The sequence below is a fragment of the Bradyrhizobium sp. IC4060 genome (genome assembly GCF_020193715.1).
GTDB lineage: Bacteria > Pseudomonadota > Alphaproteobacteria > Rhizobiales > Xanthobacteraceae > Bradyrhizobium > Bradyrhizobium yuanmingense.
In genome coordinates, this window is record NZ_JADYVJ010000004.1 from 282004 (window position 1) to 338006 (window position 56003).

At 65.0% G+C, this 56003-nt stretch carries 53 protein-coding genes and 1 pseudogene (1 of these 54 running past the window's edge); 35 read left to right on the top strand and 19 right to left on the bottom strand.

Annotation, left to right across the window (positions count from 1 at the left end):
• The first annotated feature begins 239 nt into the window (after positions 1-239).
• The 10 genes from I6F16_RS17350 (at position 240) to I6F16_RS17395 (ending at position 11182) form a co-directional block, all read left to right on the top strand.
• Complete coding sequence (locus tag I6F16_RS17350) at positions 240-1352, top strand: BMP family ABC transporter substrate-binding protein (RefSeq protein WP_225173885.1); 1113 nt, start codon at positions 240-242, stop codon at positions 1350-1352.
• Positions 1349-2461 carry an ABC transporter permease gene (locus I6F16_RS17355; protein WP_225173886.1) on the top strand — a complete coding sequence of 371 codons (1113 nt, stop codon included), beginning with the start codon at positions 1349-1351 and terminating at the stop codon, positions 2459-2461. Before I6F16_RS17350 ends, I6F16_RS17355 begins: the two co-directional genes overlap by 4 nt.
• A gap of 1 nt (position 2462) precedes the next feature.
• Entirely contained in the window at positions 2463-3389 is a 927-nt protein-coding gene (locus I6F16_RS17360; protein ID WP_036045297.1) for an ABC transporter permease, read from the top strand.
• Between the two features lie 17 nt (positions 3390-3406).
• Entirely contained in the window at positions 3407-4090 is a 684-nt protein-coding gene (locus tag I6F16_RS17365; RefSeq protein WP_057028619.1) for an isochorismatase family cysteine hydrolase, read from the top strand.
• Positions 4087-5619: an ABC transporter ATP-binding protein gene (locus I6F16_RS17370; protein ID WP_225173887.1), complete on the top strand. Its 1533-nt coding sequence runs from the start codon at positions 4087-4089 to the stop codon at positions 5617-5619. The genes I6F16_RS17365 and I6F16_RS17370 overlap by 4 nt, the downstream gene beginning before the upstream one ends.
• 11 nt (positions 5620-5630) lie before the next feature.
• Positions 5631-6116, top strand: coding sequence for a nucleoside deaminase (locus tag I6F16_RS17375; RefSeq protein WP_225173888.1), 486 nt, complete (start codon positions 5631-5633; stop codon positions 6114-6116).
• 359 nt (positions 6117-6475) lie between these two features.
• Positions 6476-8047: an ABC transporter ATP-binding protein gene (locus I6F16_RS17380; protein ID WP_225111996.1), complete on the top strand. Its 1572-nt coding sequence runs from the start codon at positions 6476-6478 to the stop codon at positions 8045-8047.
• Positions 8031-9125 (top strand): ABC transporter permease, encoded by a 1095-nt coding sequence (locus I6F16_RS17385; protein WP_036045285.1) that lies wholly within the window; start codon positions 8031-8033, stop codon positions 9123-9125. Before I6F16_RS17380 ends, I6F16_RS17385 begins: the two co-directional genes overlap by 17 nt.
• On the top strand, positions 9112-10029 hold the full coding sequence (locus I6F16_RS17390; RefSeq protein WP_225111997.1) for an ABC transporter permease: 918 nt from the start codon (positions 9112-9114) through the stop codon (positions 10027-10029). Before I6F16_RS17385 ends, I6F16_RS17390 begins: the two co-directional genes overlap by 14 nt.
• A 76-nt stretch (positions 10030-10105) precedes the next feature.
• The gene (locus I6F16_RS17395; RefSeq protein ID WP_225111998.1) at positions 10106-11182 is read left to right on the top strand and encodes a BMP family ABC transporter substrate-binding protein; all 1077 of its coding nucleotides are present in this window, start codon (positions 10106-10108) and stop codon (positions 11180-11182) included.
• Between the two features lie 110 nt (positions 11183-11292).
• On the opposite strand, the gene I6F16_RS17400 is transcribed toward I6F16_RS17395, so the two are convergent.
• The gene (locus I6F16_RS17400) at positions 11293-12642 is read right to left on the bottom strand and encodes an 8-oxoguanine deaminase (protein WP_225111999.1); all 1350 of its coding nucleotides are present in this window, start codon (positions 12640-12642) and stop codon (positions 11293-11295) included.
• Between the two features lie 146 nt (positions 12643-12788).
• Here I6F16_RS17400 and I6F16_RS17405 point away from each other — a divergent pair, with 146 nt between their 5' ends.
• The 3 genes from I6F16_RS17405 to I6F16_RS17415 are packed head-to-tail and all read left to right on the top strand — an operon-like array spanning position 12789 to position 17758.
• Entirely contained in the window at positions 12789-13616 is an 828-nt protein-coding gene (locus I6F16_RS17405; protein WP_225112000.1) for an FAD binding domain-containing protein, read from the top strand.
• The gene (locus tag I6F16_RS17410) at positions 13613-16336 is read left to right on the top strand and encodes a molybdopterin cofactor-binding domain-containing protein (protein ID WP_225112001.1); all 2724 of its coding nucleotides are present in this window, start codon (positions 13613-13615) and stop codon (positions 16334-16336) included. Before I6F16_RS17405 ends, I6F16_RS17410 begins: the two co-directional genes overlap by 4 nt.
• A 24-nt stretch (positions 16337-16360) precedes the next feature.
• On the top strand, positions 16361-17758 hold the full coding sequence (locus I6F16_RS17415; protein ID WP_225112002.1) for a nucleobase:cation symporter-2 family protein: 1398 nt from the start codon (positions 16361-16363) through the stop codon (positions 17756-17758).
• Positions 17759-17856: 98 nt separating this feature from the next.
• On the opposite strand, the gene uraD is transcribed toward I6F16_RS17415, so the two are convergent.
• The 4 genes from uraD to I6F16_RS17435 form a co-directional block, all read right to left on the bottom strand.
• Positions 17857-18744 (bottom strand): 2-oxo-4-hydroxy-4-carboxy-5-ureidoimidazoline decarboxylase, encoded by an 888-nt coding sequence (gene uraD / locus I6F16_RS17420; protein WP_057028791.1) that lies wholly within the window; start codon positions 18742-18744, stop codon positions 17857-17859.
• 4 nt (positions 18745-18748) lie between these two features.
• Entirely contained in the window at positions 18749-19684 is a 936-nt protein-coding gene (gene puuE, locus I6F16_RS17425; protein ID WP_225112003.1) for an allantoinase PuuE, read from the bottom strand.
• Positions 19685-20098, bottom strand: a complete 414-nt coding sequence (locus I6F16_RS17430) for a DUF3830 family protein (protein ID WP_036045261.1) — start codon at positions 20096-20098, stop codon at positions 19685-19687.
• Between the two features lie 1226 nt (positions 20099-21324).
• Complete coding sequence (locus I6F16_RS17435) at positions 21325-21723, bottom strand: hypothetical protein (RefSeq protein WP_225112038.1); 399 nt, start codon at positions 21721-21723, stop codon at positions 21325-21327.
• Positions 21724-22013: 290 nt separating this feature from the next.
• Here I6F16_RS17435 and I6F16_RS17440 point away from each other — a divergent pair, with 290 nt between their 5' ends.
• On the top strand, positions 22014-22265 hold the full coding sequence (locus I6F16_RS17440) for a DUF2798 domain-containing protein (protein ID WP_057026603.1): 252 nt from the start codon (positions 22014-22016) through the stop codon (positions 22263-22265).
• Between the two features lie 6 nt (positions 22266-22271).
• Here I6F16_RS17440 and I6F16_RS17445 read toward each other — a convergent pair whose 3' ends face one another.
• The 3 genes and pseudogenes from I6F16_RS17445 to I6F16_RS38200 all read right to left on the bottom strand — a co-directional run.
• On the bottom strand, positions 22272-24059 hold the full coding sequence (locus I6F16_RS17445; protein WP_128263305.1) for a chloride channel protein: 1788 nt from the start codon (positions 24057-24059) through the stop codon (positions 22272-22274).
• A gap of 13 nt (positions 24060-24072) precedes the next feature.
• Complete coding sequence (locus I6F16_RS17450) at positions 24073-24726, bottom strand: L-fuculose-phosphate aldolase (protein ID WP_225112004.1); 654 nt, start codon at positions 24724-24726, stop codon at positions 24073-24075.
• A gap of 129 nt (positions 24727-24855) precedes the next feature.
• Positions 24856-24951 (bottom strand): annotated as a pseudogene (locus tag I6F16_RS38200) (MarC family protein); the annotation flags it as partial.
• A 249-nt stretch (positions 24952-25200) separates the two neighbouring features.
• Between I6F16_RS38200 and I6F16_RS17455 the strand changes: the two are divergent.
• The 7 genes from I6F16_RS17455 to I6F16_RS17485 all read left to right on the top strand — a co-directional run bounded on the left by I6F16_RS17455 (position 25201) and on the right by I6F16_RS17485 (position 31286).
• On the top strand, positions 25201-26019 hold the full coding sequence (locus I6F16_RS17455) for a gamma-glutamyl-gamma-aminobutyrate hydrolase family protein (protein ID WP_346656575.1): 819 nt from the start codon (positions 25201-25203) through the stop codon (positions 26017-26019).
• 3 nt (positions 26020-26022) lie between these two features.
• Positions 26023-27210 (top strand): carboxylate-amine ligase, encoded by a 1188-nt coding sequence (locus tag I6F16_RS17460; RefSeq protein WP_225112006.1) that lies wholly within the window; start codon positions 26023-26025, stop codon positions 27208-27210.
• An 86-nt stretch (positions 27211-27296) separates the two neighbouring features.
• Positions 27297-27503 carry a hypothetical protein gene (locus I6F16_RS17465; protein WP_036007833.1) on the top strand — a complete coding sequence of 69 codons (207 nt, stop codon included), beginning with the start codon at positions 27297-27299 and terminating at the stop codon, positions 27501-27503.
• A 104-nt stretch (positions 27504-27607) separates the two neighbouring features.
• The gene (locus I6F16_RS17470) at positions 27608-28189 is read left to right on the top strand and encodes a ferritin-like domain-containing protein (RefSeq protein ID WP_225112007.1); all 582 of its coding nucleotides are present in this window, start codon (positions 27608-27610) and stop codon (positions 28187-28189) included.
• 165 nt (positions 28190-28354) lie between these two features.
• Positions 28355-28738: an Hsp20/alpha crystallin family protein gene (locus I6F16_RS17475; protein WP_024342525.1), complete on the top strand. Its 384-nt coding sequence runs from the start codon at positions 28355-28357 to the stop codon at positions 28736-28738.
• An 8-nt stretch (positions 28739-28746) separates the two neighbouring features.
• Complete coding sequence (gene lon / locus I6F16_RS17480; protein WP_225112008.1) at positions 28747-31125, top strand: endopeptidase La; 2379 nt, start codon at positions 28747-28749, stop codon at positions 31123-31125.
• Positions 31126-31130: 5 nt separating this feature from the next.
• Positions 31131-31286: a hypothetical protein gene (locus tag I6F16_RS17485; RefSeq protein ID WP_225112009.1), complete on the top strand. Its 156-nt coding sequence runs from the start codon at positions 31131-31133 to the stop codon at positions 31284-31286.
• Between the two features lie 70 nt (positions 31287-31356).
• Here the strand turns inward: I6F16_RS17485 and I6F16_RS17490 are convergent, their stop codons facing one another.
• The 4 genes from I6F16_RS17490 to I6F16_RS17505 form a co-directional block, all read right to left on the bottom strand.
• Positions 31357-31659, bottom strand: a complete 303-nt coding sequence (locus tag I6F16_RS17490; protein ID WP_018320691.1) for an HU family DNA-binding protein — start codon at positions 31657-31659, stop codon at positions 31357-31359.
• Between the two features lie 345 nt (positions 31660-32004).
• Positions 32005-33237: an acetyl-CoA C-acetyltransferase gene (locus tag I6F16_RS17495; protein ID WP_225112010.1), complete on the bottom strand. Its 1233-nt coding sequence runs from the start codon at positions 33235-33237 to the stop codon at positions 32005-32007.
• A 248-nt stretch (positions 33238-33485) separates the two neighbouring features.
• Positions 33486-34946 carry a GH1 family beta-glucosidase gene (locus I6F16_RS17500; protein ID WP_225112011.1) on the bottom strand — a complete coding sequence of 487 codons (1461 nt, stop codon included), beginning with the start codon at positions 34944-34946 and terminating at the stop codon, positions 33486-33488.
• A gap of 157 nt (positions 34947-35103) precedes the next feature.
• Positions 35104-36057, bottom strand: a complete 954-nt coding sequence (locus I6F16_RS17505; protein ID WP_225112012.1) for a LysR family transcriptional regulator — start codon at positions 36055-36057, stop codon at positions 35104-35106.
• Between the two features lie 79 nt (positions 36058-36136).
• Here I6F16_RS17505 and I6F16_RS17510 point away from each other — a divergent pair, with 79 nt between their 5' ends.
• Positions 36137-36712: a nuclear transport factor 2 family protein gene (locus tag I6F16_RS17510; RefSeq protein ID WP_036007869.1), complete on the top strand. Its 576-nt coding sequence runs from the start codon at positions 36137-36139 to the stop codon at positions 36710-36712.
• A 75-nt stretch (positions 36713-36787) separates the two neighbouring features.
• Here I6F16_RS17510 and I6F16_RS17515 read toward each other — a convergent pair whose 3' ends face one another.
• Positions 36788-37195, bottom strand: a complete 408-nt coding sequence (locus I6F16_RS17515; protein ID WP_225112013.1) for a hypothetical protein — start codon at positions 37193-37195, stop codon at positions 36788-36790.
• 61 nt (positions 37196-37256) lie between these two features.
• Positions 37257-37424: a hypothetical protein gene (locus I6F16_RS17520; RefSeq protein WP_192893123.1), complete on the bottom strand. Its 168-nt coding sequence runs from the start codon at positions 37422-37424 to the stop codon at positions 37257-37259.
• Between the two features lie 382 nt (positions 37425-37806).
• Between I6F16_RS17520 and I6F16_RS17525 the strand changes: the two genes are divergently transcribed.
• The 3 genes from I6F16_RS17525 to I6F16_RS17535 are packed head-to-tail and all read left to right on the top strand — an operon-like array spanning position 37807 to position 41333.
• Positions 37807-38760: a sugar-binding protein gene (locus I6F16_RS17525; RefSeq protein ID WP_036007875.1), complete on the top strand. Its 954-nt coding sequence runs from the start codon at positions 37807-37809 to the stop codon at positions 38758-38760.
• Between the two features lie 33 nt (positions 38761-38793).
• Complete coding sequence (locus tag I6F16_RS17530; RefSeq protein WP_109142952.1) at positions 38794-40311, top strand: sugar ABC transporter ATP-binding protein; 1518 nt, start codon at positions 38794-38796, stop codon at positions 40309-40311.
• Positions 40308-41333, top strand: coding sequence for an ABC transporter permease (locus I6F16_RS17535; protein WP_225112014.1), 1026 nt, complete (start codon positions 40308-40310; stop codon positions 41331-41333). The genes I6F16_RS17530 and I6F16_RS17535 overlap by 4 nt, the downstream gene beginning before the upstream one ends.
• A 4-nt stretch (positions 41334-41337) precedes the next feature.
• On the opposite strand, the gene I6F16_RS17540 is transcribed toward I6F16_RS17535, so the two are convergent.
• On the bottom strand, positions 41338-43809 hold the full coding sequence (locus I6F16_RS17540; RefSeq protein WP_225112015.1) for a TonB-dependent receptor: 2472 nt from the start codon (positions 43807-43809) through the stop codon (positions 41338-41340).
• Between the two features lie 164 nt (positions 43810-43973).
• A complete protein-coding gene (locus tag I6F16_RS17545) occupies positions 43974-45326 on the bottom strand; it encodes a histidine kinase (RefSeq protein WP_225112016.1) in 1353 nt (450 codons plus the stop codon).
• Positions 45327-45527: 201 nt separating this feature from the next.
• On the opposite strand from I6F16_RS17545, the gene I6F16_RS17550 reads away from it, so the two are divergent.
• Together I6F16_RS17550 and fghA are read left to right on the top strand one after the other, a co-directional pair.
• A complete protein-coding gene (locus I6F16_RS17550) occupies positions 45528-46148 on the top strand; it encodes a response regulator transcription factor (RefSeq protein ID WP_036007891.1) in 621 nt (206 codons plus the stop codon).
• 69 nt (positions 46149-46217) lie between these two features.
• Positions 46218-47063: an S-formylglutathione hydrolase gene (fghA, locus tag I6F16_RS17555; RefSeq protein ID WP_225112017.1), complete on the top strand. Its 846-nt coding sequence runs from the start codon at positions 46218-46220 to the stop codon at positions 47061-47063.
• Positions 47064-47222: 159 nt separating this feature from the next.
• Here fghA and I6F16_RS17560 read toward each other — a convergent pair whose 3' ends face one another.
• Complete coding sequence (locus tag I6F16_RS17560) at positions 47223-47792, bottom strand: DUF3280 domain-containing protein (protein WP_225173890.1); 570 nt, start codon at positions 47790-47792, stop codon at positions 47223-47225.
• A 60-nt stretch (positions 47793-47852) separates the two neighbouring features.
• Here I6F16_RS17560 and I6F16_RS17565 point away from each other — a divergent pair, with 60 nt between their 5' ends.
• From I6F16_RS17565 to I6F16_RS17590, 6 genes are all read left to right on the top strand, one after another.
• On the top strand, positions 47853-49034 hold the full coding sequence (locus I6F16_RS17565; RefSeq protein ID WP_225112019.1) for an ABC transporter substrate-binding protein: 1182 nt from the start codon (positions 47853-47855) through the stop codon (positions 49032-49034).
• A gap of 8 nt (positions 49035-49042) precedes the next feature.
• Positions 49043-50011 (top strand): YVTN family beta-propeller repeat protein, encoded by a 969-nt coding sequence (locus tag I6F16_RS17570; RefSeq protein ID WP_225112039.1) that lies wholly within the window; start codon positions 49043-49045, stop codon positions 50009-50011.
• A complete protein-coding gene (locus I6F16_RS17575) occupies positions 50008-50814 on the top strand; it encodes an ABC transporter ATP-binding protein (protein ID WP_225112020.1) in 807 nt (268 codons plus the stop codon). Before I6F16_RS17570 ends, I6F16_RS17575 begins: the two co-directional genes overlap by 4 nt.
• Positions 50811-51659 carry an ABC transporter permease gene (locus I6F16_RS17580; RefSeq protein WP_225112021.1) on the top strand — a complete coding sequence of 283 codons (849 nt, stop codon included), beginning with the start codon at positions 50811-50813 and terminating at the stop codon, positions 51657-51659. Before I6F16_RS17575 ends, I6F16_RS17580 begins: the two co-directional genes overlap by 4 nt.
• The gene (locus I6F16_RS17585) at positions 51656-52270 is read left to right on the top strand and encodes a hypothetical protein (protein WP_225112022.1); all 615 of its coding nucleotides are present in this window, start codon (positions 51656-51658) and stop codon (positions 52268-52270) included. The genes I6F16_RS17580 and I6F16_RS17585 overlap by 4 nt, the downstream gene beginning before the upstream one ends.
• 136 nt (positions 52271-52406) lie before the next feature.
• Positions 52407-52709, top strand: coding sequence for a copper-binding protein (locus tag I6F16_RS17590; RefSeq protein ID WP_225112023.1), 303 nt, complete (start codon positions 52407-52409; stop codon positions 52707-52709).
• Between the two features lie 31 nt (positions 52710-52740).
• Here I6F16_RS17590 and I6F16_RS17595 read toward each other — a convergent pair whose 3' ends face one another.
• Together I6F16_RS17595 and I6F16_RS17600 are read right to left on the bottom strand one after the other, a co-directional pair.
• Positions 52741-53301, bottom strand: coding sequence for a PQQ-dependent catabolism-associated CXXCW motif protein (locus I6F16_RS17595; RefSeq protein WP_036029396.1), 561 nt, complete (start codon positions 53299-53301; stop codon positions 52741-52743).
• Positions 53298-54182, bottom strand: a complete 885-nt coding sequence (locus I6F16_RS17600; RefSeq protein WP_225112024.1) for a substrate-binding domain-containing protein — start codon at positions 54180-54182, stop codon at positions 53298-53300. The genes I6F16_RS17595 and I6F16_RS17600 overlap by 4 nt, the downstream gene beginning before the upstream one ends.
• Positions 54183-54308: 126 nt before the next feature.
• Between I6F16_RS17600 and I6F16_RS17605 the strand changes: the two genes are divergently transcribed.
• Positions 54309-55232 carry a quinoprotein relay system zinc metallohydrolase 2 gene (locus tag I6F16_RS17605; RefSeq protein WP_225112025.1) on the top strand — a complete coding sequence of 308 codons (924 nt, stop codon included), beginning with the start codon at positions 54309-54311 and terminating at the stop codon, positions 55230-55232.
• A 54-nt stretch (positions 55233-55286) separates the two neighbouring features.
• On the top strand, positions 55287-56003 hold the 5' portion of the coding sequence (locus tag I6F16_RS17610) for a quinoprotein dehydrogenase-associated SoxYZ-like carrier (RefSeq protein ID WP_225112026.1). It continues 102 nt past the right edge of the window; only the first 717 of its 819 coding nucleotides appear in the window; its start codon is at positions 55287-55289; its stop codon lies beyond the right edge, outside the window.

A 56003-nucleotide genomic window follows, 5' to 3' on the forward strand; every position in this document is an offset into this window, starting at 1 on the left:
CGAGCAGGTTCTGGCTGCTCAACTCCTCTGCATACAATACCTTTATATTGCCTATAAATTAGACTGCCACTTTCCTCGCCAAGTTCAGAACGCACATCATTCGATATTTAATTCAAGTACTTATAAATAACTGCACGCTTCATAGTCTCTGGCACGAAGCTTGCGACATCTGATCCCGGCTCCGCCAAGCCGGCGCAGCCGTGAGATCAAGGCGGGGCATCCGCCAAGGGGAGCGAGCAATGGATTCTGGCAGGATTTCACGACGTCATGTGTTGCAGGGCGGCGCGGCCCTCACCCTCGGCGCGGCAGCGGGCCTCCGCCCGGCCTTCGCGGCCGAGACCACCATCGGCTTCATCTATGTCGGCTCGCGCGACGACTACGGCTACAACCAGGCGCACGCGCAGGGCGCGGCGGCGCTGAAGAAGATTCCCGGCCTCAAGGTGGTCGAGGAGGAAAAGGTGCCGGAGACCGACGCGGTCGAGAAGACGATCGAGTCCATGATCAATCTCGACGGCGCCACCCTGCTCTTCCCGACCTCGTTCGGTTACTACAATCCGCACATGATCAAGATGGCCAACAAGTACCCGAAGCTCCGCTTCGAGCATTGCGGCGGCCTCTGGAGCGAGAAGGACCCCAAGAACGCCGGCAGCTATTTCGGCTACATCGACGAGGCTCAGTACATCTCCGGCATCGTCGCCGGCCTGACATCGAAGAGCAGCAAGCTCGGCTTTGTCGCGGCCAAGCCGATCCCTCAAGTGCTGCGCAACATCAACGCCTTCACGCTTGGCGCCAAGTCCGTCAATCCAAAGGCCACCACGCAGGTGATCTTCACCGGCGACTGGTCGATGCCGGTCAAGGAGGCCGAAGCCACCAACAGCCTGATTGATCAGGGCGTGGACGTGCTCACCTGCCACGTCGATGGGCCCAAGACCATGGTCGAGAACGCGGCGCGGCGCGGCGCCTTCGTCTGTGGCTATCACACCAACCAGTCGGCGCTGGCACCCAAGGCCTATCTCACCGGCGCGGAGTGGAACTGGGAGGCGCTCTATCCGAAGTTCGTCAAGATGATCGCCTCCGGTGAAGGCATTCCGAATTTCTACCGCGGCGGCCTGAAGGAAGAGATCGTCAAGACCTCGCCCTATGGGGAAGCGGTCTCGGCCGAAGCGCGCAAGGCGGCCGACGCGGCCAAGGCAAAATTCCTGTCGGCAGAAGGCTTCGCCATCTTCAAGGGTGGGCTGGTCGACAACAAGGGCAAGACGGTGATCCCTGCCGGTACCGACCGCGGCCAGAAGGATCCTGAACTGGAGAAGATGGACTACCTGGTCGAGGGCGTGCTCGGAGCCACTTCGTGACGACGGAAGCGGCGGATTCCACGGACGCGGTCGGGACAGTCGCCCCGGCCGCCGATCCCGGTTTCCTCCAGCGTCACGGCGGCACGATCGAATATGTCCTGATCCCGGGCGCGGCGCTGGTCGGCGCGCTCGCGGTGTTCGGCATCTTCGTCGCGATGTTCGGCAAGAATCCGCTCGATCTCTATTTCTACATGTATTACGGCGCGTTCGGCACCTGGTTCTCCTGGCAGAACACGCTGACGCGCGCAGCGCCCCTGATCCTCACCGCACTCTGTACCGCGCTGCCGGCGCAGCTCGGCATGGTCATCATCGGTGGCGAAGGCGCGCTGCTGATCGGCGCGTTGTCGGCAACCAGCGCCGCACTCGCGCTTCAGGGCATGCCGCCGCTCGTCGTCCAGATCGCCATGGTCTGCGCCGGCGTGATCGGCGGCGGGCTGTGGATCATGCTCGCGGGTGGCTTGCGGCAATATCGCGGCGTCAACGAGACCATCTCGAGCCTGCTGCTCGTCTACATTGCGCTCGCGATCCTCAACCATCTCGTCGAGGGGCTGATGCGCGATCCCGCCAGCCTCAACAAGCCGTCCACCCGCGAGATCGGCGCCGCCAACATGATCGGCTCCATTCCCGGCACCGACGTGCATTGGGGCCTCGTGTTCGGCCTGGTCGCTGCCATCGCCTCCTACATCCTGATCTATCACACTGTGTTCGGCTTCGCCGCGCGCGTGGCGGGCGGCAACATCCGTGCTGCGAAGATCGTCGGTCTCGGCGTCGACAAGCTGATCCTGACCGTCTGCTTCCTTGCCGGCGGCGCGGCTGGCCTCGCCGGCATGGTCGAGGTCGCCGCCGTGCAGGGACGCACCAACGCCAACCTCGCCGCCGGCTATGGCTTCACCGGCATTCTCGTCGCCTTTCTGGCGCGGCAAAATCCGCTCGCCATCATCCTCGTCGCGATCCTGCTCGGCGGCATCAGCGCCAGCGGCGGCCTGCTTCAACGCCGCTTGGGACTGCCCGATGCGTCCGTGCTGGTGCTGCAGGGCATCATCTTCGTCTTCGTGCTCGCCAGCGATGCGCTCTACGGCCGCATCGGATTCCTGAAGGGAAAATCCTGAGATGGCAGACGGATCGATCGGCCTCTGGACCGTCCCGCTCGCCGTCCTCGGCGGCGCCATTCGCGTCTCCACCCCATTCCTGTTCGTGAGCCTGGGCGAATGCATCACCGAGCGTGCGGGCCGCATCAATCTCGGCCTCGAAGGCACGCTGGTGATGGGCGCGATGAGCGCCTATGGCATCTCCTATCTCACCGGCTCTCCGTGGCTCGGCGTGCTTGCCGCCGGCATCACCGGCGCGCTGCTGGGTGCGCTGCATGCCGGCATCTGCTCGCTGCCGCGCGTCAATGACGTTGCCGTCGGAATTGCCTTGATGCTGTTCGGCACTGGCCTTGCGTTCTATCTCGGCAAGCCGCTGATCGAGCCGACAGCGCCGCGGCTGCCCGCCATCGACTTCGGCTGGTGGAGCGACATCCCGCAAGTCCAGGCAGCGCTGCGCATCAACGTGCTGTTCCTGATCGGCGTGGCGCTGGCGCCAATCCTCTATTGGGCCTTCCGCACCACCCGCTGGGGCTTGCTCATCCGCACCGCCGGCGAGAGCGCGGATGCCGCACGCGCGATGGGCCATTCCGTGCTGCTGATCCGCCTGCGCGCCACCATGGCCGGTGGTTTCCTCGCGGGCATCGGCGGCTCGTTTCTGTCCCTGTTCTACCCCGGAAGCTGGAACGAGGGCCTTTCCTCGGGCCAGGGCATCACCGCCGTGGCGCTCGTGATCTTCGCGCGCTGGGATCCCCTGCTCTGCCTGTGGGCCTCGCTCGCCTTCGGCGGCGCGGCGGCGCTGGGTCCGGCGCTGCAATCGGTCGGCGTCACCTCTGGCTATCACCTATTCAACGCCGCGCCCTACATCCTGACGCTGGCGATCATGATCATCACCTGCTCGCCGAAGCGGACGCTGACCGGCGCGCCCGCTGAACTCTCGATCACACGGTAACACGCACGAGGTCGTCCATGCCCGAGCGCTACATCAAGTCCGAGCCCTATGCCTGGCCCTACAATGGTGATCTCCGCCCCGAGAACACGGCGCTGATCATCATCGACATGCAGACCGATTTCTGCGGCGTCGGCGGCTATGTCGACAAGATGGGCTACGACCTCTCGCTGACACGGGCACCTATCGAGCCGATCAAGCGGCTGCTCGCAGTGATGCGCAAGCAAGGCTTCCATATCATCCATACCCGCGAGGGCCACCGCCCCGATCTCTCCGACCTGCCCGCCAACAAGCGCTGGCGCTCGCGCCAGATCGGCGCCGGCATCGGCGATCCCGGCCCGTGCGGACGCATCCTGGTGCGCGGCGAGCCCGGCTGGGACATCATCGAAGAACTCGCGCCGCTACCGGGCGAGCCGATCATCGACAAGCCCGGCAAGGGCTCGTTCTGCGCCACCGATCTAGAGCTGATCCTGCGCGTGCGCGGCATCGAGAACATCGTGTTGACCGGGATCACGACCGACGTCTGCGTCCACACCACGATGCGCGAGGCCAACGACCGCGGCTTCGAATGCGTCCTGCTGCACGATTGCTGCGGCGCGACCGACAAGAGCAACCACGACCACGCGCTGAAGATGATCAAGATGCAGGGCGGCGTGTTCGGCGCAGTCTCGACCTCTGATGCCTTCATCGGAGCAATTTCGTGATCATCGGCGAAACGCCGCCGCCATCGGGCGCCTTCGGCGTCGATGCCATCGCCATGACCATGCGCTTCGGCGACTTCCTGGCGCTGGACAATGTCGAGCTGAAGGTGCGGCCGGGCTCGTTCCATGCGCTGCTCGGCGAGAATGGCGCCGGCAAATCCACCCTCGTCAAATGCATCATGGGCTATTACCACGCGACCGAAGGCGACATTCTCGTCGGCGGCCGCGAGCAGGCGATCGCCAACCCGAAGGATGCCCACGCGCTCGGCCTCGGCATGGTCTATCAGCATTTTACGCTGGTGCCGGCGATGACCGTTGCCGAAAATCTCGTGCTGGCGCGCGACGACGTGCCAGCCGTGGTGAACTGGCCGAAGGAGATGAAGGAGCTGGAGGCGTTCTTGGGCCGCATGCCTTTCAAGGTACCGCTCTCCGCAAAGGTCTCCGACATCTCTGCCGGCGAACGGCAGAAGTGCGAGATCCTCAAGCAGCTCTATCTGAAGCGGCGCTTCCTGATCCTGGACGAGCCGACCTCGGTGCTGACCCCGGCGGAAGCCGACGAGGTGCTCGGCATGCTCCGCGACATGGTTGTGGAGGGCGAGCTGACCATCCTGATGATCACGCACAAGTTCCGCGAGGTCATGGCGTTTGCCGATGACGTCACCATCCTGCGCCGCGGCAAGCTCGCTGGAGCCGGCAAGGTTTCCGAGCTGACGCCGGACGCGATGGCCCGCACCATGATCGGTGCCGAGGAGTTGACGGTGCAGCCGCCGCGCACCGGCGAAGCCGGTCAGGCCAGGCTGGAGCTGCAAAAGCTCCGCGCGCTGGACGATGCCGGCGCCGTTGCCGTGCGCGATGTCTCGCTCACCGTCCGCGCCGGCGAGATCGTCGGCATCGCCGGCGTTTCCGGGAATGGCCAGCGCCAGCTCGTCGAGGTGCTGGCCGGCCAGCGCGAGGCCGAGAGCGGGGAGGTGCGCGTCGCCGGCGATCCCTATCACGCAAGCCGCGAGGAGATGCGGCGGCACAGGATGTCGCTGCTGCCCGAGGAGCCGCTGAAGAACGCCTGCGTCGGCGGCATGAGCGTCGCCGACAACATCGCCTTCCGAGAATTCGACCGCGCACCCTTTGCAAGTGGCGGCTGGTGGCTCAATCCCAGCGCCTTTCGCGACGACGCGAGGACGAAGATTGCCCGGTACAAGATCAAGACCCGCACGCCCGATACGCCGATCTCGGCGCTGTCGGGCGGCAACGTGCAGCGCGCGGTGCTGGCCCGCGAGCTCGGCGGCGACGTCGAGGTGCTGATCGCGGCCAATCCCTGCTTCGGCCTCGATTTCGCGGCGGTGGCGCAGATCCACGCTGAGATTATGGCCGCACGCAACCGCGGCGCCGCCGTCCTGCTCGTCAGCGAGGACCTCGACGAACTGCTCGAACTGTCAGATCGGCTGGTGGTGATGTTCCACGGCGAATTCGTGTATGAAGCGCGGACCAGCGAAGCCGATCTCACGGTGGTCGGCCGCCACATGGCAGGGCACTGAACGGAGGATCGATGGGCGACGCATCCGGGCGGGACGAACACTTTCTGCGCCTGTCTTTCGCGGTCGCCGGCCGTTCCCTCACCCATGGCAACCATCCCTTCGGCTGTATCGTCGTCGATGCCGACGGCAAGGTGCTGATCGAGACTGAGAACGGCTACATGCCGGATCGCGACGGCACCGCGCATGCCGAGCGTCTCGCAGCCACCCAGGCCTGCCGTACGCTCGATCGCGAGGTGCTGGCGAAGGCCACGCTCTATTCCTCAGCCGAACCCTGCGCGATGTGTGCCGGCGCGATCTACTGGGCCGGTATCGGCCGTGTCGTCTATGGCCTCAGCGAGCATCGCCTGCGCGGCATCACCGGCAACCATCCGGAAAATCCGACGCTCAACCTGCCATGCCGCGAGGTCTTTGCCAGCGGCCAGCAGCCGACGGAGGTCGTCGGCCCACTGCTCGAAGACGAAGCCGAAGCGCTGCACGACGGCGTTTGGACGAAGTAGCAGCACATCCCAAAGGGGACGACACCGTGGAGTGCCGCATTGAGGCAGCCATTGCGGCCGCTGCGCTCCCCGCGATGGACGACCGACGCGTCCGTTGCTCAACATGGCGTCAGGTCTGCGCAGCGGGTTCCGATTTGCCTTGGACCGTCACAAATTTGCAACAGGCACCGCTCGCAGACGCGATCGCCCCCAACCGTCCGGGTGCTGTTTGCGGGATATGATTGCTCGGAATCGATGACCGGCGCTGGGCCGAGAGCCTGCCGACGCGTTGAGCAAGGGATGATGCTTTTTCACATCTTACGCCGGGGTCCAAACTGGCCCAGTATTGAGGCACGTCACCCATGCAAGCGCATCAACGAATGTTAGATCCGACATCCAACGGCCAGCATTCCGGCGAGTCCCCGCTCCTGAGGACCATCGGCCTCACCAAACGCTATGGCGATTTCCTCGCCAACGATTGCATCGATATCGAGATCCGGCCGAGGGAAATCCACGCCCTGCTGGGCGAGAACGGCGCCGGCAAGTCGACGCTGGTCAAGGCGATCTACGGACTGATCCAGCCCAGCGCCGGCGAGATTCACTGGCAGGGCGAGCGGATCGTGCTGTCCGGTCCGTCCGAAGCGCGCATCCGCGGCATCGGCATGGTGTTCCAGCACTTCTCGCTGTTCGACAATCTCACGGTTGCCGAGAACGTCGCGCTCGGCCTCGACGGCAAGGAATCCTTCAAGGACATGTCGGCCCGGCTGGAACAGGTGTCGAAGACTTACGGTCTGCCGCTCGATCCCAGGCGTGAGGTGTGGCAACTCTCCGTCGGCGAGCGTCAGCGCATCGAGATCGTCCGCGCCCTGATGCAGGATCCGAAATTCCTGATCCTGGACGAGCCCACCGCGGTGCTGACGCCGCAGGAGGCTGACCAGCTCTTCATCGTGCTGGATCGCCTCAAGGCCGAGGGCCGCGCCATCCTCTATATCAGCCACAAGCTGGAGGAGGTGAAGCGGCTCTGCGACACCGCGACGATCCTGCGCGGCGGCAGGAAGGTCGAGACCTGCAACCCGCGGCTCGAAACCGCCGCCTCACTTGCGCGGATGATGGTCGGCGGCGAGGTCAAGGAGGTGAAGGGCGCATCCGGCCGCAAGACCACCGTGCCGCGGCTCGTCGTCAACGATCTCTCGCTGGCTCCCGTCGAAGCGCACGGCGTACGGCTCGAGCACATCTCATTCGAGCTGAAGGGCGGCGAGATTCTCGGCATCGCCGGCGTCGCCGGTAACGGCCAGGACGAATTGTTCGCAGCGCTCTCCGGCGAGCGCCTCGCGAAGGCCCCCGGGACGGTGGTGATCGAGGGCATCGCCGCCGGTCACCTTTCGATCACCCAGCGGCGCAAGCTGGGGGCGGCCTTCGTTCCCGAGGAGCGACTCGGCCACGGCACCGCGCCGCGGATGAGACTGTCGGAGAACGCGCTGCTCACCGGCCATGCCGCCAGCGGCATGGTCCGTCGCGGATTCATCGATACGGCGGCTACGCTGAGAACGGTCGACCGCGCCACCGAAACCTTCGACGTCCGCAAGGCCAAGCGCGATCCCGAGGCCGCCAGCCTGTCCGGCGGCAATCTGCAGAAGTTCATCGTGGGACGCGAGATCCTGCGCAATCCCGCGGTACTGGTGGTGAGCCAGCCGACCTGGGGCGTCGATGCCGGCGCCGCCGCCGTCATCCGTCAGGCGCTGCTTGATCTCGCCACCGCAGGCGCCGCGGTCCTCGTGACCAGCCAGGATCTCGACGAGCTCGCCGAGATTGCCGACCGCATCGCCGTGATGTTCCACGGCAAGCTGTCGGCTCCGCTCTCGGCACGCGAAGCAAGTCGCGAGAAGCTGGGCCTTCTGATGGGCGGCAGCAGCCTGCAGCCAAAGGAGATCGCGCATGCAGCTGGTGCTTGAGAAGCGTGCCGAGCGCTCCGGCACGATCGCGCTGGTGTCCCCCCTGATCGCGATTGGCCTCACGATCGTGACCATGGTCATCCTGTTCGCGATCCTCGGCAAGAATCCACTGCTTGCCCTGCACGCCTATTTCATTGCGCCCCTCACCGACGGCTATTCGCTCCAGGAGATCGCGGTGAAGGCGACGCCGCTGGTGATGATCGCGATCGGCCTGTCGCTGTGCTATCTCGCCAACGCCTGGAACATCGGCGCCGAAGGGCAATTCCTGATCGGCGCAGTCGCGGGAAGCTGGATCGCGGTGAAGACGCAAGGTACTGACGCCGGCGCCTGGGTGCTGCCGGCTATGCTCGTCCTCGCCGCCGCTGCGGGCGCGCTCTATGCGCTGATCCCGGCGATCTGCAAGGTGAAATTCGGCGCCAGCGAGATCCTGACCAGCCTGATGCTGGTCTATGTCGCCGACCTCTTCCTCGACTATCTCGTGCGCGGCCCCTGGCGCGATCCGCACGGCTTCAATTTCCCGACCACGGCCGAGTTCGATCCGGTAGCGACCGTGCCGTTGCTGATCGAAGGCGGCCGGCTGCATCTCGGCTCGATCATCGCCCTGCTCGTCGTCGCGGCAGCCGCGATCCTGCTCGGGCGCACCATCAAGGGTTTCGAGATCCGCGTGGTCGGCGCTGCGCCGCGCGCCGCGCGGTTCGGCGGCTTCAACGCCAACCAGCTCATCATCCTGACCTTCGCCGTCTCCGGGGCGCTGGCCGGGCTTGCCGGCATCATCGAGGTGGCGGGTCCAGTCGGACATCTCCAGCCCGGCATCTCGCCAGGCTACGGCTTTACCGCGATCATCGTCGCTTTCCTCGGCCGACTGAACCCGCTTGGAATATTAGTTGCAGGCCTCTTCCTCGCGTTGACCTTTATCGGCGGCGAGCAGGCGCAGATCGCGATGAAGATTCCGCTGGACGTCACCAAGGTCTTTCAGGGCATTCTGCTGTTTTACGTGCTCGCCTGCGACTCCCTCATTCTCTACCGCTTCAAGCTGGTGTTCCCGAACCGAAAGGTGGTGGCCCGTGGAGCTGGTTGAGGCCATCATCCTGGCGGTGCTTGCCGCATCGACGCCGCTGTTGATTGCGGCGACCGGCGAGCTCGTGGCCGAGCGTTCCGGCGTGCTCAACCTCGGGGTCGAGGGCATGATGATCGTCGGCGCGGCCTGTGGCTTTGCCGGCGCCTGGCTGACCGGATCGATCTTTATCGGCGCGCTGTTCGGCATCGTCGCGGGCACGCTGATGTCGCTCGTCTTCGCGCTGATGGCACTCGGGCTTGCCGTCAACCAGGTCGCAACCGGCCTCGCGCTGACCATCCTGGGTGTTGGCCTCTCGGGTCTGATCGGCGCCGGCTTCGTCGGCGAGCGCATCACGCCGGCCGTGCAACTCGTCATTCCCGGTCTCACTAATGTCCCCCTGATCGGCCGCGTGCTGTTCGGCGAGAATGGCTTCGTCTATTTCTCGATCGCGCTGATCATCGCGGTGTGGTGGTTCCTGTACCGCACACGGGCGGGATTGATCCTGCGAGCCTGCGGCGACAATCACGCTTCCGCGCATGCGCTCGGCTATCCCGTCCTGCGCATCCGCACCTTGGCCGTGATGTTCGGCGGCGCCTGCGCGGGTCTTGCGGGCGCCTATCTGCCGCTCGCCTATACGCCGTTCTTCATTCCGGGCATGACCGCAGGCCGCGGTTGGATCGCGCTGGCGCTGGTGGTGTTCTCGTCCTGGCGGCCGGGCCGGCTCGTCGTCGGCGCCTATCTGTTCGGCGCGGTGACGATCCTGCAACTGCATGCGCAAGGATGGGGCGTCGGCATTCCCTCGCAATTCATGTCGGCGCTGCCTTATCTCGCGACCGTCATCGTGCTGGTCCTGCTCTCCCGCGCGCGCACGGGCGGCTCAACGGCACCCGCCGCGCTCGGCACCGTGTTCGTGCCCGACCGCTAGATTTCGTTTCCGCAGTGTGCACGATGGGGCGCGCATGCTGCGGATCGTGGCTTCCCCCGAAGTTTGGAGATCGATGATGAGGAAATCACTTCTTGCACTGGCTGCCGGGCTCTTGCTCGCTGGGAGCGTCAGTGCGGCCTCCGCCGCCGACAAGCTGAAAGTCGGCTTCGTTTATCTCGGTCCGATTGGAGACCTCGGCTGGACCTATCAGCACGACCTCGGTCGCCAGGCGCTGGTGAAAGAATTGGGCGACAAGATCGAGACCACTTATCTCGAGAACGTGCCCGAAGGTCCGGACTCCGAGCGCGCGATCGAGCAGCTCGTCCGCGCCGGCAACAAACTGATCTTCACCACATCGTTCGGCTACATGGATCCGACGCTGAAGGTCGCCAAGAAATATCCGAACGTGCATTTCGAGCACGCCACCGGCTACAAGCGCAACCCGAACATGTCGACCTACTCGGCGAAATGGTATCAGGGCCGCTACATTCAAGGCCTGATTGCGGCGAAGATGTCGAAGTCGGGCGTGCTCGGCTATATCGGCTCGTTCCCGATTCCGGAGGTCGTCTCCGGCATCAACGCGACGATACTGGCGGCGCAGACCATCAATCCGAACATCAAGGTCAAGATCATCTGGGCCAACACCTGGTTCGACCCAGGCAAGGAGGCCGACGCCGCCAAGGCGCTGATCGACCAGGGTGCCGACGTCATCATGCAGCACACGGATTCGCCGGCCGCGATGCAGATCGCCAGCGAACGCGGCAAGCTGGCCTTCGGCCAGGATTCCGAAATGATCCAGTTCGGGCCAAAGGCCCAGCTGACCTCGATCATCAACAACTGGGGCCCCTACTACATCGAGCGGGTCAAGGCCGAGCTCGCCGGCACCTGGAAGTCCGAGGACACTTGGGGTGGCCTCGACAGCCGCATGTTCACGATGGCGCCCTACACCAACATGCCTGACGATGTGAAAAAAATGGCCGAGGATGCCCAGGCCGCAATCACCGCGGGCAAGCTGCATCCGTTCAAATGCCCGATCGTTGGGCAGGACGGCAAGCCGGTCGAATGCAAGGGCGGCGGTCACCTGGATGACGGCCAGATCCTCGGCATGAATTTCTACGTGAAAGGCATCGACGACAAGCTGCCGGGCAAGTAGCACGCTTCTTGCATTGACTAAATCACCTGCTCCTCCCGGAGGAGGTTCGGAGGGGGTGGCCAGAAGCACCCGGCACTTGTGGCTGCCCCCTCTTTCTCTATTTCGCCCGGCTATCCAGCCTGGATGGCCCGCGCCGCGGAACTGTGGCGGCGGATGAGGTCTGCCACATCGAGACGCGGGATCGCACCGTCGATCACCGCCCATTTTCCAGCCACCATCACCCGGTCGGCGCGATGCGCCCCGCACAGCACGAGCGCGGCGAGCGGATCGCCATGGCCGGAGAAGCGCAGCTCGTCGAGCCTGAACAGCGCAAGATCGGCGGCCTTGCCGACGGCGATGTCGCCGAGTTCCGGCCGGCCGACACATGCCGCCGAGCCCTTGGTGGCCCAGCGCAACGCATCCTTGTGGCTGACCTTCGTGACGCCATAACGCGCGCGTTGCAGCAGGAACGCGGCCCGCACCTCCTGCATGAGATTGGACCCGTCGTTGGAGGCCGAGCCGTCGACACCAATGCCGATCCCGACGCCGGCCTCTTCCATGTCGCACACCGGGCAACAGCCCGACGCGAGCAGCTGGTTGCTGCACGCACAATGGCTGACGGTCGTGCCGGCCTTGCCGAGCCGTCTCATCTCGTCCGGATTGAAGAAGATTCCATGGGCGAGCCAGGTGCGCGCATTGAGCCAACCGCATTGCTCGAGATAGTCGAGCGGACGGCAGCCATACATCTGCTGGCAGAAGCTGTTCTCGTCCTCGGTTTCGGCGAGATGGGTGTGCAGGCGCACGTCGAGCTTGTCGGCGAGATCGGCCGTGGCGCGCATCAGCGACGTCGTCACCGAGAACGGCGAGCATGGCGCGAGCGCAATCTGCACCATCGCATCCGCGCCGCGCTGGTGATGCTTGGCGACCACGCGGGCGCTATCGGCGAGAATGGTGTCCTCGTCCTGCACGACACTGTCGGGCGGCAAGCCGCCGTCGCGCTGTGACAGGTTCATCGAGCCGCGCGTGAGCAGCACGCGCACGCCGAGGCGCTTCGCCACCGCCACCTCGATATCGACGGCGTCTTCGAGTCCGGCCGGGAAGACGTAGTGGTGATCCGTCGTGGTGGTGCAGCCGGAGAGCAAAAGCTCGGACATCGCCACGGTGACGCCGAGCTCGAGGGCTTCCGGCGTCAGCCTCGCCCACACCGGATAGAGCGCCTGGAGCCAGGTGAACAGCTCGCGGTCCATCGCGGCCGGCAGCGCCCGCGTCAGCGTCTGGTAGAAATGATGATGGGTATTGATCAGGCCCGGCAGCACGACGTGTTCGCCCGCATCGAACACTGCGACATCGGCGGTTGCGGGCACACCGCCCGCCGGCACGAGCTCGACGATCCGGCCGTCCTTCACGACAATGCCGCGCTCGGCCCCGTCGGCGAGGATGGCCAGGGGATCCCTGATCCAGGTCGAACTTGCCTCAGTCATGATCCTGCTTCTCCTCGCCCACCCTGACGGCGGACCTGCAAGGCCGAGGACGATTGCGTCCTTGCTTCGACTTGTTGTTGCCACTTGGCTCCCGTCTTGCAACACTTCGCTCGGACCATTCAACCGTCGGAAGCGTTGGCGCAGCCATGGACTTGAATACCATCACAGCCGTCGCCCATCCGCAAACGCGCGCGCAGCTGCCCGTTTGGACGGCAGGTGATGCTTGGCTCGCGGGCGGCACCTGGCTGTTCTCGGAGCCGCAAACGCATCTGACGCGACTGATCGATCTCACCGATCTGAAATGGCCGGCACTTGCGATCACAGGGAGCCACCTCTCGATCGCCGCCACTTGCACCATCGCAGAGCTCGATGGACTCGCCTGCCCCTCTGATTGGCTCGCAGCGCCGCTGATCAACCAGTGCTGCCGGGCCTTCCTTGCCTCGTTCAAGATCTGGAAGACCGCGACCGTCGGCGGCAATCTCTGCATGTCGCTGCCGGCGGGACCGATGATCTCGCTGACGTCGGCACTCGACGGCGTCTGCACCATCTGGAAGGCCGGCGGCGGTGAACAGAGGCTTCCGGTCACCGAATTCGTCACCGGCAACCAGCGCAATCGCCTGACGCCAGGCGACCTGCTCCGGCAGATCGACATCCCGCTTCCCGCGCTGAAGCGCCGCACGGCCTTCCGCCAGATCTCGCTGGCGCCCGTCGGCCGCTCCGCGGCGCTGCTGATCGGCAGTCTCGAAGCCGATGATACGCTGACACTCACGGTCACCGCGTCGACGGTGCGGCCGATCCAGCTGCGCTTCCGCAAAGCCCCGGACGCAGGCGCGTTGCGCGCCGCGCTCATGCAGGAGATTACCGATGATCTGTACCACACGGACATCCATGGCGCGCCACTCTGGCGCAAGCACATGACGCTGCGCCTGGCCGAGGAGATTCGCGGCGAGCTGCTGGGAGCGGCCCCCGCATGAGCCTGGAGGTCAACGGCAAGGCGTTCTCCCAGGAGCCACGCGCCGGCCAGTGCCTGCGCACGTTCCTGCGCGAGCTCGGCCATTTCGGCGTGAAGAAAGGCTGCGATGCCGGCGACTGCGGCGCCTGCACCGTGCTGCTGGACGGCGAGCCGGTGCACAGCTGCCTGATCCCGGCGTTCCGGGCCGAGGGCCGCAGCGTGACCACGATCGAAGGCCTTGGCGGCGATCACGGCACGCATCCGATGCAGCAGGCCTTTCTCGATGCACAGGGCTTTCAATGCGGATTCTGCACCGCCGGCATGATCCTGACCTGCGCCTCGCTGAACCAGGCGCAGCGCACCGATCTCGGCACGGCGCTGAAAGGCAATATCTGCCGCTGCACCGGCTATCGGTCGATCGAGGACGCGATCCTCGGCAAGACCAATGTCGAGGCGAGCGTCGAGGCCGGCGCCGCCTTCGGCCGCAGCCTGCCCGCCCCCGCAGGCCCCGACGTGGTCCGCGGCACGGCACGCTACACCTTCGACACCGCAATCGATGGTCTGCTGCACATCAAGCTGCTGCGCTCGCCGCATGCGCACGCGAGGATCGTCGCGATCGACAAGTGGGACGCGCTGAGCATCCCCGGTGTACACGCCGTGCTGACGCACGAAGATGCGCCGTCCGTCCTGATCTCGACGGCACGGCATGAGAAAGACTGGATGGACCCGGAGGACACCCGCGTCCTGGATGACGTCGTGCGTTTCGTCGGCCAGAAGGTTGCCGCCGTCGTCGCCGAGACCGAAGCCGCCGCGGAGGCTGCGTGCCGCAAGCTGAAGGTCAGCTACGAGATCCTGCCGGCGCTGATCGATCCCGAGCAGGCGATGGCCCCGGGTTCGCCGGTCGTTCATCCCGACCGCACAGCTGCGAACCGCGTTGCCGATGCCCAGCGCAACCTGGTCGCGGAGACGCATGGCGAGTTCGGCGATGTCGCATCGGCGCTTGCAACATCTGCCGCCACCTATGAGGCTACTTTCCACAGTCACCGTGTGCAGCACGCTGCGCTCGAGACCCATGGCGGCCTCGCCTGGCTCGATGATTCCGGCGTGCTCAACGTCCGCACCTCGACGCAGGTGCCGTTCCTGACCCGGCGTGCGCTGTCGGACATCTTTCAGCTTCCCATGGACAAGGTCCGCGTGTTCTGCGAACGCGTCGGCGGCGGGTTCGGCGGCAAGCAGGAGATGTTCGTCGAGGACATCCTGGCGCTTGCCGCGCTGAAGACCGGGCGGCCGGTCAAGCTGGAGCTGACACGCGAGGAGCAGTTCATCGCGACCTCGACGCGGCATCCGATGCGGATCCACGTCAGGGCTGGCGCGGACAGCGAGGGCAAGCTCACTGCGCTCCAGCTCGACGTGCTCTCCAACACCGGCGCCTACGGCAATCACGCCGGCCCCGTGCTGTTCCACGCGCTGGCGGAGTCCATCGCCGTCTACAATTGCCCGAACAAGCGGGTCGACGGCGTCGCCGTCTACACCAACACCGTGCCGGCGGGCGCGTTTCGCGGCTATGGCCTGCCGCAGGCGCTGATCGCGGTGGAAGCGGCGATTGACGAACTGGCGGGGCAGCTCGGCATCAGTCCCTACGAGATGCGCCGGCGCAACATCGTAAGGCCCGGCGATCCCATGCTGTCGCCGCCGCCCTCCGAATATCACGACGTGCTCTACGGCTCCTACGGGCTCGACCAGTGCCTCGATCTCGTCGAGCGCGCGATGCAGGTCGATTCCCCGCAGCCGGCGCTGTCGCCGGACTGGCTGATCGGCGACGGCATCGCGCTGACCATGATCGACACCGTGCCGCCGGCCGGCCACTTCGCCGATGCGACGATCGCGCTCAACGACGACGGAGGCTTCGACCTCACCGTCGGCACGGCCGAGTTCGGCAACGGCACCAGCACCGTGCATCGCCAGATCGCGGCGACCACGCTGGCGACCACCGTCGACAAGATTCGTCTGCGCCAGTCCGACAGCGCCCATGGCGGCCACGACACCGGCGCGTATGGCAGCGCCGGCACCTTCGTTGCGGGCAAGGCGACGCATGCGGCAGCCGTGCAGCTTGCGAGCGAGCTGAAGACGGCCGCCGCCGGAGCCTGGCTGTGCGATGTGGAGACTTGCGCGCTCGATGCGGACTCCGTCGTCAGCGGCGCCCGCCGCATGCCTTTTACGGAGCTGGCGAAGCTCGCCCGCGAGCGCGGCTGGCCGTTCGCAGGCAGCGGCACGTCCGGCGGCACGCCGCGATCGGTGGGGTTCAACGTGCAGGGCTTTCGCGTCGCGGTGAACAAGGCGACCGGCGAGCTCCGGATTCTCAGGAGCGTGCACGCCGCGGACGCCGGCGTCGTCGCCAATCCCATGCAGTGCCGCGGTCAGGTCGAAGGCGGCGTGGCGCAGGCGCTCGGCGCTGCGCTCTACGAGGAGATGGTGATCGACGCGAGCGGCCGCGTCACCAATCCGAAATTCCGCGACTACCACCTGCCCTCTTTCGCCGACGTGCCGCGCACGGAAGTGTTCTTCGCCGGGACGTCCGACACGATCGGCCCGCTCGGCGCGAAGTCGATGAGCGAGAGTCCCTACAATCCGGTCGCCGCCGCGCTCGGCAACGCGATCGCGGATGCCACCGGCATTCGCTTCACCGCGCCGCCCTTCAAGCCGGACCGGCTGTTTCCGGCGCTCCATGACAAATTCGGCTAGATGCATGTTTCGGGGGATACATCCATGAGCAACGACGTCCATCCCGTCGACGAGGTCCTGCCGGTCCCGCGCCTGCTCGCGCTCGGGCTCCAGCACGTGCTGGTGATGTATGCCGGCGCGGTCGCGGTCCCCCTCATCATCGGCCGCGCGCTGAAGCTGCCGCCGGAGGACGTCGCCTTCCTGATCAGCGCCGACCTGTTCGCCTGCGGACTTGTGACGCTGGTCCAGTGCCTCGGCTTCCCCGGCGTCGGCATCCGCCTGCCCGTGATGATGGGCGTGACCTTTGCTTCGGTTGGCCCGATGCTGTCGATGGCGGCTTCACCGGAAATCGGCCTGCTCGGCATCTACGGCTCCGTGATCGCCGCCGGCCTGTTCGGCATCGTCGTTGCGCCGTTCGTCAGCCGGCTGCTGCCGCTGTTTCCTCCCGTCGTCACCGGCACCATCATTCTCATCATCGGCATCTCCCTGATGCGCGTCGGCATCAACTGGGCCGGCGGCGGCCTACCGACGTTGACGAAGGTGGTCGACGGCGTTCCCGGCAGCTTTCCCAATCCAGCCTATGGGCAATTGCAGGGGCTCGGCATCTCGCTGTTCGTGCTGCTCGTCATCCTCGGCCTGATCAAATGGGGCAGCGGGTTTCTCGCCAACGTGGCCGTGCTGCTCGGCATCATCGCCGGCGCGGTGCTCGCGAGCATTCTGGGCGTGATGCATTTCGACAAGGTCGCCGCCGCCTCCTGGGGCGCACTCGTGCTTCCCTTCCGCTTCGGCATGCCGCAATTCCACCTGGTGCCTGTCATCACCATGTGCATCGTCATGATCGTGGTGATGATCGAATCGCTCGGTATGTTCCTGGCGCTCGGCGAGATCACCGGCAAGGCCGTCGACCGCGAAGCCCTGAGCCGCGGCTTGCGCGCCGACGGGCTCGGCACGCTGCTCGGCGGCATCTTCAACACGTTTCCCTATACCTCGTTTTCGCAGAACGTCGGCCTCGTCTCGGTCACGGCCGTGCGCTCGCGCTGGGTGACGGTGACGGGCGGCTGCATCCTGCTCGTGCTCGGGCTCTTGCCGAAGCTCGCTGCGCTGGTGGAGGCGGTGCCGCTGGTCGTGCTCGGCGGCGCCGGCCTCGTGATGTTCGGCATGGTGGCGGCCACCGGCGCACGCATCCTGGCCTCGGTCGATTTCCGCAACAACCGCTACAATCTGTTCATTGTCGCGATCTCGATCAGCTTTGGACTGATACCGCTCGTTGCTCCCGGTTTTTTCCGCAATCTGCCGCACGATCTGCACCCGCTGCTGGAGTCCGGCATTCTGCTCTGCGCGGTCGTGTCGGTGCTGCTCAATGCCTTCTTCAACGGATTGAGCGGTGGCGCTGCCGCGGAGGCCGACGCGGCGTCAGCCGCCGCATCGGCACAGCATGTCTAAAGCGCGATGCGACTAGGATGAATCGTCATCGCGCTTTAGGTTATTGTTTTGAGCATGATCTTGTCGGAAAACCGCTACGCACTTTTCCGGATCGTGCTCTAGCTGCCGCGATAGGTCGAGTAACTCCAGGGCGTGACCAGCAGCGGCACGTGGTAATGGCTTTCCGGCTCGCTGATCGCAAAGCGCAGCGGGATCTCGTCGAGGAACGGCGGATCGGACAGCGGCACGTTGCGCGCGGCGTAATATTTCGCGACGCTGAAGCGCAGCTCGTAGCGGCCGATCGGCAGCGGACGGCCGCCGATCAGCGGCTGGTCGGTGCGGCCATCGGCATTGGTCACCGTGCGCGCGATGACGCGGTTCTCGCCAAGGCTCGCGAGCTCCACGAGCTCGATCGGGATGCTAGGTGCGGGCTTGCCGATCTGGTTGTCCAGCACATGGGTCGAGAGCCGGCCGTGCACCTTCAGCCTGTCGTCGGCGGCGACCAGCTGGTCGAGCCGCAGCGCCGAGATGCGGCCGATCTCCTCGATCGCACGCCTTATCTCGGTCTTGGCGATGTTGAGCAGCCGCGCCTCGAAGTCGCGCAGCACGGAATCCTTGGTGTGACGGCGCACACAGACGATGTAGGGAAAGCCGAACTTGTCGCGGTAGGCGTTGTTGGCCCGCTCGAACGCGGAATATTCGGCATCCGACAGCCGGTCGAGCCCGGCGCTGTTCTGCTCGTCGGTCGATTCCGCGGTGAGGCCCGCGGCGCGCTGCGTCTTGTTGGCGAGATCGGGATGCGCCCGGATCAGCGCCAGCTGCACGTCAGGCTCGGCACTCTGGATCGCGGCCATCAGCGCGGCGTGCAGCTCGTTGATGCCGGCGAACGGCCGCTTTGCCGCGAGCTGCTCGGCGATCCACGGCGAATATTCGACGACGTTGGCGAGCGCCGCGACGAAGTCGGCCGTGCTTGCAGCGTTGAGATCGGCGAGTGAAATCTGCGACATCATCTCACCCGATCTCGAATGCGTCGGCGGCAAGATGGGCGTGCTTCTCGTGCCAGTGCTGCGCGATCTGAAGCCGCGTCGGCACCCAGACGCGCTCGTGCTTGCCGATATAGTCGAGGAAGCGGATCAAGCCCGCTGCGCGGCCGGGCCGGCCCGCGAGGCGGCAATGCAGACCGACCGACATCATTTTTGGCGCGGTTTCGCTTTCCGCATAGAGCACGTCGAAGGCGTCCTTCAGATAGGTGTAGAACTGCTCGCCCTCGGCAAACCCCTGCGGGTTGATGAACCGCATGTCGTTGGCATCGAGCGTATAGGGAATGATGAGCTGCTTGCCGCTGGCGCCCTTGACCCAATAGGGCAGATCGTCGGCATAGGAGTCGCAGAGATAGAGGAAGCCGCCCTCCTCCATCAGCAGACGGTTGGTGTTGATCGAGGAGCGCCCGGTGTACCAGCCGAGCGGACGTGCGCCGGTCGCCTCGGTATGCACGCGGATGGCCTCGGCGATCTCGGCGCGCTCCTGCGCCTCGGTCATGTCCTTGTGCTCGATCCATTTCAGGCTGTGGCTGGCGATATCCCAGCCCGCCTCCTTCATCGCAGCGACAATCTCGGGATTGCGCTTGAGCGCGGTGGCGACGCCGAACACCGTGGTCGGCCAGCTCCGCTCGTTGAACATCCGCCACAGCCGCCAGAAGCCGGCGCGCGAGCCATATTCGAACATGGATTCGATGTTGGCGTGGCGCTGGCCGGGCCAGGGCTGCGCGCCGAGCACGTCGGACAGGAAGGCTTCCGAGGCGCGGTCGCCGTGCAGGATGTTGTTCTCGCCACCCTCCTCGAAATTGACGACGAACTGCACCGCGATCCGCGCGTCACCAGGCCATTGCGGATGCGGCGGGTTGCGGCCGTAGCCGCGGAGATCGCGCGGATAGCGGGGCTCGGTCACTCAGACTTCCTCGAAGCGGATCGGCAGCGCGCCCTTCCACAGCACGCTCTTGCCCAGCGTTGCGAGGTTCTCCAGGCCCGAGGTCAGCGTGATGAAATGGTTGCCGGCGAGCTGGCCCATCTTGCTCGCGAAGTGCACGCCGCCATAGGCCAGCAGGATCTCGGTTTCGCTGATGCCGCCGGGATAGAGGATGATCTGGCCGGGGGCGGGATAGCTGGTGTGGTTCTCGTAGCCGACGCCGAAGTCGAGGTCGCCGAGCGGCATCCACACGCCCTCGCCGCTCCAGCGCACATGGATGATGTGGCTTTCGAACGGCAGCGCCTTGCGGAAGGCGGCGACGGTTTTGGGCGCCGCCTGCTCCTCGAAACGGGCATCGAAGGTGAAATCGCCGGCGCGGATAACGAGTTTGCTCATCTCATCTCTCTGGATCGGGGGCGATGCGCGCCCCACGGGGAACTTTCAGCAAAAAGCACTCCCGACGGTTTCGCGCAAGTGGCGCGGGAGGCTCTCGTATAAGTTGGGGCACGCCACCCGGCCTGGCCGATCGCCTGAAAGCTCGTTGCCATTGAACCGGATTGCAGGAGGTGAGTCCACCGGCAGAATTGCCGGGCAAAGGGGTGCCGGCGCGGATGCGCTGCGTCCGGGGCACGAGAGCTGAGCGTGGTGCTGCGTTCGGAACGACGAAGATGAGGCGATGGTGCGTTCTCCGAGTAACACTGTCATTCCCCGCCTTGTACGCAATCGCGCACTGGAGCGGGGAATCCAGTACGCCGCGGCCTCTCGATTCAATCACTGGCGTCTCGGAGTACTGGATCGCCCGGTCAAGCCGGGCGATGACACCGAATGTGTGACGCAGACGTGCGTACTCGGCCTCGCGGCTGCTTCGCCCGAGCTTTGCTTCGTCTCGCCGCCCTCATAGCCAAGAGGGCGCAGGGAAGGCCGGGTGCCGGCGGCACCCGCGGTCCACTGCGCTAGAGCACACGCAGGAAGAACCGCACAGCAGCATACAGGTGAAGCCCAACACACGGCCTTCCCTGCGCGATGGTCGGACGGCTTATGCCGCGCTCTCCCGGGAGCCGAGTTCCCTCTGGCCTCCCTCGCTCCCACGAAAGTCGCCGGCACCGCGCCGGTTGACGCCAATGCCGCATTCGCCAGAGCTTGACCGTAGCAACGACGGCCAGGACCACACGGTTTTGCCGTACGCGCGGTCCGTTGGCGCCGCAGGGTTCGACGGCGTTGTGCACGTTACCATCGAAATGCCGGCGCGACGAACCTGACAGCGCCGCTCGTCCGTACGAAGCCTCGGGGCTCACGGAGAGCAATCCGCCCTGCCCTCAGCTCTCGTACACGACGCTGCCGCGTCCACCGCAAGCCCGGCTCGCGACAATGACGACCTCATGATCGCCCCTCGAGATTGAGCCGGGATGGGCGACACATACGATATTTCCGAATTTCGGTAAAGCGGAATATTTTCGCGCGAGCGGGTTGACAGCGCCGCGACACACCTCGGTCCCGTAGCCTGGATGGAGCGCCAGCGTAATCCGGGACAGCGCAAGATGCCGAGCGCGCAGCCCCGGATTACGCTTTCGCTCCATCCGGGCTACGAGAGACGAGATTGAGCTCGTCGAGACCTGGAGCGCTCAGTACGGTGCGTAACGATAGCCCGGATCGTAGTAGTAGCCGGAACCGCCGTAGTAACCAGGGCCGCCGTAGTAACGCGGGCCATAGCCATAATAATAGCGGTTTTCATAATATTCGCGGCGGCGGCTCTCGGCGATCGCGCCTCCGATCAGACCTGCGGCCATGCCCATGAAGGCGAGACCCGCGGCATTCGGCCCGCGTCGATAGTAACGACGCCGGTGTGCGCTGAAATCGGTGACGTCGGAGGCAGCCTGGCCGGCAACGGCCGCCTTGACAGCCGGGCTCCCGGCCGACGCCGCTGCGGACGGGGATGCGGAAGCCGCAATCAGGGCGAGGCCAGCGAGCGCGACCACGATCGTGTTGCGGCCGGCTGCGGAAATCACGGGTCCAATACTCATGTTCGAATTTCCTCTGTTCTCGCCCAAAGAAACATAAGCAAAGGATCTATAATCCGCAAACCACTGAAATGGTTTCATGATCGCGGCGATCTGCCACGCTTTGAACGATTGTAAATCCCGAACGATCCGACCCAGCTTGAACCAGCCAACCTGAGCGGTTAATGAACAGCCGCGCCGTTTTCGGCCGCCGTAAGCGTTTACGTGAACCAACGCATCAACCGACGCCGTCGGGATCGATGCCATTTTCCAGGTTCAACGTGATCGACGCGTCCTTTTCCTAGAGAAACCAGATGATCGTGGTTCGCAAACTGCCGGCGCGCTATGCGCCGATCGTGATGCCATTCGTGCTGTCCACCCTCATGACGGCGGTGGTATCGGTCATTTCGACGCTGCGGAGCCTGGGGGCAACGCCGGCGTTCCTGGCGACCTGGCCGGGCGCCTGGGGACTGTCCTGGCTCGTCGCCTTCCCGATCCTGCTCCTGGTGCTGCCGCTGGTCCGCCGGATCGTGGCCTGGCTCGTCGAGGCGCCACCCGGCCGGTAACCTCGCCTACGACAGCGCCCCCAGCACGCCTCTCGTCGCCTTGTCGATCTCCTCGACATAGCGGCGGCGGGCGAAGCTCTCGGTGAGGAAGCCGACCACCTTGCGGCTGTCGGTGGAATCGACCACCGCCAGCATCTCAGCCTCGGCTTCGTCGAACACCGCCATCGCCGACTTCACGTTCATTTCCGGGATCAGCACGATATCGATCAGCCGGGCGAGCTCGATCACCTGGATGTCGTCGGCGATAGTGTCGAGATCGCTGGAGAACAAATCAGGCAGCAGGACGAGGCCGATATATTCGTCCGCATTGTTGACGATGACGATTCCCGGCCGCGAGCCGAGCGCGAACTCGCGGCGCGCGGCGGCAATCGTCGTGGTCGAGGGCACCTTGCCGACGTCCGAGCGCATCAGGCGCTCGACCGTGAGATTGCGTAGCCAGCCGACGTCGTTGGCGCTGCGGATGGTCTCGCCGCGCAGATGCAGGCGCCAGGTCGAGAAGGAGTGGCCGAACATGAAGCGCACGCAGATCGAGGTCACGATGCAGCCGGCCAGCACCACGGCGGTGACGTCGACGTTACGTGTCATCTCGAGCACGAGGAACGACATCGTGAGGGGGCCGCCGACGATGGCGACGCCGAGCGTCGCCATGCCCGTCAACATCGCCACCAGCGGATCGATCGCGAAGTTCGGGCTGATGAGCAGCAGCACCGCGGCAAAGAACTTTCCGATCAGGCTGCCGACGAATAGCGAGGCGAAGAACAGGCCGCCGCGGAAGCCAGAGGCGAGCGAGATCAGGCAGGCCGTCACCTTCAAGGCGATGATCAGCGCGATCAGGCCGATCGTCATGTCGTGGAAGAGATCGAGCACCATGGCGCCATGGCCGGCCGCGAGAACCTGCGGCGTGATGATGGCGAACCCGCCGACGATGAGCCCGCCGATCACAGGACGCAGCCAGACCGGCATCCAGGCGAACAGGCGTTCGAACATCGGCGAGGAGCGCATCACGGCGATGCCGACGCCGCTGGTGATGAGGGCGAGCCCGATCAGTGCCAGATATTGCTCGACGCCGACGGCGCTGACCTTCGGTATCTCCAGCGAGTATGGCGCGCCGCCCAGCCATTGCGCGGTCAAGGCGCCCGCGAGGGAGGCGGCGAGGATCGGCGCGGCACTGCCTACGGCATAGACGCCGACGATCAGCTCGCAGGCATAGAAGGCGCCGGTGATTGGCGCGCCGAACGCCGCCGCGATCGCCGCCGCGGCCCCGCAGCCGACCATCAGGCGCAGATCGTTGCGGCGGAGATTGAAGAATTTGCCGATCAGCGAGGCGATGCCCGAACCGATCTGGGTGTAGCCCGCCTCGAGGCCGACGGAGGCGCCGCAGCCGTTCGAGATCAGGGTCTGGCCTGCGACCACCCCGCTGTCGCGCATCGACAGATTGCCGCCCCGCAGCGCGTTCGCCTCGATCGGATCGACCGCGTTCGATATCTTCATGCGCCGCCGCGACCATTCCATGATTCCGAGCGCCAGCCCGCCGAGCGCAGGCGCGATCAGTGCCGCCCATGGGCTGACGCTCGCGTGGGCCGACAGGTGGACGTCAATGGGAATGCCGTAGATCACGACATGCGCGATCTGCGCGATGTGGGCCATCAGCGTCACGACCGCGCCCGCGAGCGTGCCGATCACGAGCGCCAGCGGGATCAGGTAGAACTCGTTGCTGCGCAGCAGGGCGCGCAGCCGAACCATGGTGCGGTTCGTCTTCTTGCGATCGACGAGATGTTTGATCCGCACTAACACCGTTTGGCCCGCCCTACTCTTCGGACAGGCCGTAGCCGGCCATGCGCTGACGGACCCGCTCGATTTCCTCGCTCGGGAGCAGCGGCGGTTCTCCGATCTGCAGACAGCCGTGATATTGCCGCGCCAGCGTCTCGACCTCGACCGCCAGCCACATCGCCTTGTCCAGGGTCTTGCCGATCGCGATCATGCCGTGATGATCGAGCAGGCAGGCGAGCCGGCCCTCCAGCGCCCGCACCGCATGCTCGGACAGCTCCGCCGTTCCGAACGTCGCGTAGGGCGCGCAGCGGATGCTGTCGCCGCCCGCCGCCGCGATCATGTAATGCACGGGCGGGATCTCCATCCCCATGATCGCCAGGATGGTGCAATAGGTCGGATGGGCATGCACGACGGCGTTGACGTCGGGCCGCGACTTCAGGATGTCGCGATGAAAGCGCCATTCGCTCGACGGCTTCTGGTCGGGCGCGTGCGAGCCGTCCATGGCCATGAAGACGATCTGGTCCGGACGCATGGCCTCATAGGGCACGCTGGTCGGCGTGACCAAGAGGCCGTCCACATGCCGGACGCTGATATTGCCCGATGTGCCCTGGTTGATGCCGAGCGCGTTCATGCGCCGGCAGGCGTCGATAATGGCCTGTCTCTTGCCGAGCTCGTCCGCTGTCATCGACATGTCGATTTCCTGTCGAGGGCTTATTGGACCGAGTTACGTCAAAGCAACATGACAGTGCAAGCGAAAGCGTCCCGGATCCCGTGACACTCCGGCCGAACGGGATAGCGACAGGTTAACAGATTGTCGCAGCTACTGGGGCAGGCCGATCCGGACCGCCGCGACCCCGTTGATGACGAACTGCACGGAATAGGCGGCGAGCAGCATGCCGAGGACGCGCGAGAGCAATAACAAAAGTTAAGGCTGGTGCGGAGGCAATGAGATCGAACGGTGCAATCGCAAAGCAACCATTCCCGACGATTGCCGTTTCACTGTGCATCGATACACGAACAGAAGCAGCCGAAGCAATTGCACGAGCCCCGTTCCAGAATTGATCCGTACGATCCCGTTGCCTGCAGCCGTTGGGCGCTTCAATTGGGGACAAACGTCAGAGAGCTCAAGGCGGCGATTCATCAATTCGGCAGCGCAGCGGATGCCGTGGCGTACGGCCTTCAGCAGTGGCGGCGTAGCGCCTCGCGCGGGCAGTGGCAGGGGCGCAGCGGCGCACCCCAGGTCGGCATCCTCTCCGATTCCATGGTCGCGCGCGGCGAACAGCTCGCCGCGGTTTCGATGGTCTGCGTCAATGCGATCGGCCTCGTCGCCGGCGCCGTGCCACGGATTCTGCCCGCGGCGCCGGAGGCTGACATCGATGCCTATCTGGACGGGCTCGACGGCCTCTTCGTCGGCGGCGGACAGACCAACGTCCATCCGTCCCGCTATGGACAAACGGTCGACGAGAAGCGTGACGGCCCGTTCGACGAATTCCGCGACGAGGTCGCGCTGCGCCTCATTCCGCGGGCGCTGGCGCGGGGCATCCCCGCTCTGTTCATCTGTCGCGGCTTCCAGGAGTTGAACGTCGCTTTCGGCGGCACGCTGGCGAAAGAGCCCGACGATTTGCCCGAGGAGCAGCGCCATGGCACGCCCGACGCGGACAACGAGGATGCCCGCTATCGGCTGCGGCAGAAGGTGGGCTTGCGCAAGGGCGGCATCCTGCAGCAGATCTGCGGCGCGGATTCGATCATGGTGAATTCGCTGCACAGCTTCCTGATCGCCGATCTCGCACCGGGTCTCGTCTCGGAGGCCGTCGCCGACGACGGCTCAATCGAGGCTGCCAGCGTCGAGGGCGCCAGCGCTTTTGCGCTCGGCACGCTTTTTCACCCCGATTACTGGGCGAGCTCCGATCACGCCTCAGCGCGCATTCTGTCAGCCTTCGGCGACGCGGTTCGCCGCCACGCCGGGGCGCAGGGGGCGGCCTAGGCCATGCACCGCTACCGCTTCGGCATCGAGGAGGAATATTTTCTGGTCAACCGCCAGTCCGCGGCGCCGCGATCCGAACTGCCCAAGGCCTACATGGCCGCTGCGCAGAAGCGCCTCGGCGAGCGGCTGACCACCGAAATCCTGCAATCGCAGATCGAGGTGGCGACCCCGCCGCTGACGTCTTCGGCCGATGCGCTGGCCGAACTCGCGCATTATCGCACGGTGCTCACCGAGGTCGGCAAGGACCACGGCGTCGGCATCATCGCGGCCGGCACACACCCGCTGGCGCAGCCGCAGCAGCAGCGCATGACGCGCAAGCGCCGCTACAGCAAGGTCATCAGCGATCTCGGGATGGTCGGCCTCGGCAACCCGATCAGCGGACTGCACGTCCATGTCGAGGTGCCCGAGCCCGATTTGCGCGTCGAGATCATGCACCGCCTGGTGCCGTTCCTGCCGCTGCTGCTGGCGCTCTCGACCTCCTCGCCGTTCTGGTGCGGCTACCCGACGGGATTGCTTGGCTACCGCAATGCCGCCAACGACGCCCTGCCCCGGACCGGCTTTCCCGAGATGTTTCGGAACCTTGCCGAATACGAGACCTACGTGAAGACCTTGGTCGATGCCGGCATCGTCCCCAACGCCACCTATGTCTGGTGGGCGTTGCGGCCCTCGCTGCAGCATCCGACGCTCGAGCTGCGCATCACCGATTGCTGCACGGCGATTGCGGATTCGGTGGCGATCGCGGCGCTGTTCCGCGCGCTGGTCCGCCACGCCGTCCACCATCCCGAGCTGAACGCCACCTATTCGGCCGTGCACCGCGCGCTGGTCGAGGAGAACCGCTGGCGCGCCCAGCGCTACGGAACCGACGGCACCTATATCGACCTGGTGTCGTTCGAGCCGGTCTCGTTCAGAAGCTGGCTCGATGCAGTGATCGCCATAGTGGCACCCCACGTCGATCATCTCGGCATCGAAGACGACATCCAGCATCTGAGGTCGATCCCCAAGCGCGGCACGTCGGCCCACCTTCAGCTCGAATATTTTCGCGGCCTGCGCAAGTTCGGCCGCTCGCCGCGGGAAGCAATCAGAGACGTGACGAAATGGCTGCGGACCTCCACCGAAGCCGGAGACTTCACCGCCCGGGGCGGCGAGCCGAAGGCGCCCGCCGTGCGGCAACCGCTCTCCGACCTGGTCTGACGTCGCCGGCTGCGGTCGCATGGAACGAGGTTTCGGCCGCCGACTTAGCTCAGCGTGACAGCAATGGACAATCGTGGAGACCAATCATGAGCGACAGCGGCATTAGCATGCTCCTGGGCCACGCCTCGGCCCAGATGCTTTGGCTCTGGTTCATCGGCGCGTTCGTGCTCGGCGGGGCGCTTGTTTACGGGGTGATGAAGGCGGGCAACTTGCGCCGCAGCGAGCGTGCGCAGCTCGATCGCAACACCGAGGCACGGCAGCGCCAGGAAGATCCCTACAAGCGCCCGACCTGAGCCTTCGCCGGTTGCAGTTTGGAACTTTCGTTCATGGGGCGGCTTTGATCGCCTGAGGATTGAGGAGGGCGAGGCCTTCCCGTGTTACCTCATGAGGAGGACGTATGGCTAAACGAGCGAAGAAACGCACCACAAAGAAGTCCGCGGCCAAGAAGACCGCGGCGCGCCGGCCGCGTCAGGCGCCGAAGATGCTCAGCGACCTGTTTCTGGAGACGCTGAAGGACATCTATTTCGCCGAAAACAAGATCATCAAGACCTTGCCCAAGATGGCCAAGGCCGCGAATTCCAAGGAGCTTGCAGCCGCCTTCAACAAGCATTTGCGCGAGACCCAGGGTCAGGTCAAACGGCTCGACCAGATCTTCAAGATGCTGGGCAAGCCGGCCCGCGGCAAGCCCTGCGAGGCCATCAACGGCATCACCGATGAAGGCGCCGAGATCATGAAGGACTTCAAGGGAGCCCCGGCACTCGACGCAGGCATCCTCGCTGCCGCCCAGGCGGTCGAGCACTACGAGATCTCCCGCTACGGCACGCTGCGTACCTGGGCCGAGGAGCTCGGCATGCAGGACGCCGCAAGGCTGCTCCAGGAGACGCTGGACGAGGAAGAGGCGACCGATCAGACGCTGACCGAGCTCGCCACCTCCGTGATCAACCTCGAAGCGGAAGAAGAGTACCGCGCGGCGGCCTGACCCCGCGCTCTGCCAATGAACGGAACGTCGCGGCCACATGCCGCGGCGTTCGCTTGTCTTGATCGCACGGCGCATGGCACATCAGCGCCACTGCACTGGATTTCCGTACTGGATTTCCTTGGAACCGGCCCCATATGCAGGCTTTCTCACCCCAGAGCCCGCATCATGCAACCCAAAAATCCCCTCGACTGGATGCTGTCCGAAGCCCTGGATTCGCTGACCCGCGCCGATCGGCTGCGCCAGCAGTTCGGCCGCCAGGAAGCCTGCTGGGAGCCGCCGATCGACGTGCTCGAGACCGAGCGTGAGCTCCTGATCCTGGTCGCGCTTCCCGGCGTCAATCCGGACAATGTCGAGACCGTCATCCATGACGGCGTGCTCGTCATCTCGGGTCAGCGCACCCTCCCGCCGGAGCTTCGCAACGCCCGCATCCATCGGCTCGAGCTGCCGCAAGGGCGTTTTGAGCGCCGCATTGCATTGCCCCTCGGCCGTTACGCCATCAGCCGCTTCGTGATGGACGGCTGCGTCGCACTGCGCCTCGCGAAATCCTGAGGTCGATCATGGCCACCGAACAGATGAACAACGAACAAAGCAATAACGACGTGAAGATCCCCGACGACGCGCTGATCATCGTCCCCGTGCGCGAGATGGTGCTGTTTCCCGGCGCGATCGCGCCGATCACGATCGGCCGGGCGAAGTCCATTGCCGCCGCGCAGCAGGCGCTGCGCGAGCAGCGGCCGATTGGCATCGTCCTGCAGCGCAGCCCCGAGACCAATGACCCCGGGCCGGACGACCTCTACAGGGTCGCAACCATTGCCAACATCGTGCGCTACATCACCGCGCCCGACGGCACCCATCACATCGTCTGCCAGGGCGTGCAGCGCGCGCGCATCCTCGACTTCCTGCCGGGGACGCCGTTCCCGGCCGCGCGCTTCCAGCAGATCCCCGAGCCGGCCACGACCTCGCCCGAGATCGAGGCCCGCGCGCTGAACCTGCAGCGCCAGGCCATCGAGGCGATCGAGCTGCTGCCGCAGGCGCCGCCCGAGCTCGCCGCGATGTTCCAGGGCACCAGCGCGCCCGGCGCGCTGGCGGATCTGGCAACCTCGTTCATGGACATCAAGCCGCAGGACAAGCAGGAGGTGCTGGAGACCATCGACCTCGCGCTCCGCGTCGAGAAGGTGTCGAAGCACCTGGCCGAGCGGCTGGAGGTGCTGCGCATCAGCAACGAAATCGGCCAGCAGACCAAGGCCTCCTTCGACGAGCGGCAGCGCGAGGCGATCCTGCGCGAGCAGATGGCGACGATCCAGCGCCAGCTGGGCGAAGGCGACGGCAAGCAGGCCGAGGTCGCCGAGCTGACGGCTGCGATCGCCAAGGCCAACATGCCGCCGGAGGCGGAAGCGCATGCCAAGAAGGAGCTGCGCCGCTACGAGCGCATGCCGGAGGCCGCCGGCGAGGCCGGCATGGTCCGCACCTATCTGGACTGGCTGATCGAGCTGCCCTGGGCGCTGCCCGCGGAGAAGCCGATCGACATCAAGGAGGCGCGAGCCATCCTGGATGCCGATCATTTCGGCCTGGAGAAGATCAAGAGCCGGATCATCGAATATCTGGCGGTGCGCAAGCTCGCCCCCCAGGGCAAGGCGCCGATCCTTTGCTTCGTCGGCCCGCCCGGCGTCGGCAAGACCTCGCTCGGCCAATCCATCGCGCGCGCGATGGATCGCCCTTTCGTGCGCGTCAGCCTCGGCGGCGTGCATGACGAGGCCGAGATCCGCGGTCACCGCCGCACCTATATCGGCGCGTTGCCCGGCAACATCATCCAGGGCATCAAGAAGGCGGGCGCGCGGAATTGCGTCATGATGCTGGACGAGATCGACAAGATGGGCCGTGGCATGCAGGGCGATCCGTCCGCCGCGATGCTGGAGGTGCTCGACCCCGAGCAGAACGGGACGTTCCGGGACAATTACCTCGGCGTGCCCTTCGACCTGTCGCGCGTCGTGTTCATCGCGACCGCCAACATGCTCGACCAGATCCCGGGTCCGCTGCTGGACCGCATGGAGCTGATCAGCCTCGCCGGCTACACCGAGGACGAGAAGCTGGAGATCGCGCGGCGCTATCTGGTGCGGCGGCAGCTGGAGGCCAACGGCCTCTCGGCCGAGCAGGCCGAGATCGAGCCGGAAGCCTTGAAGCTGATCGTCAAGGGCTACACCCGCGAGGCTGGCGTGCGTAACCTCGAGCGCGAGATCGGCAAGGTGCTCCGCCATGCCGCGGTGCAGGTCGCCGAAGGCACGGCCGCGAAGGTCGTGGTGACGGCAAAGGACATCACCACCGTGCTCGGCCAGCCGCGCTTCGAGGGCGAGATCGCACTGCGCACCAGCGTTCCGGGCGTTGCCACCGGCCTGGCCTGGACGCCGGTCGGCGGTGACATCCTGTTCATCGAAGCCACGCGCGTGCCCGGCAAGGGCGGGCTGATTTTGACCGGCCAGCTCGGCGACGTCATGCGCGAGAGCGTGCAGGCTGCGCTGACGCTGGTGAAGAGCCGGGCCTCTCAGCTCGGCATCGATCCGCAAGCGTTCGAGAAGAGCGACATCCACGTTCACGTCCCCGCGGGCGCAACCCCGAAGGACGGGCCGAGCGCGGGCGTTGCGATGTTCACGGCGCTGACCTCCCTGCTCACCAACCGCACGGTGAGGAGTGACACCGCGATGACCGGCGAGATCTCGCTGCGCGGCCTGGTGCTGCCGGTCGGCGGCATCAAGGAGAAGGTGGTGGCTGCGGCTGCTGCCGGCCTGAAGCGGGTGATGCTGCCGGCGCGCAACAAGCGGGACTATGACGACATCCCGAAGAGCGCGCGGGACACCCTCGAGTTCATCTGGCTGGAGCGCGTCGACGAAGCCATCGCCGCGGCGCTCGAGCCGGCTGAAGCCAAGGAAGCGGCGGAGTAAAGGCGATGAAGAAACTGCTGGAAAGAGCGAAGCGGTCGCGGAAGACGCAGCGGCTGCGCCAATTGCTCGATCGCGCGATCGACCGGATTCGCGATGGGCTCGCAGGACCCGAGCCGCGGCTTCAGCCTGCTACGGTCCGAGTGAAGCGCCGCAAGGGTTGAGCCCTCCGTCTCGAACCCTCGCGGCAGCCCCAGACAAAAGGCCCCCTCGTTCGAGGGGGCCTTTGCGTTGTTAGCCCACGGCGTCCTTGGCGGCCTTGACCGGGCGGGCGCGGACGATCTTCCGGGCCGGCTTGGCCTTGAACATCATCTCTTCACCCGTGAACGGGTTGGTGCCCTTGCGCGCCTTGGTCGCGGGCTTCTTGATGACCACGAACTTGGCGAAGCCCGGCACCAGGAACAGGCCGTTCTTCTTGAGCTCCTTGTGGCCGACGTCGGTCAGCGTCTCCATGACGTTCTTGACGTCACGCTTGGAAAGCTCGGTGGCGGTCGCAATCTTTTCGATCAATTGCGATTTGGACATCTGGGTCGGCATCGTGTCTCCTCTGATTCGTTGCCGGTTGCATATTAGACCAACCGTTGAAGGCCTATAGCCTTCTGCACAGTTTTGTCGCGAAATTACGGGCTTTTCTGGCCTGCTGTGACAAAAAACCCTGCTTTTTAGCTACTTCCGGAGCGGATGAAGCCTCGGGCAGCAGTTTTTGCCTTGTTTCAAAGGCCCGCACGCAACCTTGCTAGAACTGATTCGCCGCTTTCGACAAGCGACGACCGGCCTCTTTATGAGAGGCCGGTCGTGTTTCACCCTGAAAAATAAGGGTCGGATCGCTGGTCGCCGGTCTTCTTCCCCGTAAAAATGGGGAGAAAGTCAGTGGGCGATTGGCTAGACGCGCTCGATGATGATGGCCGGCGCCATGCCGCCGGCGGCGCACATGGTGACGAGACCGCGCTTGAGGTCGCGCCGTTCGAGCTCGTCGAGCACGGTGCCGATCAGGATCGAGCCGGTGGCGCCGATGGGATGGCCGAGCGCGATCGAGCCGCCGTTGACGTTGACCTTGGCCCGGTCGAGCTTGAGGTCGCGGATATATTTTTCCGCCACCACGGCGAAGGCCTCGTTGATCTCGAACAGGTCGATGTCGTCGATCGTGAGGCCCGCCTTGGCCAGCACCTTGCGCGTTGCCGGCACCGGTGCGTTCAGCATCAGGGTCGGCGAGTCCCCCATGTTGGCCATCGCGACCACGCGGGCCCGGGCTTTAAGGCCATGCGCCTTGGCGTAAGCGGGCGAGGCCAGCAGGATCGCGGCAGCGCCGTCGACGACGCCGGACGAGTTGCCGGCGTGATGCACGAAGTCGATGTCGAGATCAGGGTACTTCTGCAGGATCAGGCCGCGATAGGTCGTGCCCTTGTCGTCGAGCGCGTAGTCCGCGATGGCCGGAAACGCGGGCTTCAGGCTGCTGAGGCCTTCCATCGTGGTCTGCGGCCGTGGGTATTCTTCATGATCCAGCGCCAGACTGCCGTCCTCGCGGTGGACCGGCACGAGGCTGTTCTTGAAGTGGCCGTTCGCGATCGCATGCGCGGCGCGCTTCTGGCTCTCCAGCCCGAGCGCGTCGACGTCGCTTCGGGTGATGCCTTCCAGCGTCGCGATCGCATCGGCGCAGACGCCCTGATGCGACTGCGGATGCCGTGCCCGCAGACGCAGATTGCCGCCGTCCATCATCATCGGACCGCCGCCGCGGCGTCCCTCCATCGACATCATCTCGCAGCCGCCGGCGATGACGAGATCCTCGGCACCGGCCATGATCGAGCTCGCCGCCATGTTGACGCTGGTGATGCCGCTTCCGCAAAAACGATCCAGCGTCACCGCGCTGGCACGCACGTCGTAGCCGGCATCGAGCGCCGACATGCGGCCGAGATCGCCGCTTTGCGTTGCCACCTGCGCGCTGCAGCCCCAGACGATATCATCGACGTCGGAGGTATCGATGCCGGTGCGGTCGGCGAGTGCGCGCAGCACGGTCGCCCCGAGCTGCTGCGGATGAATGCCCGACAGGGCTCCCTTGCCGGCCTTGCCGATGCCCCGCGGCGTGCGGCAGGCATCAATGATCAGCGCGTCAGGCATTGGCGTCGTCCTCTTGTTTATGGGTGTTGAGAACGGTTTTGAATAAGGGGGAGAAGAGAGTCAATGTGCGGCGCTACACGGTTTCTCCCGCCCCTCACTCAGATTTTCCGCTACACGAAAGCCTCAGCGACGTCATGGCCGGGCTTGTCCCGGCCATCCACGCTTGGCTCCGGGCAGGAAGAACGTGGATGCCCGGGACAAGCCCGGGCATGACGATCTCTCAGATGGCTCGACATGGAAGAAAGCCGCTACACCCCCGCCGCGTTCTTCGCGATCACGTTGCGGTAGAAGCTGGCGCTGAGTTTTGCCGTGCGGACCTGGGTGTCGAAATTGACGTGGTACAGCCCGAAACGCTTGTTAAGGCCGTACACCCACTCGAAATTGTCCATCAGGCTCCAGAGGAAATAGCCGTGCACCGGCACGCCTTCGTCGGTGGCGCGCTGGAGCTGGGCGAGATAGTTGCGCAGATACATGATGCGATCGGTGTCGTAGATCTTGCCGTCGGGCGACACCACATCGTCGCCGGAGGTGCCGTTCTCGCTGATATAGATCGCATCCGTCTTCCAGATCTTCGCCGCCAGCTTCGGCACCCAGTAGATCGTCTCGGGCCCGACGCGCAGCCAGTCCGAATTCATGTGCGGGAACGATTTCGGGATCGGCAGCGGCTTGAAGCCCGCGCCCTGGTCGGACGCCACCACGTAGTTCTGCGGCGCATAGATGTTGAGACCGAGAAAATCGACCGGCGAAGAGATGATCTTGAGCTCCGCATCGGTGTATTTCGGCGCGTTGGACCCGGCGTATTTCAGGAAGGCGTCGGTATAGCGGCCCGTCATGATGACGTTGAGATAGCCGGCATTCATCTCGCGCAGCGCGGTCTCCGCGGCCCGCACGTTTTCCGGCGTGTCGAAGGCAGGCGCGCAGGCATCGATGTTCTCCGCCGGCCCCACCCTGGTGCCGCGGCGGCCATGGGCTCGCACCGCCTGCACCGCGAGCCCGTGCGCCAGCGCACTGTTGTGCCTGATCTGATTGACATCGGCTTGCGGCAGCTTCAAGCCCGGCGCGTCGATGCCGACGCCGTAACCGAAATAGACGAAGCGCCCGCTCTCGTTCAACGTGAACACGTTCCTGACGCGGTCGGTGAGGTGCGCGGCGATATAGGCCGCGTAGTCGCCGAAGATCTTGCAGGTCTCGGTCGAACGCCAACCGCCGAACCGGTCCTGGAGCGATTGGGGCAGGTCCCAATGATAGAGGGTCAGCCACGGCTCGATGCCGTTCTTCAGCAGCTCGTCGACGAGACGGTTGTAGAAGTCGAGCCCCTTCGGATTGGGCTTGCCGTCGCCGTCCGGGAACAGCCGCGGCCAGGCCACCGAGAAGCGATAGGCCTTGCAGCCGAGCTCCTTGATGAGGGCGATGTCCTCCTTGTAGCGGTGATAGTGCTCGTTGGCGCGGTCGCCGTTGGTGCCGTCCTCGATCTTGCCGGGGATGCGGACGAACTTGTCCCAGATCGAGGCCCCTCGCCCGTCCTCCTCGACCGCACCCTCGACCTGATAGGACGAGGTCGCCGTGCCCCAGAGAAAGCCCGCCGGAAAACCGGCTGCATTGCGCGGCGGCCGCGCCGGCTTGGCTTCGGCGACAAGCGGACTCGCAATCCCGGCTGCGGACAATCCCGCCAGCTTGGCAAACCGGCGGCGCGAGACCCCCTCCGTCATTGATGCTGCTCCACTTCTTTTCGTTTCGGGCCGGCACAATGGACAGTTCCGGGCGATTTGAGAAGCGGGTGCAGGAGGTCCCAGATCCGCCACCGCAGGCGCGGCAGCACAATGCTTCCCTTGCCGAGATGAACGCCTATTGAGTTCAAACCGGATTCTAGCTTCGGCCTGCTCCGATTGAACCGACCACAATCTGCATCAGCCACGCGATGCCCGCGTCTTTCATAGCCGCTTTGGTCGCGATGGCCCGGATCGTATCCGGTTTGCGCGCGAAAGGCAGCTCGACCAACACGAGGCCGAAACGGCTGGCGTGCTGCTCCACGAGTCGGCGCGGCAATGCGGCGATCAAATCAGACCCGGAAAGCTGGGCAAGCGCCATCATGAAATTCGGAACAGTCAAAGCGATGCGGCGTTCGAGGCCGCGCTTTGCCAACATCTCATCAACGAAACCGCGCGGTTCCCCACTGAGAGAGACCAGCAGGTGCTGTGATCGCGCGAACGCAGCATGGGTTGGCGCTTTTGCGAAGGGATGTCCCTTGCGCATGGCCAGCACGAACTCCTCCTCGTAAAGCCTGCGCGCCTCGAAACGCGGTGATACCGCCGGCAGCGGCAGCATTGCGATATCGAGCTCGCGTCGTTCGAGCATGTCTAGGCTTTGCTGCCAAGGATCTCCGATTGCGCCACCGCGCGGCGCAGGCATCAGGTGGATCAGCCCGATATCAATGTGGGGCGCCGCAGTCGCGATCGATTGCAACAGCGGACCGATCGCTGAGACCAGTACGGCATCGGGAGCGCCAATCGTAAATCGACGGCCACTTTGCTCCGGGTCGAACGGTGTGGCCGAGCCGATCAGCTGTTCGACGCGCGCGATGATCTCGGCCACCGGCTCTCCAAGCTCCAAGGCCCGCTCCGTTGGAACGACCCCCTTCGGGGTCCGCAGAAACAGCGGATCGTTCAGTAGAAGACGGAGCCGGCCAAGCGCATGGCTGACAGCCGACGGCGTCAGGCTCAGCCGAGCGGCTGCACGCGCGACATGGCGCTCTTCCAGGACCACGCGGAAGTGCACGAGGAGATTCAGATCAATCCTGGATAGATCAATTTGGTTCAGCATGTTGCTGAAATCATATCGCTGGATTCATTAGGATCAAGGCTTCATGCATGGGCCTCGTCGTTCGATCAGGAGCTGAGAAATGACCAACAAACCGTCCGGGCTGAACAGGTGGCCATGCGAGCAGGAAAAGATATCGCGGCGCTCGATGATGGCCGCTACCGCAGCAATTCCCCTGTCCGGTCAGCTTTCGGCCGATGCGGCCGCTGGAAGCGACGCGATAGCAGGCCTCGTCGAACGCGCCCGCGAGAAGAATGCCGCCTTCATGCGTGGCGATGTGGACCGCTGGTCCCAGCTTGTCCGCATCGCGCCCGATTTCACGCTGATGCAGCCCTTTGGCGGGCCTACGAGTCGGGGATTCGACGCTAGTCCCCAGCGTCTGGCTGCCCTCTCCCGATACTTCAGGGAAGGCCAAACCGAACTTGAGGTTTTGCAAACCTATGCATCCGACGCGCTCGTCGCTCTCGTCATGGTCGAGCGCCAGCGCGCCGAGGTGGGCGGGTTGCCGGCTCAAGACTGGTCGCTGCGCGTGACCGAAGTCTACCGCAAGGACGGCACGGATTGGCAACTCGTGCACCGTCATGCGGACCCGCTGGTCCGAAGCATCACCTTGCAACAGGCGGCGATACTCGCCCGGGGATGGCCGGAGGAAAAATGACGAAGCGCTGCAGATGAGCTGGATTCGGAGCCGGCCGGCGGCCAGTCGAGACGACGTGCGATTTCGTCGCGATGATCAGCGCGAGCGCTTCGGCAATTTCGGCAGCTTGTCGGGATTGAATGCCGGCGTCTGCCCTGGTGGTTCAGGTGGGGGCGGCTGTTGTTCCCTGAGGATGAGCGTTCCGTGGAGGATCATGCCCGGCGCCTGAGGTGCTGTCGCGGTGTAGGTCGCGATCTTGCCAGGGCAGCTTCCCTCGATCGTCAACGTCAGCTCTTGATCGTTGCCGAACACGGTGGCGCGTCCGTCGGTGTGACGCTTCGTCAATACGGTTGCGGTGAAGCGATCTCCATCGATTTGGCAGGTGCCGTGATAGGTCATCAGGCTGTCACGGCCCCAGATCTGGCCGTCTGCGACATGGACGATCCCGGTACCCTGGTCGATGGGCGTCTTGTACCAAGCGGCGTAGGTGCCGTCCTTCAGCATGGGAGCAGCCTCCCCTGGTATTCCCACGCCGACAATTGGCATCATTAGCGCCAACAAACGGTTAATGACCGGGCCCGTGCCAATCCGGCCTTTCCTTGCGCAGCTCGGCCTCGAGCTCCTCGATGATGCTGTGAAGCAGACACGCTGCAAGCGGATCGGTCACCTCGCGCTCCAGATGCCGGTACCGCGCAATCTGGAATTCCTGCTCTCTCAACTGCTGCTCAGTCATCACGGGCCCTCCGGCGAACCGACGCGGAGACGGCCGGAGAGTTTCGTTACAATTTTCAGATCATTTGCGATGGTTTCCAATCGGTTAAAGGCGCAAGCGGGCTGCGGATTGCCCGAAAAGGCTGCCGCGGGACCGGCGACACCAGCCTGAGCGCGGCGGTTGACGTCCAGACCGTTGCTTCCAATTGCGTGCGCGGCGGACTTCTGCTAGCTTGAGGTACGTGCCTCATTTCACCTCGCCGGCCGGGTCGGTGACCCGCCTCTGCCGCAACGATGCGGGTAGCGGCTGATTGCCGTGCCGCTGGGGGTGAGGCATGCGCCCAATCTGGGCTCAAGCAGAGTTGGCCATCAAAAAGGGCCGACCGCCTTAGGGGAGGAATGATATGCAGCGTCTCTTGGTTGCAGGTGTGTCTGTTGCCTTCGCGATCGCAGCGGGTGTCGGCCCGACGGATGCGGCGGACAAGAAGGTTCTGGCCTTCGTCGTCAACGGGGCGTCCGACTTCTGGAAGATCGCCGAGGCCGGGATGAAGAAGGCGCAAGGCGAGCTGCCCAACTACGAGCTCCAGTTCAAATATCCGGAACAGGCTGCGGCCGCCGTGCAGCAGCGCGTGATGGACGACCTCGTCGCCGCCGGTGCCGCCGGCATCATGGTCAGCGCGGTCGATCCAAAGAACCAGACCGAGCATCTCAACAAGGTTGCGTCCCAGACGGTGCTGTTCACCACCGACAGCGACGCGCCGAAATCCAAGCGCGTGGCCTATATCGGCTCCTCCAACACCGACCTCGGCAAGGAGGCAGGAAAGCTGATGGTCAAGGCGCTGCCGAACGGCGGCAAATGCGTCGGCTTCGTCGGCCTACCCGGCGCCGACAACGCACGCGAGCGCATCGAAGGCGTGAAGGAGACGCTCAAAGGCTCGAAGGTCGAGCTCGTCGACGTTCGCGGCGACGAGATCGACCAGACCCGCGCCAAGCGCAACGTCGAGGACATCCTCGCCGCCATGCCCGATGTGAGCTGCCTCGTCGGCTTCTACTCCTACAACACACCGCGGATCTACGAGGTGCTCAAGGAGGCCGGCAAGCTCGGCAAGATCAAGATCATCGGCTTCGACGAGGATCCGATTACGCTCGGTGGCGTCAAGGAAGGCAGCATCGTCGGCACGGTGGTGCAGCAGCCGTTCGAATGGGGCTATCAGGGCATGAAGCTGATGGCGAACTACATCGGCGGCAACAAGTCCGGCATTCCGGCTAACGGTATCATCATCGTGCCCGGCAAGGTCATCGAAAAGGCGAATGTCGACGAGTTCATGGCCTCGATGAAGCAGATGCTGAAGAAATAGGAGAGATCCGCGCTGCCCGCCGTGCAGCCTGCCATGCCAGAACCGTTTCTCGAACTGGTCGACATCAGCAAGAGCTATCCAGGCGTGGTCGCTCTCGACCACGTCGGTCTCCAAGTGTCGCCCGGCGAGGTCGTTGCGCTGATCGGCGAGAACGGCGCCGGCAAGTCGACGCTGATGCGCGTGCTCGGCGGGGTCGTGGAGCCCAGCGGCGGCTTTATTCGTGTCGATGGCGCCGCGCGATCTTCGCTCACCGTGGCGGATGCGATCAAGGCGGGCATCGCCTTCGTCCATCAGGAACTGAACCTGTTCGACAATCTCGATGTCGCCGGCAACGTCTTCATCGGCCGCGAGCCCGTGCACGGCGGGCCCTTGCGGCTGATCGACCGCAAACGGATGTATGCCGATGTCGCGCCGCTGCTGGAGCGGCTGGGCTGCGATTTCGCGGCCGATGCGCCGCTCGCCGACCTGTCGCTGGCGCAGCGCCAGCTGGTCGAGATCATGAAGGCGCTTTCGCTCGACGCTCGTCTCGTCATCATGGACGAGCCGACCTCGAGCCTGACGCTCGCCGAGACGGACCGCCTGATGCGCACCGTGGCCGGCCTGAAAGCCCACGGCGTCAGCATCATCTTCATCACGCATCGGCTCAACGAGGTGATGCAGTGCGCCGACCGTGCGGTCGTGCTGCGCGACGGTCGCGTGGTCGGCGCGCTGACGCGTGCGGAGCTCTCTCCGGCGGCGATGATCCGCTTGATGATCGGCCGCGACCTGAAATCGCTCTACGTTCCGCCGGCCGCGCCGCCCGGCGACAGCGTGCTGGAGATCGTCGATGCCGTCACCGACACCTATCCCGGCCGCGCCGTGAGCCTGTCGGTCCGCCGCGGCGAGATCCTCGGGCTTGCCGGCCTCGTCGGGTCCGGCCGCACCGAGCTCGCCCGCGCCGTCTTCGGCATCGATCCACTGCGTGGCGGCACGATACGACTCGATGGCGAGCCGATCCGTATCGCAAGCCCACGGGCCGCCATCGAACAAGGCATCTATCTCGTTCCGGAGGACCGCAAGGGCGCAGGCCTGCTGCTCGACGTCTCGATCGCCGAAAACATCTCGCTGCCGGATCTGGCGTCCTATATGCGCTTCTGGCTGGTAGATACGGATCGCGAGAACGAGAACGCGGTGCGTCAGCGGGAGCGCCTAAAAATCCGCGCGCCCGACGTCAAGACCGCCGTCGGCTCGCTGTCGGGAGGCAACCAGCAGAAGGTCGTGCTCGCCAAATGGCTGTCGATGCGGCCGAAGGTGCTGATTGTCGACGAGCCGACGCGTGGGGTCGACGTCGGAGCCAAGCAGGAAATCTACGGCATGCTGCGCCGCCTGACCGATGCCGGGGTGGCGATCCTGATGATCTCCAGCGACATGGAGGAGGTGATCGGGGTCAGCGACCGGCTCGCGGTGATGCATGAAGGCGCGATCTCGGGCTTCCTTGATCGCAGCCAGTTCAGTGAGCACAATGTGCTGCAGCTTGCCGTTGGCCACACAATCACGGCGGAGGGACCTTGAGCAAGAAAGACCTGAGCCTTCTCGTTCTGATTCTGATGGTCGGGACCGTTGTCGCCCTGATCAATCCGAGATTCCTGTACGTCGGCAATCTCTCGAACACCGCCAACCAGATCGGGTTGTTCGGCATCTTCTCCATCGCCGAAGCCTTCATCATCATCATCGGCGGGATCGAGCTGTCGGTGGGTTCGGTGATCGCACTGCTGGGCGTCCTGTTCATCGACCTGATCGTCAATCACGACGTCAACTGGGTCGTAGCCCTCGCGATGATCGTCGCGGCCGGGCTCGTGATCGGCCTGGTTCATGGCACGCTGGTGACCAGGATGCGGATCCAGGCTTTCGTGGTCACGCTGTGCGGCCTCCTGATCTACCGCGGCGCGGCGCGCTATTACACCGAGGACGCGACGGCGGGCTTCGGCTTCGGCGCGAGCTTTCCGATGTTGGAATGGCTGGCCGCCGGCCGCACCAACGTGCTCGGATTCCCGCTGCCGCACAGCGTGGTGGCGCTCGCCGTGGTGGCCGTGATCGCCTGGGTGGTGCTTCACCGCTCGGTGTTCGGCCGCTATCTCCTTGCCGTCGGCAAGAACGAGGAAGCGGCACGGTACTCCGGCATTCGCACCAACCGCGTGATCATCTCGGCCTATGTCATCTGTGGCGGGCTGACTGCGTTTTCGGCGATCCTGATCGCGATGTACACCCGTTCCATTTCGCCGGCGGTGCACGGCTCGTTCTACGAGCTCTACGCCATCGCCGCCGCCGTGCTCGGCGGCTGCTCCTTGCGCGGCGGCGAAGGCTCGATCATCGGCGTCGTGCTCGGCACCGTGCTGCTCCAGGTGCTGCAGAATCTCGTCAACCTGCTGGGCATTCCGAGCTCGCTCAATTTCGCGGTGATGGGAACGGTGATCCTGGTCGGCGTGCTCGGCGATCAATATCTGGTGCAGCGACGCCACCGCGCGAGTGCGGCCAAAGGCCGGGAGCAGGCGAGCGTCGCTGCGGCTCCGCTCGAGCGCGTGAAGGTGGAGTGAAAATCTAGAACGTCACCCGCAACCCCGCGTAAAACGCGCGCGGCCTTGCCGGGCTCAGCGAGCGCGGGTCGGTGAAATCCGCGCCGCCATTGGTGAAGTTGGGCAAGGCGTCGCGGTCGAAGAACTGGCCGTAGGTCACGTAACGCTTGTCGAAGATGTTGTCGACGCGGCCGTAGAGCTGGACGTTCTTCGCGATCTGATAGGAGGTGTGGAGATTGAACACCGTATAGGACGGCAGCTTCGCGAACTGGTTGGACTCGTCGCCGACCAGATACTGGCTGGAGACGAACAGCGCGTTGCCGCCGACCTTCCAGACGTCGGTCACGGCATAGTCGACGCCGACCTTGACGCGGTGGCGCGGGACTGCCGGGATCTGGTTTCCGGGCCTGACCTGAATGGTCTCGGAGGTATCGTCGGCAAACGGGCTTTCCGAGCCGAGCTCGAGCGGATCAAGGAAGCGGGCATCGACGAACGCGTAACTCGCCTGGAACTGCAGCGTCGGAGACTTGATGTTGACTTCGGCTTCGAGCCCCTGCCGCCGTGTGCGGCCTACGTTCGAAAAATAGCCGAAACCAGTCCGGCCAACGACCGGCACCGCCATGATGTCGTCGTGGTTGGTGGCGCGAAAGCCGCCGATCTTCCATCCGAGGGTGCCGATGTTCAACTCCTTGGTGCCCCGGAAACCGGCCTCCACGGTCTTGGAGACGACCTGCTTCAACGGTGGATCCGCAACCAGGAAGGCCGCGATGAGACAGGGCCTGGCGGGATCGGCGCAGCCGAGCTCGAGCGGTGTCGGCACGCGGTTGGCCTCGGAATAGCCGGCATAGGCGGTCAATTCCGGCGTGATCCTGTAGGTGCCGCCGATGATCGGATTGAAACGCGTGAAGGTGTGATCGCCGTTGAGCGCAGTCCCAAGCTGATCTTCCAACGTGATCCGCGCCGCATTGAAGCGGCCGCCCCCCGTGATGGCGAAGGCATCCGTGACGTTGAACGTATCCATCGCGTAGAGGCCGTTATACTGATTGACGGTCCGCAGCGAGACCGGGCCGGCGACGGGGTCCGCCACAGGAGTCGGTCCCAGGAAAACGCCGCTGCCGCTGACGACGTAGTTCTCTCCCATCGAGCCGATTTCGGAGGAGGCGTTGTAGCGCGTGACGCTGGCGTCATAGGTTGCGCCCACCACAAAGCGGTTGTCATGATCGAACAACTGGTCGGTGTTGGTGGCCTGCCCCGACACGCCGAACGTGGTCGAACGGATCGAGCCGCGGTCGATCGCGCCGAGGATCGTGCCCGGCGCAAATGGGTTGGCAAGCTGCACGCCGCCCGCGCCGTAGGCGGGTGAGGTGTCGTCGCCAAAGCAGAGCAGCGCCGGATCTGCAGCGCACTCCTCCACGTCGGTCGGGTTGCCGTCGACCACCTTTTGCTCGTACCTGCGCACACGCGCGGTGCCTTCGAGCGTCCAGGTCGGCGTCGCGTCGACCTTGCCGGTCAGGTTGAGATAGCCGACGCGATTGGAGGTGGTCTGCGGCGTGGTGTAGGTCGCGCCCCAATATCTGTCGAGCAGCTCGGCCGGGACCGTGGCGCTGGCGCCGAAATCGTTCTTGGCCACGCCCATATTGGCGTGGAATTCGCTGTCGCCGGCCCTGTAGCCGACATCGCCGTAGAAGCGCCGCACGGTCGATTGGGAAAAATTGCGGAAGCCGTTGTCGCGCAGTCCTTCGAGCGCACCGTAGACGGCGAAGTTCTGGTCGACCTGCTTGCCCCATTGCGCCGAGCCCTGGATGCGGCCGAACGATCCGCCCATGAGGTCGAGCTCGGCGCCCTGATAGGTGAAGCCGTCCTTCATTTGCAAGTTGATCGCGCCGCCGAGTGCATTGAGGCCGAAGGCCGGATTGTTGGTCACCAGCGTCACCGACCTGATCGCGGCCGTCGGAATCAGGTCCCAATTGACGGCGTCCGAGAAGGCCTCGTTGATGCGGACGCCGTTCTGGTACACCGCAAGGCCTTGCGGCGTGCCCGTCACGGGCGAAGCGACGAAGCCGCGGAATTCGACATCCGGCTGGAACGGATTGCCGGTGACTTCGCTGATGTTGATGCCGGCGATGTTGTCGCGCAGCGCGTCCGTGACGTTCAGCGAACCGGTGCGCCTGATCTGGTTGGCATCGACGGCATTGATCGCCGACGGAACCTTGTCGACATCGAGACCCCGGCCGGTGCCCGGCGAGGTCGGATAGACGTAAAGGCGTGTCCTCGGCGCGGCCGATCCCGGCGCCCCCACGCGCGCAACAGGTCGCGACGGCGCCGCGCGCCGCGCTGCCGAAGGTGGTGCGGTCACCTCGACCGGCGGCAGGTTCTGGACGTTGGTCTCCTCGTCCGGCGCGGCCCCGGCAGGGGTTGCATAGACCAAGCCCGATACCAGCCCGGTCGACACCGAAGCCATCAACAAAGCACGCTTGAACGAAACAACCTTGCCCATCCCCGCCTTCCCATCCGTGACCACCGGCTGTTTTGATGTTCCGCCGATTGGTCGAGGCGAGTTTATTCGGCCGCAATGGGGACGCCAGCCACAAAAGGTCGGACCCTATCCACACCCATTTTCCCGACCAAATCGGGAATTTTTCCCGATCGCTTCGGGTGCGGTCAGGTTGCCGCTGTGGGCACCAGCGCTTCCACGGTCACACCGCTCTCACCGGAGACCACATTGAGCGTGCCGCCGAGCGCCAGGATCCGCTCGCGCATGCCGACGAGGCCGAAGCCGAGCTTCTGCCCCGGCTCCATGCCGCGGCCGTCGTCGCTGACCCGCACCCGGGCGCAGAAGCGGCCGCCGGCCTGCTCGACCGGCTCGATGACGACGCTGACCGAGGTCGCACCGGCGTGGCGGAACACATTGGTGAGCGCCTCCTGCACGATGCGGTAGATGGTGAGATCGGCGGTCTCGCCGGTGGGGCCCAGCGCCGGCGAGATCGAGGTCTCGATCGCAACGTCGGGATGCGACTCCCGCCACAGCCGCCACAGGGATTCGAGCGCCTGGCGCAGGCCGAGCTCGGCGAGGCCCACGGGCCGAAGACGCTCCAGCACGCGGCGATTGAACTGCTGGAGTGCATTGATCTGCTCCAGCATGGCGCTGCCATGTTTGCGCACCGCATCGGCACTCGGCTCGCGTCCGTCCGCCTGCTTCGCCAGCGCGCTCGCATGCGCGCGCAGCGAGAACAGATAGGGCCCGAACTCGTCGTGCAATTCGCGCGCGATCTCCTTGCGCTCGATGTCCTGCAGCGACACCGCGCGCTCGGCAAGGCGACGCTTGTCCTCGACCGCTTCACCAAGCGTCGCGGCAAGATGGTTGAGCCTGGTGCAGATCGCCGCGAGCTCCGGCGCGCCGCCCGGCGCGACACGGGCCTCGTAATGTCCGCTTTCGAGCTTCCCCATGGCGTCCGCCAGCGACTGCAACGGTGCCAGGGCACGGCCGACCACCTTCATCATCAGGAAGAACAGCGCAAGCGCGATCACCGAGCCGACCTCGAGCTGGGTCACGATGCCGTCCCAGATCTCGGCGATCTCGTCGTCGGGATGCGAGGTGATCACGAGCGAGCCGGGTTTGCCGCGAATCGAGACCGGCACGCTGACCGCGGTCTGCTCGGGATGGACAAGGCTGACGAACCAGGCCGGCGGGGCACGCGTGTCGACATCGGAGCCAAGCCGGCGGGGCGTCAGCGGGTTCCCACCGGAATCGTGCAGCGCGATGCTGACATGGCGCAGGCGGCTGAGATCGCGGGCGATCTGGTTCAGCCTGGCATCAGGATCGGGTGCCTCGTTGAGATCGGCAACGATCATCTCGATGAATTCGCGCGCGAGGCGGATCACGCTCTGGTCCTCGGCCTGCACGCGCGGGCCCGCCTCGGCGATCTGGCGGCCGATATTGACCGCGAGCCCCAGCGCCAGCAGCAGCGCCAGCAAGAGATTGATGCGCCCGCGCAAGGAAAGATTCTGCCACATTGGTCTCGCTCGTGCCTCGCGAAGGGTTGGCGCCTGTCCGACGACGTTGACAGAGGCGAACCGCCCGATATCTAATCGGAAGCGTACAGCAATCCCAGCCGGGTTGCATGAGCCGACACGAGACGCGCGTCTTGCCTGGTCAGTCTCATGCGGCGCAGAACAGGCAAGCTCCAAGGGAACGGGCTGTCGCGGGGAACGCCTATGCGCATTCTGATCGTCGACGATCATCCCATCGTCGCCTCCGGCTGCCGTGCCGTGCTGGCCGACGAAGGCGAGATCGAAATCTTGGAAGCCGCCGATGCCGAGGACGGCGAGTGCGTCTTCATCGTCGAACGTCCCGACCTCTGCATCATCGACATCAATCTGCCGACCGTCTCCGGATTCGAGCTCGCGCGCCGCATCCTCGAGCGCGCGCCCGAGGCCCGCATCATCATGTTCAGCATGAACGACGACCCCGCTTTCGCTGCGCGCGCGATCGAGTGCGGCGCCAAGGGCTACGTCTCCAAGACCGGCGACCCCGACGACCTCGTCGAGGCGATCCGCGCCGTCGGAAGCGGCGGCACCTATCTTCCGACCGCGATCGCGCGCAGCATCGCCTTCGCCGGGCCGACGCTGGCACAAAACCCGCTGTCGAAGCTGAACGCGCGCGAGATGGAGATTCTGCGGCTGCTCAGCGCCGGCAAGAGCCTGTCCGAGATCGCGTGGCTGGTGCAATCGTCCTACAAGACGGTGGCCAATACCTCGTCCATCATGCGCCAGAAGCTCGGGGTGAAGACCTCGGTGGAGCTGGTGCGGCTGGCGATCGACAGCGGTGTCGCCTGACCACGCCACGAATTCGGTCACACAAGCGTTGCAATCTTGGTGTGGTGAGATGCCACGGAGCTCTTAGGCATGACGATTCAGACTGTCTTGACCAACAAATCCCATGGCGGCGTGCAGGGCGTCTATCGCCATGCCAGCCAGGTGACCGGAACCGACATGGTGTTCTCGGTCTATATCCCGCCGCATGGGGACGGCGCCAAGCTGCCCGTGGTCTGGTATCTCTCCGGCCTCACCTGCACGCATGCCAACGTCACCGAGAAAGGCGAATTCCGCAAGGCCTGCGCCGAGCTCGGCCTGATCTTCGTCGCGCCCGACACCTCACCGCGCGGCCCCGACGTGCCGGGCGATGCCAACAACGCCTATGATTTTGGCCTCGGGGCTGGCTTCTATGTGGACGCCACGCAAGAGCCGTTCGCGCGCAATTATCGCATGTGGAGCTACGTCACAGACGAGCTGCCGAAGCTGGTTGCGGAGAGCTTTCCGGTCGATGCCAGGCGGCAATCGGTGATGGGCCACTCGATGGGCGGCCACGGCGCGCTGACGGTGGCGCTGCGCAATCCGCACCGCTTTCGCGCAGCCAGCGCCTTTGCCCCGATCGTGGCGCCCTCGCTCGTGCCCTGGGGCATCAAGGCGCTGACCGGCTATCTCGGACCGAACAAGGAGGCCTGGCGCAATCACGACACGGTGGCGCTGATCGAGGACGGCGCCAAGTTCTCCGGCTTCCTGGTCGACGTCGGCGAGGCCGACAATTTCCTGAAGGAGCAGCTCAGGCCGGAGCTGCTCGAGGCCGCCTGCGCCAAGGCCGGCATCCCGCTGACGCTGCGGCGCCAGGCGGGCTACGACCACAGCTATTATTTCATCTCGACCTTCATGAGCGATCATCTGCACTGGCATGCGGAGAGATTGAAGGGGTGATGTCTTTCACCTTCTCCCCTTGCGGGAGAAGGTGGCGCGAAGCGCCGGATGAGGGGTTCTCTCCGCTCGCACGACCATTCGTGGGGATGGAAACCCCTCACCCGTCTCGCCGCTACGCAGCGAGCCACCCTCTCCCACAAGGGGAGAGGGAAAACCTCTTCACGGCTTCCCGTAGTTCGGCGCCAGCAGGCGGTTGCGGATGAGATAGCTCATCGTGCGCGACCAGGATTCATCCGTGTTGCCGCGCATGTCGGCGCTGGCGACCGCGACCATGTTGCCGGTCTTCACGTCGCGCAGATAGATGTTGAGATTGATGATCAGGTTGGAGACCTTCTGCACGAGGCCGGTGATCTCCAGATCGGCGCCGAGCTGGCCGGCGAGCTTGAGGTCGCAGCCGCCGCAGGCCTGCAGGTTCGCGCCACGGGCGGCCTCCCGTACCGGCGCGATGTCAAGCACCTGGAACCGGCCCGACTCTGCCAGCTCCTTGCGCAGCTGCTCGCTGATGCGCATGAGCCGCGCCTCTTCCGGCTTGGAGCCGTAGAACTCGCCCGGCAGGCTGGTGTCGACCAACTCGAAATCGAACACCGCGAGCTTCGGTGGATCGGCGAGCGCGCCCGCCCCCATCCACAGCAATGCTGCGGTTGCCAACAATGCTCGCATGATCGTGATGCCCGGCTTCGCGCGCGCGGGGACGAAATGCGGGGTTGCACGGCCTGACAAATTGGTCATGCTTGAAGCAGAGACAATTCTTCACCGGCGGTCAAGCCGGGGAGATCGTCTGGAGGAAACATGATCCGATGGTTGGCCGGCCTGATCGGCTTTGGTCTTGCCGCGACGAGCGCGCTTGCGGCCGATCCCGTCACGATCGGCGTCGGCTATCTCGCAATCGCCGGCACCCGATCAACGCTGTCGCTGGCCGAGCAGCCTGCCGAGAACGACGGCCTCGCCGGCGCGCGCCTTGCCATCGAGGACAACAACACCACCGGGAAATTCACCGGCCAGCGCTTCACGCTGGAGGAGCGCCGCATCAGGGAAGGCGAGGACGTGGCGCAGGCTGCGACCGCGCTCGCCGAGAAGAACGGCTTCATCATCGCCGACCTGCCCGCCGATGCGCTGTTGAAGGTCGCGGACGCCTTGCGCGACCGCGGCACGCTGCTGTTCAACGCCGGCGCGATCGACGAGCGGCTGCGCGAGACCGATTGCCGCGCCAACGTCATCCACACCGCGCCGACGCGTGCGATGCTCGCCGACGCGCTCGGCCAATATCTGGTGTGGAAGAAGTGGTCGCGCTGGCTGCTGGTGGTCGGCTCGCACGACGAGGACAAGCTGTTCGCGGATGCTATCAGGCGCACCGCGGCGCGGTTCGGCGCCAAGATCGTGCAGGAGCGAACCTTCGAGGACAAGGGCGGGGCGCGGCGCACCGATAGCGGCGTAGCGCAGATCCAGCGTCAGATCCCCGTCTTCACGCAGCAGGCACCGGCCTATGACGTGCTGGTCGCCGCCGACGAGAGCGAGGTGTTCGGCGCCTATCTGCCCTATCGCACCTGGGATCCGCGCCCGGTCGCCGGCTCCGCCGGCCTCGTGCCGCGCAGCTGGGACGCATCGCAGGATCAGTGGGGCGCGATCCAGATGCAGAACCGCTTCATCAAGCTGAATTTGCGCCGGATGACCGCGCGCGACATGCAGGCCTGGACGGCGGTGCGCATGATCGGCGAAGCCACCTCGCGCACCAATTCCGGCGAGGTCAGGAAGGTCACCGATTTCATCAAGGGCCCGGATTTCTCGGTCGCCGCCTTCAAGGGCACGCGGCTGACCTTGCGCGACTGGAACCTGCAGCTGCGCCAGCCGATCCTCCTGGTCGACGGCCGCATGGTGGTGTCGGTGTCGCCGCAGGAAGGATTCCTGCACCAGGTCTCCGAGCTCGACACGCTCGGCTACGATCGCCCGGAGAGCAAATGCAAGCTGAAATGAGGATGCAGATGTCGCGGATGTGGCGTGTTGGACTTCTCTCCGCATTGGCGCTGGCGGCAGCCCCAGCGCATGCGTTCATCGCCTATGTCTCGAACGAGAAGAGCAATACGGTCTCGGTGATCGATACCGACAGCTGGACCGTGACCAAGACCATCAAGGTCGGCCAGCGTCCGCGCGGCATCGACCTTACCCGCGACGGCAAGTTCGTGATGGTCGCGGTCGGCGACGACGACACCATCCAGGTAATCGACGCCAAGACGCAAACCGTGGTGGACAGCCTGCCCTCCGGTCCCGACCCCGAGCTGTTCGCGCAGGATGCCGCCGGCAAGACCCTCTATGTCGCCAACGAGAACGACAACACGGTTACGGTGATCGACCTCGAGAAGCGCGCCCGGCTCGGCGACATCCAGGTCGGTGTCGAGCCCGAGGGCATGACCATCAGTCCGGACGGCAAGACGCTGATCAACACCTCGGAAACCACCAACATGGCGCATTTCATCGACACCGCGTCGCGCCAGATCGTCGCCAACGTGCTGGTGGACGCGCGGCCGCGCTACGCCGAGTACAAGCATGATTCTTCCGAGGTGTGGGTGTCCTCGGAGATCGGCGGCACTGTCTCGATCATCGACCCCAAAAAGCACGAGGTGATCGGCAAGGTCACGTTCGAGATTCCGGGCTTGCGCAAGGAGGCGATCCAGCCGGTCGGCATCGGCATGACCAGGGACGACAAAACCGCGTTCGTCGCGCTCGGCCCCGCCAACCGCATCGCCGTGGTCGACGTCGCCTCGCGCAAGGTGACGAAATATCTCCTGGTCGGGCAGCGGGTCTGGCACATGGCGTTCACGCCGGACGAGAAATATTTGCTCACCACCAACGGTGTGTCGAACGACGTCTCCGTCATCGACGTCGCCGCGCAGAAGGTGATCAAGACCATTCAGGTCGGCGAGCTGCCCTGGGGCGTCGCGATCGCGCCATGACCAGCCCCGCCCCGATCGCCGAAGCCCAGGAGACGCCGAGACCCGAAGAGGCCGCGGTGCCGGCATTGTCGATCGACGGTGTCAGCCATGCCTATGGTCCGCGGCGCGCATTGATGGACGTGTCCTTCAACGTCCAGGCCGCAAGCTTCACCGCACTGCTGGGACTCAACGGCGCCGGCAAGAGCACGCTGTTCTCGCTGATCACGCGGCTGTTCGGCATCCAGTCCGGCCACGTCGGCATTTTCGGGCACGACGTCAGCAAGAGCCCGGGCGAGGCGCTGCGGCTGCTCGGGGTCGTATTCCAGCCGCGCACGCTCGATCTCGATCTGTCGCTGACGCAGAACCTGCTCTACCACGCCGCGCTGCATGGCATCGGCCGCCGCGAGGCCTCGGCGCGCAGCGCCGAGCTGCTCGGCCGGATCGGCCTTGCCGATCGCGCCGCAAGCAAGGTGCGCGACCTCTCGGGCGGACAGATGCGGCGGCTGGAGATCGCCCGGGCGCTGCTGCACCGGCCGCGCCTCTTGCTGCTCGACGAGCCGACCGTCGGCCTCGACGTCAAGGCGCGCGCCGACATCATCAGCCACGTGCGGCAGCTCGTGACCGAGCAAGGCATCGGCGTGCTCTGGGCCACGCACCTGTTCGACGAGATCATGCCCGATGACGATCTCGTGGTGCTGCACCAGGGCAAGGTGCTGGCGCAGGGACCGATGAACCGCGTCGTCGCGGAAGCCGGCGCGCAGGACGTCAACACCGCCTTCATGCGCCTGACCGGCGCGCAAACCATGCCTGGAGGCGGCGCATGAGCAGCATCACGACGCGCGAGGCGCCGCGCGGCTTCTCGTTCGCCGAGTACATGACCTGCCTCAGCGGCATCGTCTGGCGCGAGGGCCTGCGCTTCCTGCATCAGCGCGAGCGCTTCGTCTCGGCGCTGGTGCGGCCTCTGGTGTGGCTGTTCATCTTTGCCGCCGGCTTCCGCCAGGTGCTCGGCATCTCCATCATCCCGCCCTACGAGACCTACATCCTCTACGAGGTCTATATAGCGCCGGGACTGATGGCGATGATCCAGCTCTTCAACGGCATGCAGTCCTCGCTCTCGATGGTCTATGACCGCGAGATGGGAAACATGCGCACGCTCCTGGTGAGCCCGCTGCCGCGGGGGTTCCTGTTGTTCTGCAAGCTGCTCGCGGGCACCGCGGTATCGCTGCTCCAGGTCTATGCGTTCCTGCTGATCGCCTGGCTCTGGGACATCACCCCGCCGCCCCAGGGCTATCTCACCGTGCTGCCGGCGCTGATCCTGTCGGGGCTGATGCTGGGCTCGCTCGGCATGCTGATCTCGTCGGGCATCAAACAGCTGGAGAACTTCGCCGGTGTCATGAACTTCGTGATCTTCCCGATGTTCTTCGCCTCCTCCGCGCTCTACCCGCTCTGGCGCGTGCAGGAGGGCAACCCCTATCTCTATTATCTGTGCGAGGCCAATCCGTTCACCCATGCGGTCGAGCTGATCCGTTTCGCGCTGTATGGCCAGATCAACTGGATCTCGCTGGCAGTGGTCGCTGCTTGCACAATCGTCTTCATGATCGGCGCGATCCTGGCCTATGATCCCTCGCGCGGGCTGGCGCGACGCGGGCCTGCGGGAGGCGAAGGATGATTGTTCGGGTTCTGGTCACCTCTGTACTGGTGCTCGCTTTCGCGAGCACGACGGCGCACGCCGCCGATCCGCGCTATCCGGACTGGCCGTGCACCCAGGCGAAGGTGCCCGAGATCTCGCTGGCGGCCGTGTGGGGCGGTCCGCCGCTCGACGACGTCCAGAACAAATGGAAGGACGACGCCAAGATCAGCGCGCTCGTTGCGAAACTGGCGGCGCGCAAGACGCCACTGGATGAGGCGGAAAAGCTGGTGAAGGAGTTTCTCGCGGGTTCCGCTGCCGACAAGACCGCGAACGCAAAGCTGCTGTTCGCCGGCCTGTTCGACACGCTCAACGCCCAGCGCTCCCAGGTCATGAACGGACTCGAGCGAGTCAGCCGCAAGCAGCGCGATGCCGCCGACAAGATCCGCGAGGAGGCAATTCAGCTCCAGGCCCTGCAAGGGGCCACACCGCGTGACGAGGCCAAGGTCCAGGCGCTCAGCAACGAGCTGATCTGGAAGACCCGGATCTTCGAGGACCGTAACAAGGTGGTGCGCTTCGTCTGCGAGGTTCCAACCTCGCTCGACCAGCGCCTGTTCGCGCTCGGACGCGTCATCCAGCAGGAAATGGAATAGCGTCAGTTACGCTGACCGCTCACGAAAAGTTCCCGCAATCGCCCCGGCAACGTTAACCTTTCGCCGCGCTATGTGCCGGAACCAAATCGATTTATGATGGCTTGTCGACGTGAACTCAAGACGTCGGGAGGCCTCGATGGGAACCACAAGAATCATGTTTGCGGGCGCTGCGGTCCTCAGCATGCTCGCAGCCAGCGCCTTTGCTGACGACATGACCGGGATGATCACGCGGATCGATCGGCTCAACGGCACGATTTCGATCCAGCAGACCCAGAAGGGCACGGTCGGCGCCAGCACAGGCAGCGCCGGCGCGCTCCAGGAGTACAAGGCCAAGGATGCGGCGATGCTGGATGCCGTCCATGCCGGCGACAGGGTGAGCTATTCTGCGACCGAGACCAACGGTACGGGCACCTTGACGAAGCTGCAGAAGCAGAAGTAACGGCGCAGGCGCCTGATCTCTCCTGCTTGCATCAATGTTGCTCCGGCCGCGGCTCCGGCTGCGCCTCTTCCGTCGGCAGCTTCGCGCCCTCCCAGCCGTCGGTGCCGTCAGGATACCAGGCGATGTTGGCATAGCCGTAAGCGAGCGCACGCTTCGCCGCGTTCCAGGACATCCAGCAATCGGCGAGGCAATAGATCACCAGCAGCGCGGCCTTGTCGCCGCGTGAGGCGCGCGCGAGGCCACGCTGAAGATAATCGTCCATGGCGGGCGGCAAGTTGCCGTAGCCGGTGTCCGGCAGCCAGAAGCTGCCCGGAATGTTCCTGCGCGGCGCGTCACGCCACACCGTGCTCACAGGAAGGTTCTTTGGTTTCGGCGCGCGCGGCATCACGTCAACGAAGGTGCCGCTGTTCGCACGCCAGATCGCCTCCGCCTCGCCGGTCGTGAGCACGCGCGCGCCAGCGAGCGTCGCCGGCACCGGCGCGCGATAATTGTCGGTACGATATCCCTCGGGCTCGAACGGCTCCTGCTGCTGCGCCGACGCCGGGGCCACGAGCAAGGCAACGACGAACGCAGCGGCAAGCGGCCGGCTCATGGCGCCTTCTTGGCCGTCTCCGCGCCGAGCGGCCGGTTGTTCTCGTCCAGCAGCGGCACGCCGAAATCGAGCAGGATCTTGTTGATCTCGCCCTGGTTCTCCTGGATCACCCGGTTGAGCTGCCGCTTCCAGTTCTGGTCGGCGGGTCGCACGCCCATGCCGATGCGATAGACCAGCTTGGACCCGGTGGTCTCCTTGACCAGCGGCATGACGTGCAGCGAGGGGCCGGCTTTCTTCGCATAATAGCCGGCCATCGGTCCCCAGAGCACGCCGGCGTCGATCTTGCCGGCAGCGAGGTCGTCGATCATCGCCTGCGCGGAATTGTCGAAGCGCGTGTCGATCATCAGCTGATAGGGCTTTGCATCGCCCATCAGGCCTGCCAACGCCATATTGGTCGCCGGCGGCGTGCCGGCGACGATGCCGATATGCTTACCTTTCAGGCGTGCGTCCTGCAGCGTGTCGACGTCCTCGAGCCCGCTGCCAGTCTTCGCAACCAGTGCATAGGTCGTGCGGTAGTAGGGATTGGTGCCCTGCACGAGGTCGTCGCCCTGCGGGTAGCCCATGATGACGTCGCAGCGATGCGCACCCAGCGTCATGCGCACGAAGCCGGCGGCCTGCGGGAAGAACACGTAGTCCAGCTTCTTCTGCAGCTTGTCCGCCAGAAACTCGGCGAGCTTGTTCTCGAAGCCCTCGCCCTTCTCGTTCGAGAACGGCAGGTTGCGCGGGTCGGCGCAGACGCGCAGCACCTTCGGGTCGACCAGCTCGAATGAGAGATCTCCGGTCTCGTTGGTCTGCGCGATGGCGAGATCGCCATACGCACATGATGCGATCACGATCCAGAGTGAAAACCACCAGCGACGATGTCGTCCGGCCTGCGTCATCGCGCTTCCTCCTCGTTTTGTTTGAATGTAATCCATGCAACGCATGACGCGCCACGTGTGCCAACTTTTGCCGGCTTTGCTTTGTTGCAGTGCAATGAGGCCAATCCTTTGAACTGAGGCGGAAAAGTGTCTCGCATCGCTCTCGTGATCGCAGCCTTGTCCCTGGTAACAGCTACGCTAGCACGCGCCGGGGCGGGCGAATTGCCTGTGAGCGAAGTCGCGCCGGGAATCTTCGTACACTCCGGGGCCATAGCGCTGATGAGCCGCGAGAATGAAGGCGGCATCGCCAATATCGGCTTCATCATCGGAGGTGACGCGGTGGCCGTGATCGACACTGGCGGCAGCCTGCGCGAAGGCGAGGCGCTGCTGGCGGCGGTACGAGCGCGCACGCAAAAGCCGATCCGCTATGTCATCAACACCCATGGCCATCCCGACCATGTCTTCGGCAATGCTGCCTTCATGGCAGAGGGAACCAGCTTCGTCGGCCACAGCAAGCTGCCGCAGGCGCTGGCGAGCCGCGGGCCCTTCTATCTCGACAATTTCAGGCGCCTCATGGGCCCCGAGCTGATCGATCCCGTGAAGATCGTACCGCCGACCCTGCTCGTAACGGACACGCTCACGCTCGATCTGGGCTCGCGCCGCTTGACCTTGCGCGCTTGGCCGGCCGGGCACAGCGACAACGATCTGACCGTGTTCGACGAGAGCACCAAAACCCTGCTTGCCGGCGATCTCGTCTTTCTCGGCCACATTCCGGTGATGGACGGCAGCATTCGCGGCTGGCTCGCCACGCTGAAAGAGTTGGAGACGATCCCGGCGCTGCGCGTTGTTCCCGGTCACGGTCCTGTGAGCGACTGGCCAGCGGCGCTGAGCGATCAACGACGTTACCTGTCAACGCTGCTGTCCGACGTCCGCGCCCTGAACAAGAGGGGCGCGCCGATCCGCGCCGCTGCGGACAAGGCGGCCGCGGACGAGCGGCCGCACTGGCAGTTGTTCGAGGACTACAATGCCCGCAACGCAACTGCAGCATTTTCGGAAATTGAATGGGAATAGCGGGCGCGCTACGCTGGCAGGAGATCAGCTTCACCTAAACCGAGGAGCATGACCATGACGGCATGCACACGCCGCCTGCCCCTGATTGCCCTGCTCCTCGGCATCGCCTTTGCCGTGCCGGCGCAGGCGGACGAGGCCTACGATCCCTGGCCGGGCCTGGTGCAGGACATCTTCAGCAACCGGCCGATGAACGACGGCGCCGAGGTCATCGGCATCGAGATGCCCTATCGCGCCGAGGATGCCGCCATCGTGCCGGTGACGCTGCGCAGCAAGCTGTCGCCCGGCGACAGCAGACGCATCCGTTCGATCACGCTGGTGATCGACCGCAATCCCGCGCCGATGGCCGCGAAGTTCGAACTCGGCCCGGACGCCAATGTCACGGAGATCTCGACCCGTGTGCGCGTCAACAACTACACCGACGTGCATGCGGTGGCCGAGCTCAGCGACGGCCAGCTCTACGTCTCGAAAGTCTATGTGAAGGCCTCTGGCGGCTGCTCGGCGCCGGCTGCAAAGAACGTGGAGGAAGCCAAGAACCGGCTCGGCCAGATGCGCTACCGGCAATTCGCCCGTGAAGAGGGTCCGGCAAGCCGGCTGCGCGAAGCGCAGATCATGATCGGCCATCCCAACAATTCCGGCCTGCAGATGGACCAGGTCACGCAGCTCTATATCCCCGCCTTCTTCATCAACCAGCTCAGATTGACGCAGGACGACAGCCCCGTGCTGTCGATGGAAGGCGGCATCTCGATCTCGGAAGATCCCAACCTGCGCTTC

Excerpts from the sequence above, each read along its gene's own strand:
- I6F16_RS17560 (WP_225173890.1), bottom strand. The coding sequence starts at position 47,792 with ATGACCAATTTGTCAGGCCGTGCAACCCCGCATTTCGTCCCCGCGCGC.
- I6F16_RS17580 (WP_225112021.1), top strand. The coding sequence starts at position 50,811 with ATGAGCAGCATCACGACGCGCGAGGCGCCGCGCGGCTTCTCGTTCGCC.
- I6F16_RS17350 (WP_225173885.1), top strand. The coding sequence starts at position 240 with ATGGATTCTGGCAGGATTTCACGACGTCATGTGTTGCAGGGCGGCGCG.
- lon (WP_225112008.1), top strand. The coding sequence starts at position 28,747 with ATGGCCACCGAACAGATGAACAACGAACAAAGCAATAACGACGTGAAG.
- I6F16_RS17410 (WP_225112001.1), top strand. The coding sequence starts at position 13,613 with ATGAGCCTGGAGGTCAACGGCAAGGCGTTCTCCCAGGAGCCACGCGCC.
- I6F16_RS17475 (WP_024342525.1), top strand. The coding sequence starts at position 28,355 with ATGCAACCCAAAAATCCCCTCGACTGGATGCTGTCCGAAGCCCTGGAT.
- I6F16_RS17365 (WP_057028619.1), top strand. The coding sequence starts at position 3,407 with ATGCCCGAGCGCTACATCAAGTCCGAGCCCTATGCCTGGCCCTACAAT.
- I6F16_RS17485 (WP_225112009.1), top strand. The coding sequence starts at position 31,131 with ATGAAGAAACTGCTGGAAAGAGCGAAGCGGTCGCGGAAGACGCAGCGG.
- I6F16_RS17545 (WP_225112016.1), bottom strand. The coding sequence starts at position 45,326 with ATGTGGCAGAATCTTTCCTTGCGCGGGCGCATCAATCTCTTGCTGGCG.
- uraD (WP_057028791.1), bottom strand. The coding sequence starts at position 18,744 with ATGTCGCAGATTTCACTCGCCGATCTCAACGCTGCAAGCACGGCCGAC.
- I6F16_RS17595 (WP_036029396.1), bottom strand. The coding sequence starts at position 53,301 with ATGAGCCGGCCGCTTGCCGCTGCGTTCGTCGTTGCCTTGCTCGTGGCC.
- I6F16_RS17465 (WP_036007833.1), top strand. The coding sequence starts at position 27,297 with ATGAGCGACAGCGGCATTAGCATGCTCCTGGGCCACGCCTCGGCCCAG.
- I6F16_RS17450 (WP_225112004.1), bottom strand. The coding sequence starts at position 24,726 with ATGTCGATGACAGCGGACGAGCTCGGCAAGAGACAGGCCATTATCGAC.
- I6F16_RS17600 (WP_225112024.1), bottom strand. The coding sequence starts at position 54,182 with ATGACGCAGGCCGGACGACATCGTCGCTGGTGGTTTTCACTCTGGATC.
- I6F16_RS17380 (WP_225111996.1), top strand. The coding sequence starts at position 6,476 with ATGTTAGATCCGACATCCAACGGCCAGCATTCCGGCGAGTCCCCGCTC.
- I6F16_RS17495 (WP_225112010.1), bottom strand. The coding sequence starts at position 33,237 with ATGCCTGACGCGCTGATCATTGATGCCTGCCGCACGCCGCGGGGCATC.
- I6F16_RS17520 (WP_192893123.1), bottom strand. The coding sequence starts at position 37,424 with ATGACTGAGCAGCAGTTGAGAGAGCAGGAATTCCAGATTGCGCGGTAC.
- I6F16_RS17525 (WP_036007875.1), top strand. The coding sequence starts at position 37,807 with ATGCAGCGTCTCTTGGTTGCAGGTGTGTCTGTTGCCTTCGCGATCGCA.
- I6F16_RS17385 (WP_036045285.1), top strand. The coding sequence starts at position 8,031 with ATGCAGCTGGTGCTTGAGAAGCGTGCCGAGCGCTCCGGCACGATCGCG.
- fghA (WP_225112017.1), top strand. The coding sequence starts at position 46,218 with ATGACGATTCAGACTGTCTTGACCAACAAATCCCATGGCGGCGTGCAG.
- I6F16_RS17415 (WP_225112002.1), top strand. The coding sequence starts at position 16,361 with ATGAGCAACGACGTCCATCCCGTCGACGAGGTCCTGCCGGTCCCGCGC.
- I6F16_RS17460 (WP_225112006.1), top strand. The coding sequence starts at position 26,023 with ATGCACCGCTACCGCTTCGGCATCGAGGAGGAATATTTTCTGGTCAAC.
- I6F16_RS17510 (WP_036007869.1), top strand. The coding sequence starts at position 36,137 with ATGACCAACAAACCGTCCGGGCTGAACAGGTGGCCATGCGAGCAGGAA.
- I6F16_RS17540 (WP_225112015.1), bottom strand. The coding sequence starts at position 43,809 with ATGGGCAAGGTTGTTTCGTTCAAGCGTGCTTTGTTGATGGCTTCGGTG.
- I6F16_RS17395 (WP_225111998.1), top strand. The coding sequence starts at position 10,106 with ATGAGGAAATCACTTCTTGCACTGGCTGCCGGGCTCTTGCTCGCTGGG.
- I6F16_RS17430 (WP_036045261.1), bottom strand. The coding sequence starts at position 20,098 with ATGAGCAAACTCGTTATCCGCGCCGGCGATTTCACCTTCGATGCCCGT.
- I6F16_RS17360 (WP_036045297.1), top strand. The coding sequence starts at position 2,463 with ATGGCAGACGGATCGATCGGCCTCTGGACCGTCCCGCTCGCCGTCCTC.
- I6F16_RS17570 (WP_225112039.1), top strand. The coding sequence starts at position 49,043 with ATGTCGCGGATGTGGCGTGTTGGACTTCTCTCCGCATTGGCGCTGGCG.
- I6F16_RS17575 (WP_225112020.1), top strand. The coding sequence starts at position 50,008 with ATGACCAGCCCCGCCCCGATCGCCGAAGCCCAGGAGACGCCGAGACCC.
- I6F16_RS17500 (WP_225112011.1), bottom strand. The coding sequence starts at position 34,946 with ATGACGGAGGGGGTCTCGCGCCGCCGGTTTGCCAAGCTGGCGGGATTG.
- I6F16_RS17505 (WP_225112012.1), bottom strand. The coding sequence starts at position 36,057 with ATGCTGAACCAAATTGATCTATCCAGGATTGATCTGAATCTCCTCGTG.
- I6F16_RS17405 (WP_225112000.1), top strand. The coding sequence starts at position 12,789 with ATGGACTTGAATACCATCACAGCCGTCGCCCATCCGCAAACGCGCGCG.
- I6F16_RS17565 (WP_225112019.1), top strand. The coding sequence starts at position 47,853 with ATGATCCGATGGTTGGCCGGCCTGATCGGCTTTGGTCTTGCCGCGACG.
- I6F16_RS17440 (WP_057026603.1), top strand. The coding sequence starts at position 22,014 with ATGATCGTGGTTCGCAAACTGCCGGCGCGCTATGCGCCGATCGTGATG.
- I6F16_RS17435 (WP_225112038.1), bottom strand. The coding sequence starts at position 21,723 with ATGAGTATTGGACCCGTGATTTCCGCAGCCGGCCGCAACACGATCGTG.
- I6F16_RS17375 (WP_225173888.1), top strand. The coding sequence starts at position 5,631 with ATGGGCGACGCATCCGGGCGGGACGAACACTTTCTGCGCCTGTCTTTC.
- I6F16_RS17550 (WP_036007891.1), top strand. The coding sequence starts at position 45,528 with ATGCGCATTCTGATCGTCGACGATCATCCCATCGTCGCCTCCGGCTGC.
- I6F16_RS17590 (WP_225112023.1), top strand. The coding sequence starts at position 52,407 with ATGGGAACCACAAGAATCATGTTTGCGGGCGCTGCGGTCCTCAGCATG.
- I6F16_RS17400 (WP_225111999.1), bottom strand. The coding sequence starts at position 12,642 with ATGACTGAGGCAAGTTCGACCTGGATCAGGGATCCCCTGGCCATCCTC.
- I6F16_RS17490 (WP_018320691.1), bottom strand. The coding sequence starts at position 31,659 with ATGCCGACCCAGATGTCCAAATCGCAATTGATCGAAAAGATTGCGACC.
- I6F16_RS17470 (WP_225112007.1), top strand. The coding sequence starts at position 27,608 with ATGGCTAAACGAGCGAAGAAACGCACCACAAAGAAGTCCGCGGCCAAG.
- I6F16_RS17585 (WP_225112022.1), top strand. The coding sequence starts at position 51,656 with ATGATTGTTCGGGTTCTGGTCACCTCTGTACTGGTGCTCGCTTTCGCG.
- I6F16_RS17530 (WP_109142952.1), top strand. The coding sequence starts at position 38,794 with ATGCCAGAACCGTTTCTCGAACTGGTCGACATCAGCAAGAGCTATCCA.
- I6F16_RS17515 (WP_225112013.1), bottom strand. The coding sequence starts at position 37,195 with ATGCTGAAGGACGGCACCTACGCCGCTTGGTACAAGACGCCCATCGAC.